The sequence below is a fragment of the Mucilaginibacter rubeus genome (genome assembly GCF_014643835.1).
Lineage (GTDB): Bacteria > Bacteroidota > Bacteroidia > Sphingobacteriales > Sphingobacteriaceae > Mucilaginibacter > Mucilaginibacter rubeus.
Genome location: NZ_BMKD01000005.1, coordinates 230,687 through 288,357, shown reverse-complemented (window position 1 = coordinate 288,357; position 57,671 = coordinate 230,687). Strand labels below are relative to the sequence as shown.

At 44.1% G+C, this 57,671-nt stretch carries 45 protein-coding genes and 1 tRNA gene (2 of these 46 running past the window's edge); 28 read left to right on the top strand and 18 right to left on the bottom strand.

What is annotated here, in order from left to right; genetic code table 11:
* On the bottom strand, positions 1–799 hold the 5' portion of the coding sequence (locus IEX80_RS18120; protein WP_176626095.1) for a hypothetical protein. 191 nt of this gene lie to the left of the window's left edge; 799 of the gene's 990 nt are visible here — the first part of the coding sequence; it begins with the start codon at positions 797–799; its stop codon lies off the left edge, out of view.
* A gap of 54 nt (positions 800–853) precedes the next feature.
* On the opposite strand from IEX80_RS18120, the gene IEX80_RS18115 reads away from it, so the two are divergent.
* Both IEX80_RS18115 and IEX80_RS18110 read left to right on the top strand, forming a co-directional pair.
* A complete protein-coding gene (locus IEX80_RS18115) occupies positions 854–1,867 on the top strand; it encodes a dipeptide epimerase (RefSeq protein WP_188833684.1) in 1,014 nt (337 codons plus the stop codon).
* A gap of 113 nt (positions 1,868–1,980) precedes the next feature.
* Positions 1,981–2,166: a CsbD family protein gene (locus IEX80_RS18110; protein ID WP_091169309.1), complete on the top strand. Its 186-nt coding sequence runs from the start codon at positions 1,981–1,983 to the stop codon at positions 2,164–2,166.
* A gap of 29 nt (positions 2,167–2,195) precedes the next feature.
* On the opposite strand, the gene IEX80_RS18105 is transcribed toward IEX80_RS18110, so the two are convergent.
* The gene (locus IEX80_RS18105) at positions 2,196–2,750 is read right to left on the bottom strand and encodes a Uma2 family endonuclease (protein ID WP_188833683.1); all 555 of its coding nucleotides are present in this window, start codon (positions 2,748–2,750) and stop codon (positions 2,196–2,198) included.
* Between the two features lie 131 nt (positions 2,751–2,881).
* Here IEX80_RS18105 and IEX80_RS18100 point away from each other — a divergent pair, with 131 nt between their 5' ends.
* From IEX80_RS18100 to lpxB, 4 genes are read left to right on the top strand one after another with little or no spacing between them, the layout of a single operon-like run.
* A complete protein-coding gene (locus IEX80_RS18100; RefSeq protein WP_188833682.1) occupies positions 2,882–4,234 on the top strand; it encodes a hypothetical protein in 1,353 nt (450 codons plus the stop codon).
* 42 nt (positions 4,235–4,276) lie between these two features.
* Positions 4,277–5,050, top strand: coding sequence for a 5'/3'-nucleotidase SurE (gene surE / locus IEX80_RS18095; RefSeq protein WP_090532475.1), 774 nt, complete (start codon positions 4,277–4,279; stop codon positions 5,048–5,050).
* Positions 5,051–5,052: 2 nt separating this feature from the next.
* The gene (locus tag IEX80_RS18090; RefSeq protein ID WP_090532473.1) at positions 5,053–5,319 is read left to right on the top strand and encodes a hypothetical protein; all 267 of its coding nucleotides are present in this window, start codon (positions 5,053–5,055) and stop codon (positions 5,317–5,319) included.
* Positions 5,319–6,440, top strand: a complete 1,122-nt coding sequence (gene lpxB, locus IEX80_RS18085; protein WP_188833681.1) for a lipid-A-disaccharide synthase — start codon at positions 5,319–5,321, stop codon at positions 6,438–6,440. Before IEX80_RS18090 ends, lpxB begins: the two co-directional genes overlap by 1 nt.
* Before the next feature lie 95 nt (positions 6,441–6,535).
* Here lpxB and IEX80_RS18080 read toward each other — a convergent pair whose 3' ends face one another.
* The 5 genes from IEX80_RS18080 to IEX80_RS18065 form a co-directional block, all read right to left on the bottom strand.
* Positions 6,536–6,703: a hypothetical protein gene (locus tag IEX80_RS18080; protein ID WP_167516292.1), complete on the bottom strand. Its 168-nt coding sequence runs from the start codon at positions 6,701–6,703 to the stop codon at positions 6,536–6,538.
* Between the two features lie 381 nt (positions 6,704–7,084).
* Entirely contained in the window at positions 7,085–7,249 is a 165-nt protein-coding gene (locus IEX80_RS18075) for a hypothetical protein (RefSeq protein ID WP_188833680.1), read from the bottom strand.
* 38 nt (positions 7,250–7,287) lie between these two features.
* Positions 7,288–7,416: a hypothetical protein gene (locus IEX80_RS27930; protein WP_255485329.1), complete on the bottom strand. Its 129-nt coding sequence runs from the start codon at positions 7,414–7,416 to the stop codon at positions 7,288–7,290.
* A 41-nt stretch (positions 7,417–7,457) separates the two neighbouring features.
* Positions 7,458–7,634, bottom strand: a complete 177-nt coding sequence (locus IEX80_RS18070; RefSeq protein ID WP_167516293.1) for a hypothetical protein — start codon at positions 7,632–7,634, stop codon at positions 7,458–7,460.
* A 200-nt stretch (positions 7,635–7,834) separates the two neighbouring features.
* The gene (locus tag IEX80_RS18065) at positions 7,835–9,046 is read right to left on the bottom strand and encodes an MFS transporter (protein ID WP_217633196.1); all 1,212 of its coding nucleotides are present in this window, start codon (positions 9,044–9,046) and stop codon (positions 7,835–7,837) included.
* Between the two features lie 769 nt (positions 9,047–9,815).
* Here IEX80_RS18065 and IEX80_RS18060 point away from each other — a divergent pair.
* Positions 9,816–9,889: transfer RNA gene (locus IEX80_RS18060), tRNA-Ala, on the top strand.
* 412 nt (positions 9,890–10,301) lie between these two features.
* Here the strand turns inward: IEX80_RS18060 and IEX80_RS18055 are convergent.
* Positions 10,302–10,661, bottom strand: a complete 360-nt coding sequence (locus tag IEX80_RS18055) for a winged helix-turn-helix transcriptional regulator (protein ID WP_090532468.1) — start codon at positions 10,659–10,661, stop codon at positions 10,302–10,304.
* Between the two features lie 132 nt (positions 10,662–10,793).
* Here IEX80_RS18055 and IEX80_RS18050 point away from each other — a divergent pair, with 132 nt between their 5' ends.
* The 11 genes from IEX80_RS18050 (at position 10,794) to IEX80_RS18000 (ending at position 29,083) form a co-directional block, all read left to right on the top strand.
* Positions 10,794–11,168: a DoxX family protein gene (locus IEX80_RS18050; RefSeq protein ID WP_090532466.1), complete on the top strand. Its 375-nt coding sequence runs from the start codon at positions 10,794–10,796 to the stop codon at positions 11,166–11,168.
* 35 nt (positions 11,169–11,203) lie between these two features.
* Positions 11,204–11,917, top strand: a complete 714-nt coding sequence (locus IEX80_RS18045; protein ID WP_188833679.1) for a DsbA family oxidoreductase — start codon at positions 11,204–11,206, stop codon at positions 11,915–11,917.
* A 7-nt stretch (positions 11,918–11,924) separates the two neighbouring features.
* The gene (locus tag IEX80_RS18040; protein WP_188833678.1) at positions 11,925–12,635 is read left to right on the top strand and encodes an SDR family NAD(P)-dependent oxidoreductase; all 711 of its coding nucleotides are present in this window, start codon (positions 11,925–11,927) and stop codon (positions 12,633–12,635) included.
* Between the two features lie 556 nt (positions 12,636–13,191).
* A complete protein-coding gene (locus IEX80_RS18035) occupies positions 13,192–17,334 on the top strand; it encodes a hybrid sensor histidine kinase/response regulator transcription factor (protein WP_188833677.1) in 4,143 nt (1,380 codons plus the stop codon).
* 476 nt (positions 17,335–17,810) lie between these two features.
* Complete coding sequence (locus IEX80_RS18030) at positions 17,811–20,873, top strand: SusC/RagA family TonB-linked outer membrane protein (protein WP_090532454.1); 3,063 nt, start codon at positions 17,811–17,813, stop codon at positions 20,871–20,873.
* Positions 20,874–20,883: 10 nt separating this feature from the next.
* Positions 20,884–22,803, top strand: coding sequence for a RagB/SusD family nutrient uptake outer membrane protein (locus tag IEX80_RS18025; RefSeq protein WP_188833676.1), 1,920 nt, complete (start codon positions 20,884–20,886; stop codon positions 22,801–22,803).
* Between the two features lie 407 nt (positions 22,804–23,210).
* Complete coding sequence (locus IEX80_RS18020; RefSeq protein ID WP_229701672.1) at positions 23,211–25,661, top strand: glycoside hydrolase family 95 protein; 2,451 nt, start codon at positions 23,211–23,213, stop codon at positions 25,659–25,661.
* 173 nt (positions 25,662–25,834) lie between these two features.
* Positions 25,835–26,905, top strand: a complete 1,071-nt coding sequence (locus IEX80_RS18015; RefSeq protein WP_188833675.1) for a glycoside hydrolase family 43 protein — start codon at positions 25,835–25,837, stop codon at positions 26,903–26,905.
* Positions 26,906–26,968: 63 nt separating this feature from the next.
* Complete coding sequence (locus tag IEX80_RS18010) at positions 26,969–27,331, top strand: hypothetical protein (RefSeq protein ID WP_188833674.1); 363 nt, start codon at positions 26,969–26,971, stop codon at positions 27,329–27,331.
* Between the two features lie 103 nt (positions 27,332–27,434).
* Positions 27,435–28,004: a Crp/Fnr family transcriptional regulator gene (locus IEX80_RS18005; protein ID WP_090532447.1), complete on the top strand. Its 570-nt coding sequence runs from the start codon at positions 27,435–27,437 to the stop codon at positions 28,002–28,004.
* Positions 28,005–28,069: 65 nt separating this feature from the next.
* Positions 28,070–29,083, top strand: a complete 1,014-nt coding sequence (locus tag IEX80_RS18000; RefSeq protein ID WP_188833673.1) for an NAD-dependent epimerase/dehydratase family protein — start codon at positions 28,070–28,072, stop codon at positions 29,081–29,083.
* Between the two features lie 388 nt (positions 29,084–29,471).
* Here the strand turns inward: IEX80_RS18000 and IEX80_RS17995 are convergent, their stop codons facing one another.
* Positions 29,472–31,400, bottom strand: coding sequence for a family 43 glycosylhydrolase (locus IEX80_RS17995; RefSeq protein ID WP_188833672.1), 1,929 nt, complete (start codon positions 31,398–31,400; stop codon positions 29,472–29,474).
* 585 nt (positions 31,401–31,985) lie between these two features.
* Here IEX80_RS17995 and IEX80_RS17990 point away from each other — a divergent pair.
* From IEX80_RS17990 to prfH, 7 genes are all read left to right on the top strand, one after another.
* Positions 31,986–33,992 carry an alginate lyase family protein gene (locus IEX80_RS17990; protein WP_188833671.1) on the top strand — a complete coding sequence of 669 codons (2,007 nt, stop codon included), beginning with the start codon at positions 31,986–31,988 and terminating at the stop codon, positions 33,990–33,992.
* Positions 33,993–34,317: 325 nt separating this feature from the next.
* Positions 34,318–35,931, top strand: coding sequence for a glycoside hydrolase family 43 protein (locus IEX80_RS17985; RefSeq protein ID WP_090532434.1), 1,614 nt, complete (start codon positions 34,318–34,320; stop codon positions 35,929–35,931).
* Between the two features lie 62 nt (positions 35,932–35,993).
* A complete protein-coding gene (locus IEX80_RS17980; protein ID WP_090532432.1) occupies positions 35,994–38,075 on the top strand; it encodes a glycoside hydrolase family 43 protein in 2,082 nt (693 codons plus the stop codon).
* 301 nt (positions 38,076–38,376) lie between these two features.
* On the top strand, positions 38,377–39,651 hold the full coding sequence (locus tag IEX80_RS17975; protein ID WP_090532430.1) for an alginate lyase family protein: 1,275 nt from the start codon (positions 38,377–38,379) through the stop codon (positions 39,649–39,651).
* Positions 39,652–40,109: 458 nt separating this feature from the next.
* Positions 40,110–40,841 (top strand): hypothetical protein, encoded by a 732-nt coding sequence (locus IEX80_RS17970; protein ID WP_090532428.1) that lies wholly within the window; start codon positions 40,110–40,112, stop codon positions 40,839–40,841.
* Positions 40,842–40,846: 5 nt separating this feature from the next.
* Positions 40,847–42,247: an RtcB family protein gene (locus tag IEX80_RS17965; protein ID WP_176625981.1), complete on the top strand. Its 1,401-nt coding sequence runs from the start codon at positions 40,847–40,849 to the stop codon at positions 42,245–42,247.
* Positions 42,248–42,249: 2 nt separating this feature from the next.
* Positions 42,250–42,864 carry a peptide chain release factor H gene (gene prfH, locus IEX80_RS17960; RefSeq protein ID WP_188833670.1) on the top strand — a complete coding sequence of 205 codons (615 nt, stop codon included), beginning with the start codon at positions 42,250–42,252 and terminating at the stop codon, positions 42,862–42,864.
* A 344-nt stretch (positions 42,865–43,208) separates the two neighbouring features.
* Here the strand turns inward: prfH and IEX80_RS17955 are convergent, their stop codons facing one another.
* The 5 genes from IEX80_RS17955 to IEX80_RS17935 are packed head-to-tail and all read right to left on the bottom strand — an operon-like array spanning position 43,209 to position 49,103.
* Entirely contained in the window at positions 43,209–44,582 is a 1,374-nt protein-coding gene (locus IEX80_RS17955) for a leucine-rich repeat domain-containing protein (protein ID WP_176625977.1), read from the bottom strand.
* A gap of 26 nt (positions 44,583–44,608) precedes the next feature.
* Positions 44,609–45,379: a hypothetical protein gene (locus tag IEX80_RS17950; protein ID WP_090532422.1), complete on the bottom strand. Its 771-nt coding sequence runs from the start codon at positions 45,377–45,379 to the stop codon at positions 44,609–44,611.
* 19 nt (positions 45,380–45,398) lie between these two features.
* Entirely contained in the window at positions 45,399–46,496 is a 1,098-nt protein-coding gene (locus IEX80_RS17945; protein WP_188833669.1) for a hypothetical protein, read from the bottom strand.
* 2 nt (positions 46,497–46,498) lie between these two features.
* Complete coding sequence (locus IEX80_RS17940) at positions 46,499–47,356, bottom strand: methyltransferase domain-containing protein (protein ID WP_090532418.1); 858 nt, start codon at positions 47,354–47,356, stop codon at positions 46,499–46,501.
* Positions 47,349–49,103 carry an FAD-binding protein gene (locus IEX80_RS17935; RefSeq protein WP_188833668.1) on the bottom strand — a complete coding sequence of 585 codons (1,755 nt, stop codon included), beginning with the start codon at positions 49,101–49,103 and terminating at the stop codon, positions 47,349–47,351. The genes IEX80_RS17940 and IEX80_RS17935 overlap by 8 nt, the downstream gene beginning before the upstream one ends.
* Positions 49,104–49,174: 71 nt before the next feature.
* Between IEX80_RS17935 and IEX80_RS17930 the strand changes: the two genes are divergently transcribed.
* From IEX80_RS17930 to IEX80_RS17920, 3 genes are all read left to right on the top strand, one after another.
* Positions 49,175–50,341 (top strand): DegT/DnrJ/EryC1/StrS family aminotransferase, encoded by a 1,167-nt coding sequence (locus IEX80_RS17930; protein WP_188833667.1) that lies wholly within the window; start codon positions 49,175–49,177, stop codon positions 50,339–50,341.
* A gap of 236 nt (positions 50,342–50,577) precedes the next feature.
* The gene (locus IEX80_RS17925) at positions 50,578–51,513 is read left to right on the top strand and encodes a DUF6268 family outer membrane beta-barrel protein (protein ID WP_188833666.1); all 936 of its coding nucleotides are present in this window, start codon (positions 50,578–50,580) and stop codon (positions 51,511–51,513) included.
* Between the two features lie 55 nt (positions 51,514–51,568).
* On the top strand, positions 51,569–51,799 hold the full coding sequence (locus IEX80_RS17920) for a hypothetical protein (RefSeq protein ID WP_229701671.1): 231 nt from the start codon (positions 51,569–51,571) through the stop codon (positions 51,797–51,799).
* Positions 51,800–52,244: 445 nt separating this feature from the next.
* On the opposite strand, the gene IEX80_RS17915 is transcribed toward IEX80_RS17920, so the two are convergent.
* The 4 genes from IEX80_RS17915 to IEX80_RS17900 all read right to left on the bottom strand — a co-directional run.
* A complete protein-coding gene (locus IEX80_RS17915; protein WP_188833665.1) occupies positions 52,245–53,753 on the bottom strand; it encodes a carboxylesterase/lipase family protein in 1,509 nt (502 codons plus the stop codon).
* A gap of 13 nt (positions 53,754–53,766) precedes the next feature.
* On the bottom strand, positions 53,767–55,365 hold the full coding sequence (locus tag IEX80_RS17910) for a S8 family peptidase (protein WP_188833664.1): 1,599 nt from the start codon (positions 55,363–55,365) through the stop codon (positions 53,767–53,769).
* A gap of 116 nt (positions 55,366–55,481) precedes the next feature.
* Positions 55,482–57,155: a tetratricopeptide repeat protein gene (locus IEX80_RS17905; RefSeq protein WP_188833663.1), complete on the bottom strand. Its 1,674-nt coding sequence runs from the start codon at positions 57,153–57,155 to the stop codon at positions 55,482–55,484.
* 60 nt (positions 57,156–57,215) lie between these two features.
* Positions 57,216–57,671 carry the end of a PQQ-dependent sugar dehydrogenase gene (locus IEX80_RS17900; protein ID WP_188833662.1) on the bottom strand. Its footprint extends 1,296 nt past the window's final position, so only the last 456 of its 1,752 coding nucleotides appear in the window; its start codon lies off the right edge, out of view; its stop codon occupies positions 57,216–57,218.

Sequence of the window (57,671 nt, the reverse complement as noted above, 5' to 3'; positions counted from 1 at the left end):
GCAGGGGCAGGGCTTCTAAGGATATGGTGTCACCAATATGGAAAATATCGTACTCGGGCAGCCGGTTAAATAAATAAGCCGAATAAAAGAAGCGGGCGTTCAACTCTTCAAACTGGATAGGATGCAGAGTGTGATCTGAAATTTTATCCAAAGCTTCTTTATGGTAGCGGGCGTTGGCGCCGTTATCCTGCAGGCAAAGGATCAGGCCAAAATCTTTTATCCTTAATGAGAATGTAAGCGTATTGATCTCATCGCGATAGCCAAAAACGTTTTCAGCATTATCAACCTTAAATAATACCAGGCTGTACGGCTTAAAACCATCAAACTCAACCGGCAGATTGAGGCTTTGCAGCATCATGTGCAGGTTATTGAACTTGTGGATAATGGATTGCGATATGTTAAATTCCTCGCCCTGCGAGTGCTGCAATTTAATGCCGGCCTGGATCTCATTAAAAATAATTCCGTACAGCAATTTGCCCGCCCACAGAAACAGTTTATCCTCATCAAGCGCCTTTACAGCCTCATAACCGGTATCAAAAGCAGCAGCAATTGTGTTTTCAAGCGGTTCAAGATAGCGTTCGTTAACTTCGGCTGTGCAGGGCAGTTTCAGGTCTTTATAAGTAGCCATGCTTTCGTCGAGCAACTTAAAGGGCTTATCTTCCAGTTCGTAACGGCTCATGAGCCATTGCGGAAATACCTGGATCTGTTCCTCGGGCGAATTAAGGTTTTGCCCCGTAAGGAAACATTTATTGTTGCTGAAATTGAAATTGGTGAACGGTGAATAAATTTGTGCCGGCATGGCCGCAAAGATAAGCACGATTTTCGTACTAAAATTTTAGCTTTGGTTTTTAACATGGAACTGACATATCAACCCTACGAGCTTCAGCTGAAGCATGCTTTTACGATAGCTAAATTTTCGCGTACCTCTACCCCGGTTATCTTGGTGCAGATCAGCCACGAAAGTAAAACCGGCTACGGCGAAGCCTCAATGGTGCCTTATATGGGCGAAAGCCATCAAAGCGCTGCCGAATTTTTGAGTAAGATTGATATCAGCCAATTTAGCTACCCTTTTGATTTTGGAGCGATCGTCAATTACCTTGATAGCATTGCCACCGGTAATCCGGCCATTAAAGCGGCTCTTGATATTGCCCTGCATGACCTGGACGGCAAATTGAAAAACCAGCCCTGCTGGCAACTGCTCGGCAGCAACCCTGCGCTGATGCCGGTCACCAGTTTTACGATAGGCATTGATACGCCCGAAATGGTCATCAAAAAGGTAAAAGAGGCAGAAGGGTTTAAAGTGATCAAGGTTAAGCTTGGTCGGGATACAGATAAAGAATTGATTACCACCATTCGCTCCGTTACCGATGTGCCGCTTTATGTAGATGCTAACCAGGGCTGGACAGATTTGCAGCAGAGTTTGGATATGACCCACTGGCTGCACGAGCAAGGCGTACAATTGATAGAACAACCCATGCTCAAAACTGATCCCGACAGCAATGCCTGGCTCACCGAACGTAGTCCTATCCCCATCATCGGCGATGAAGCCGTTCAACGTTTTGAAGATGTGGAAAAGGCCAGAGGTGTTTATACCGGGATCAATATTAAACTCATGAAATCTGCAGGTTTATATGAAGCGAAAAGAATGATCGACAAAGCCCGCGAACTTGACCTGAAGATCATGATTGGATGTATGACCGAAACAAGCTGTGCCGCTTTAGCAGGTTTAGCCATTGCTCCGCAAGCAGATTGGGTTGACCTTGACGGCCCCTTTTTAGTAAGTAATAACCCTTATGTAATGCCGGAGTTTAGTGACGGAAAATACATACTAAACCACGATCCGGGCTTAGGGTTGAGATTTAGTTAAGTAGCTTTGATAGCTATGCCAGGGCTTTCAGCTTTCGGCATTCTGCTTTTGGCTTTTTTTCAAACCATCCTTGGCCTCGTCCGTTATCCTGATACATCTAAATAAAAAACATTATGGACAAGTTAGAAATAAAAGGCGGATGGAATGAGCTGAAAGGCAAAATCAAACAAGCTTACGGCGACCTTACCGACGACGACCTTGCCTGGCAGGAAGGTAAAGATGATGAAACACTTGGCAAGCTCCAGAAAAAAACGGGCAAAACCCGCGATGAGCTGGTGAAATGGATAAACAGTTTATAAAATTGAAAGCCTCAGTAACGGGGCTTTCACTATTTAAATAGCTTTGAAAGCTCCAGTTTAAAACCTGGAATTACTATTGAAGTTAGGTTTTCTGTTTTAAGCGCTTTCTGCTCTAAACTATAACCTTCATGAGTTAGCTTATACATATCGGCATTTTCCTGTACCGGATCTATAATGATATATTCTGCTACGCCGTATTTTTCATAAACATCCTTTTTTTGCCTTAAATCATAGTAAGCAGTAGAAGGAGAAAGGATTTCGATGATTAAATCTGGGGCTCCTTCTATCCTGTCTTTTACAAGGTCGGCAACCCTGCCTTCTTTTATATAAAGTATATCGGGCTGAAGTACATTTCCATCATCAAATTTTACATCCATTGGTGCGCTTACAAGAAAGCCATTATCATTTATGCTATCTAAAAAGTTAGACAATAGCTGTATAATTTTAGCAGATAACTGTTGGTGGGCAGGAATAGGTGAAGGCGACATAATTAAATCATAGTTGATCAGCTGAAACGGCGCACCTTCCTCAAGCATCAAATAATCCTCCACGGTGTATTTCTTTTTTTTATCTGTAGTCAGCATAAATCAAATATAACTAAAATTCATTTTGTTACCAATATAGCCGCCATGTAAATAAACCCAGTATTATTAAATATTATATATGCAACTATTCCGATGCAGGCGTGTCATATAAGTACTTATAACTACAAAACATGAAACTAAACCTCAACCATCTAATCTTATTTATTTTATTTTTTACATTCTCATCTACATTATCTGCACAGGAAAACGCTTTAGAAAAAGCCGCATCCAACGCCGAGAAAAGGATCAGCCAGATCCGGGTTAACAATAAGATCGACGCCGATTCAACCTTTAAACTGCTTAGCAACTGGCATGATTACCCGGATATAAAAGGTGGCAAAGACTATCTTTTCTACTATACTGATTCGCTGTTTGGTAAAGTGCCGTTCAGGGTGTTTGTGCCTGTTTCTTATAGTAACACACGTAAAACCACTTGTATATTATTACTTCATGGTGCCGTTGGCCAAAGTAGTTTCGCCGATGCAGACAGCATTCAAAAATTTGACGATGATATCATTTTTGCCATCCTTAAAAAGCAGGACAACATCATTATCAGGCCGATTGGTGACCCTAAAAAGTTCTTCAATTGGGTATTAAATAAAAAAGCTTTTCGCGATCGCGATGTGCCAAATTTTACCTATCAAACACTGGCCAATATATTAATTTCGGTAAAAAAGCAAGTTAACATCAACGACAGTAAAATATTTGCTTTGGGTCATTCAGATGGTTCGGACGGCGCAATTGGTTTGGGTCTTTACACGCCAAATCAATTCGCCGGCTTTATGGGGTATAATTCAATGTTCGACAATATCTTTGCCCGCGACTTTTATATCAGAAACATTATAAACAGTCCGCTATACGTGGTACATTCTGACCTCGACGATCTGCGCCCCATCCAACAAACCCGCATTATTATGGATTGGTTAAAAGATAGGCATGATCGTCTGATTTACAAAGAATACATCGGCTACCAACATTACGATAAGCATTTAAACACCGACCTTCCTTATACACCCGTATTTATAAATAGTGTGAGCCGTAACTTATTCAAAAACAAAATCTATTGGGAATGCTATAGCGATAAAATTTATAATTCGTACGCATGGATAAAACTAACGGGTATCGATACCGGGCTTAATCGTGCTGCCTGGCATCAGTCACTTACTTTTCCTAATTATGATAAGATCAAAAAAGAAATTGATACCAGGTACCGGCAGTATCAGGGCCTGAACAAAAGCGCCGCCGTTAAAGGGACATTTTTTAATAATACATTCAACCTTGAAACATCGGGTGTAAAAGAAACAGAGATAATGATTAGCCCACTAATGGTAAACCTGGAGCAACCGGTTGTTGTAAACATAAACGGCAAACAGGTTTTCAGAGGCAAAATACAAGCGGACAAAAACTTTATGCTTCGGAATTTCAAAGCCAGTTTTGACAGGGATGCCATTTGGGTAAACTCGGTTAAATTAAAAGTAGAATAAGCCTGACCGGGTTACATTGTTGAGGATTGTTAACTTTGCCCAATGAAAGTTACCAAACCCACCATACTTGTTGTAAATGACGATGGCATTACCGCTCCGGGTATCAAAGCCCTGATGGATGCTATGGCCGAAATTGGCCGTGTTGTAGTTGTTGCTCCGGATAGCCCGCAATCGGGTATGGGGCATGCCATTACCATCGGCAAACCTTTACGGCTTGACCAGGTTGACATTTACGAGGGCATTGAAATGTACCGCTGCTCGGGCACTCCGGTTGATTGCGTAAAGCTGGCTGTTAACAAGATCTTTAAAGGTAAAAAGCCTGATCTTTGTGTTTCGGGCATTAACCATGGCCTTAATAACTCTATCAATGTGCTGTATTCGGGCACGATGTCGGCAGCGGTTGAGGGAGCCATTGAGGGTATCCCGTCGATAGGTTTTTCGTTAGATGATTATACTTTGCAAGCCGATTTTGAGCCTTGTATCAAGTTTGTAAAAGAACTTGCTTTACAGGTTTTAGCCCATGGTTTACCACAAGCCAGTTTGTTAAATGTAAACTTTCCTGGTACCAAACACATTAAAGGCATTAAAATATGCAGGCAGGCGGCTGCCAAATGGGCCGAAGAATTTGATGAACGCATAGATCCGCATAAAAGGCCTTATTACTGGCTTACCGGCGTTTTTCAATTAAATGATGGCGGCGAGGATACCGATGTGTGGGCTTTGGAACAGGGTTATGCTTCGGTTGTGCCGGTGCAGTTTGATATGACCGCACACCACGTTATCCCCTACTTAAACAACTGGAAATTCAACCTGTAATTATGCTAAACAAAAACGACGTATCCTTAGGCCTGCTCATTGGCGCCATACTGCCAGGTGTTAGTCTGTTTGTTTTTGGATTTCTGCTTAAAAATCAACTGGTTTTCATGCATAAGCCGGGCATTCCATACTTTGTAGCTTTTGCTATCAATTTGTTTATCATCCGTTATTTTTATGGAAAAGGGGCCGATAAAACGGGAAACGGTATCGCTATGATCTCGCTTTTGTTTATGCTGGCCATATTCATTTTTAAATTGCAATCCTTATAATGAAATATTACCTGGTAGCCGGCGAAGCTTCGGGCGATTTGCACGGGGCTAATTTGATGAAAGCACTCAAATCGCTTGACCCTGGTGCTGATTTCCGTTTTTTTGGCGGCGACCTGATGCAGGCCGAGGGCGGCACACTGGTAAAGCATTATGCCGATATGGCTTTTATGGGCTTTGTTGAAGTGGTTGCCAACCTGCAAACCATTCTTAAAAACATGCGATCGTGCAAGCGGGATATCTCTGCTTACCACCCCGACGTATTGATCCTGATAGATTTTCCCGGCTTTAACCTCAAAATAGCCGAATACGCCAAAGCTAACGGCATACCGGTTAACTACTATATTTCGCCCAAAGTTTGGGCCTGGAACCAGAAGCGGGTGTTAAAAATCAAACGCATTGTTGACCATCTATTTTGCATATTGCCTTTTGAGGTGGCGTTTTACAAAGAGTGGGGAATGGATGTTGATTACGTAGGCAACCCTTTGCTTGATGCGGTTTCGGCATTTGATCCTGACCCTGCTTTCCTGCAAAAAAATAAACTTGGCGTAAAAAAAATTATAGCACTGTTACCCGGCAGCCGCAAACAGGAAATCAGCAGACTGCTGCCCGATATGATCCGGGCTTCGGCCTACTTTCCTGAATACCAGTTTGTAATTGCCGGTGCACCGGCTTTTCAGGCTGATTATTATGCGCCGTACTTAAACGGCGCCGAGATCCCCGTTGTATTCAACGGCACTTACGATCTGCTGAATCGTGCCCATGCAGCTGTTGTAGCTTCCGGCACCGCGACACTTGAAACCGCGCTGTTTAACGTGCCGCAGGTAGTGGTGTATAAAGGCGGGAAATTAACCATCGCCATAGCGCGCATGCTGGTTAAACTCAAATTTATATCGCTGGTTAATCTGATCATGGATAAAGCGGTAGTGAAGGAGTTGATCCAGGAAGAGTGTACGGCCCACAAGATAGGTGAAGAGTTAAAACTGATTGTCAATGATGTAACCTATCGCCAAAACATGCTCAATAATTATGACGAGCTTGATGTGCGCATGGGGCAGCCGGGGGCATCAGCCAAAACAGCCGGGTTAATTGTTAAATATACTGAAGCAGATAGGAAATCATAGTAAATTCAGCGACTTCCTTAAAGGAAAAGACCATTATTGCTGTACGCACTGACGCTGGGATATGTTATTTCGCCAGGTTGCTTTTAACAACAAGCTCAGGATTCTATTTCCTTATCATTATTTTCTTCTGGTTTTAGTTCGGATTGGATGATATCCTGTTCCAGCTTTTTTTCATCTTTCTGGTTTCGCCTGATGATCCAAACCAGCAAAATAATAACAGCAATAACTACAATTGTTACTATGGGATAATTAACCTGGTCCATAATGTTTGTATTTATGTAGAGTATGTAATTTCACAGATAGCAATACACCATACAGACAATCAGTCTTTAGCTCCTGCTCGTGCAGGATCAATTGACCGTAACCGATTTGTTCATCACCTGGTTAACGGTACCACGCGTAAATAGATGGTGCAATATGGTGTTTAACTGCATAGGTCATTCGCCCGCCGCTTTACCCAAATAACCGTTTCATGCATTTCCTTTAGGTGACCAAAGTGTTAATATATTGTTATTTAATATTATACAAAGATAGCATTAAGCTTGCCCGGCTTTACTAAAAAAAATAGAGCCCTGTTTTTTGCAGGGCTCCACGTTTTCATAGGTGATGTTAGTACTCGATAGGTAGATATATATATATGTTGATCAAGCGGCAGACAGCGTTTGCTGTGCTGCTACCTGCTTGTTGTTGCTCATGAATTGGGTTTTGGCCCTGTAGTTTTTCAGATCTTCCCTCAACAGCTCCAATAATTCGGCATCAAAGCGTGCAAGTAATTTAGTTATTGCGGGGGGTGGTTTATATGCTTTCATAGGTAGATGTAGTGTAGGTGATGTTTTTTATATTTAGTTTAAGCTGCCGGCGTTAAATAGGGCGTTTTAGTTTTGATAGCTTTTAAGTCGCTCATGATGATGTTTTTAAGTGCATTATCAAAGCTTGCTATTAGTTTGGTGGTTGATGTTTGTTTTTGCGTTTTCATGTTGTAGGTTTTGATGTTTTTAATATTTTAATGTCTCCGTTTTAGTCTTTCTTTTTTTCGTTTCCGTTTTCGGTGAGGTTATCATGGCGGCGTTTTGCTTCTTTATATTGCCTTAATATTTGCTCCTCATCGCGTGGGTCTGAAGTTTTTGTCGGTTCCACTGGGTTTTCCCACTCTTTCTCTTCTTCAGGTTTAACCGCTTTGTCTTTTGCTTTCATAACAACTGCGTTTGATAAGTACTGATCTAAATCAATGCCAAACTTTTATCGGAGAGCAAAAAAAGTCATTAAAAAATCAGATTTATTTTACAATACGATGTAAATGACTGTAATACAGGGGTGTTTTTTTAGAAGAAATTTTTACTTTTTTTGATCAATTCAATGCCGACAACTATTCAAAGCAGATAAACAGGCATACGTTACCGAACATCAGTAGCAGTAGCGGACGATTTTTTGTAGTTTAACAAATGCACTATGATCACTATTACTGATAAGGCAGTTCCAATAGCACACACTCCGTTCCACTCATAGTTTTTCCAAACTAAGCTGGCGAAGAACGTGCCTAAAGCCCCGCCTATAAAATAAGACACCATGTACACTGTATTGATACGATTGCGGGCTTCCGGGATCAATGCAAAAATAATAGACTGGTTAGAGATATGAGTAGCCTGCACACCCATATCAAGCAGAATAACCCCGATGATGAGCCCTATTATACTATGGCTCGAAAAATAGAATACAATAAAAGAGATCAGGATGAGCGAAAGTGTATAAATTGATAATTTGTATGCATCCATTTTATCACTCAGGCGGCCCATAAAGCCAACGGCTACCGCACCGAAAGCGCCAACAAGGCCAAACATACCCGCAGCGGCGCTGCCCTCATTAAACTGAGGCTGTTTTAACAGGAATACCAGCGTTGTCCAAAATGCGCTGAAACCGGCAAAACATAAAGCCCCTCTGAATGCTGCCAATCTTAATTTAGGTTGGGTTTTTACTAAATGGATCAATGATTTCATCAATTTACCGTAATTGCCTTTATAATCGGGTTCAATTTCGGGCAAAAACAAAAATATCATAACCCAGATGAGCAACATTAACCCGGCGGCTATATAAAACATGCTTCGCCAGCCGAAATGCTCGCCTATAAAGCCGCTTAATGTGCGTGACAGCAAAATGCCGATTAATAAGCCGCTCATTACAAAGCCAATCTTCTTACCCCGCTCATGTGGCCTGGCTAAGTGGGCCGCCATTGGGATCAGCAATTGCGGAATAATCGATGATACGCCCACCAAAAAACCCGCTATCATAAGTATAGTTACGGAAGGCGCCATGGCGCTGGCTATTAACGATATGATCATGAGCACAAAATCAATTAAAATAAGACGCTTACGCTTAAGCATATCCGCCAATGGCACTATAAATAATAAACCCGTAGCGTAGCCAATTTGCGTAAAAAGCGATATTTGCTGCGCTTTTTTATCGCTTACGCCAAAAGTATTCGCCATATCGGCCAGTAATGGTTGGTTATAATATATGTTGGCTACCACCAAACCTGTAGCTATGGTCATGATCCATAAAGTTAATGGCGTAAGATGCGGGTGTTGTTTTGCGGTATGTGTTGATGACATATTTTAAAAGGCAGTATATTTTTGCTGCAAAAGTGTTAAAGCATCTTTAAAAAAAAGCCTTTGTAAAGTAATTTTTATTATGTAACTGCGTTTAGAACATAAATTGTTTTAGCAGGCAATCGTTCTTTAAAGAGCTAAAAGCAGTATTAAGGCAAAAAAAATGTGGTATTTTGGAGTTTTTTAAAGAAAAATTGGCGATTGTTTTGCTTTAAGCATACAATATGCTTTGAAATTTAATTTTAATATAGGTTTGGATCCTAATTTTACTTTAAAAATCATTTAAAATTAAATTTTTGTAAATTTTATAAATAAAACCGAATCTTTTTTTGATGAAAATGAACGATGTGGCGATTATTATAAAATAATTTGAAAAAATTGGTAATTTAATAATGTTTTATTCTTATTTTTGACAATAAGATACCGGATGGCAATGTAATTGATAAAACTTACAAAACAATTACAAAATATATTTTCCGAATATCAAAACTTAGTGTTACTTTTACACCGTGTTAAAAATAACACAATACATAAAGTAGTCTTCTCATAATTTAGGTTTATAATTGGTTAGTAAAGGCCCCTGCCCATCAGGGGCTTTACTTTTTTATTAAGCTTTCGTTCCGCCGGAAAATTAAGGCAAACCAACAGCATATATATTTAAAGTTTAAATTAAACAAACCGATAGTAATGGCAGCTGAGACAGGATTGGATAAAATAAATAACAATAGAATTTCATTTTAATTCACAAAATTCTATATTTGCAGCCCACCACGGGGGATTAGCTCAGCTGGCTAGAGCGCTTGCATGGCATGCAAGAGGTCATCGGTTCGACTCCGATATTCTCCACCTTGATAATCAGCCACTTACGAAAACAGTAAGTGGCTTTTTTTGTGCTTTATCAGGTTGTTTAGGGGCTTATTCAAGAAATTTTTTTGCAAAAATTACGTCATATTCACCACCAAAACAGGCTAAAATCGCTTAGATAAAGCTTTCTAAAAAGTTCTTCATGAAAAAAGCATGCAAGAGGTTGCTCCGGAACGCTTAAGGTCAATTGTTCAAGGTAATCAATCAATGCGTCTAAATGATAAACCGACAAAGCACTTTCGGTGTTGATCTTTGTAACCATTAATAGAGATGAAGAGGTCTTGCGTATTTTAGGTATTTGCCGCAAAATGGGCTTATGCTCGACGAAGCGGAAAGGATCCTAAGAGTTTCAACTTAGTTGGCGTCAGTATGCATAATAGAATTCCTGTTTAGCTTATTTTTTAAACAGGAATTTACGATGCGTAACTCCCCAGGCCGAAATAGCTTCAATTACTCCGCTTAAAGTCTTACCATGTTCTGTTAACTCATATTCCACCGTTATCGGCTTCGTAGGCATCACGGTCCGGGCTACTATTTGATTTTGCTCCAGTTCCTGTAACTCTTTAGAAAGCATTTTGGCAGCAATACCATCTATTCCACGCAGCAGATCCATAAACCGCACCTTGCCATATAGCAGAAGCCATCCGATAATCTGAATTTTCCATTTCCCCGATAATAAGATCATCGTATCCTTTATCGCAATCAATTGCTCTTTACAATCAGGTATTTCCGGGGCTTGCTTTTTTGTATTCATATTACTGCAAAATTACGATGGTCGATTTATGGTTAGCGGCTTAGTTTCATAGAGGAAACCGGTTTCCAAAGGGTAACAGATAACATTTATAAAGTTACTTCAAAATAATTTTGTGCCGTAAATATTTGAACCATGCAGAAAGAAAAAAGAATTTATTGGATAGTTATCATTATCGCCATGGCGCTGATTGTGCTGCCGTCCTATTTTGCCCCGAAAGCGTATTTAATAGAGTCCATACACAGACTTGGCTTCCCGGCTTACTTTGGTCTGGAATTAGACATCTGTAAGATCGTTGGCGCCATAATTATCCTCATCCCCGCCGTGCCCGTTATGTTCAAAGAATGGGCTTATGTCGCTTTCGGAATATTGCTGCTTTCCGCAAGCCTGGGGCACTGGCTCGCTGATGGCCCCGCAAAAGGTATAGCACCGCTGATCCCGTTTGCCATACTATGTGTATCCTACTACTATTTCAGAAAACTAAACTATCCGGTGACCGCAAAACTGTAAATAGTAATGCCGTTTAAAAAAGAAAGCACAAAAAAATGAAAATAGAGATCTGGAGCGATGTGATATGCCCGGTTTGCTATATCGGCAAAAGGAACTTTGAAGCTGCCCTGGAAAAATTTCCTGACAGGGACAATATGGAGGTGGAATGGAAGAGTTTCCAGCTTGACCCTGTCATGTCGGAAGTGCCTCAGTATCAGGAAAACATGTGCCAGTTTGTGGCTGCAAGGAAAGGGATCAGCTATGAGCGCTCGGTTGCCATGCACGGACAGGTAGGAATAATGGCTAAGAATGCGGGACTGCAATACAATTTCGATAAAATGCTTGTCACTAACTCGCTGAAAGCGCATCGTATTATCCAAATGGCAAAAACAAAGGGACTGGGAGAAAAAGCAGAAGAACGCCTGTTTTATGCCTATTTCACAGAGGGCAAGAATCTTTCTGATGATGCGGTTCTAACAGAACTTGGAATTAGTATAGGCCTGACGGCTACAGAGGTGAAAGAAGCCCTCACCAATCCTGTTTTTCAACATCAGGTGGAAGCAGACGGTGCAGAAGCATCCAGGCTGGGGGCAAAAGGGGTTCCTTTCTTTGTAATAGATCGCAAATATGCCATCGCTGGCGCTCAGCCCGGTACTGAAATTCTTAAAGTACTGCAAACTGCTTACACTGAATGGAAGAAGGACAACCCCGGCCTGATCCATGTTAGACGGGGTGATACCTGTGCGCCCGGTAATGACTGTACAAATTAACTGATCAATGAAAAAACAAAAAAGAATAAAGATGAAAAAAACAATAGCCATTGTCGGTGCGGGTCCGGGTGTAGGATTTGCCGTGGCAGAAAAATTCGGAATTGAAGGCTACAATGTTGCGCTGCTTGCGAGAAATGTGGAAAAACTAAATGCGCTGAAAGACGATCTGTTAAAAAAAGGCATTGAGGCTGCAACTTTCCAGGCCGATATATTAGACCGGGGACAGTTGACACGCGCACTGCAAGAGGTTATCCACCATTACGGAGCAATTGATATATTGGAATTCAGTCCGACCCCCACCTGGGAAAGTATGCGGACTGCCCGGAATATAGATATAGCAAATGAACAATATCATCTCGACTACCAGGTACTCGCTGCAATAACTGCCGTGCAGGTTGTACTCCCACAAATGCTGGAAAGGAAAGACGGTAGCGTCTTGTTTACTACTGCGTCCTCCGCCCAGCATCCAGTAAACAGAACCGCCAGCTTCGGCGTTGCCGCAGGCGCTTTATTAAATTATGCGCGGTTGCTCAACATGGACCTGAAAGAGGACAGCATTTTTGCTGGTATTGTGTCAATTGGTGCTTTGGTTGTAAGTGAGGGTAAACACAAAGGGGATTTTCAGGATGGAATGCCAACGATAACAGCAGCAGAGGTGGCAGAAGCGCATTGGAATCTTTATAACCAACGCAATGTTGCAGAAATCATGTTGCCTTAATTTGGCGGCGGAGTTTGATTATCAGCGTTGAAGCAGATCCATGCAAATGCAATCGAATAAAAGTTTTTCGCGTTCGATTAGATCAAATATATGGATATTTCGGAGGTCTTGGCCATTATGTTCCATGCGCTTGAGGGCACCGTTTTGTGTTGATAGTAAAGACAATCAAAAGTCAGTCAAATTCACAATGAGGGAATAAAAAACTACTCCCAGAGCCCAAAAACCGTGTTTGGGAGTTGTTTTTGAGGCCCTGAATAATCCGATCTCCACATCTTTTCCGCAAAATCCGCCGAGTTTCGCACGAAATCGGCGGATTTTCTTTTTTTACATACGTTTTTAAACAGTCTGGGATGTCCCAAAAATGATGGCGAATAAGACCCGCTGCCGCCTGATAAAAAGACGAAACCTTTGAGAATAAGCCTGGAAATACCCTATAGTCATAAATTAACAATGATATTTGCATCAACTGGGTTATATTTGTCAAAACAACACCAATTAAAATATATTACTGAAGCCTTTATTGGTTGCTGCGAGTGACTATTCATCATATTTTATTATGCTTAAGTTTAAAAGCTGTTATATATTGACATGCCTGCTCTTTTTGTATGTCCCATCTCAAATTTATGGACAGGCTGCTATAAACTTTACATCTATTACGATAAAAGAAGGATTGTCTTCGAATACCGTAAATACCATTATAAAAGACCGGTTTGGATTGATGTGGTTCGGAACCGGAAACGGGCTTAATAAATTCGATGGCAGTAATTTCGTTATTTACAGGCATGGCGCATCTGGTAATAGTATTCCTTCCAACGAAGTCTTGTCAATGTTTGAAGATAAAAGTGGGCGGATATGGGTTGGTACCAGCGGAGGGGGGCTTTCTTATTACAACCGCAAGTTTGATCGATTCGAACCTTTCAGGGGAGATGGTTCCTGGCGAGAAATTTCAGACATATCAGTCAGGGCTATTTGCCAGGACCACCAGGGCAAATTATGGGTAGGCACCTATGAAGATCTCCGGATAATTGATACGAAAACCGGCAGAATTACGCCTGTTAAGATTCCGGAACCTGATAAAAAGGACGCGGGCGCGTTTGTCGTCCTCTCTTTGTTCGAAGATAGTCGACAACGGATGTGGGTTGGTACCAATTATGGGTTGTACCTGTATGAATGGTCATCAAATTCCTTCAAAAGGTTTTCGCACAATGAGCAGGACAGGTACGCATTAAGTAATAACACGGTTAAAGCAATCATTGAAGATAAAAAAGGCAGCATTTGGTTTGGTACGTACGACGGGCTGAACAAGTGGACAGATGATGGGCATTTTGAAATTTTTCGTTCTGGCAATCAATCGTCCCTGAGCCTGGACAATAACGCAATTTTCACGATGAGCCTGGCTAAAGACGGCAAGATCTGGATCGGAACAGAGGGTGGGGTCAATTTATTCGATCCTCAACTGGAGGTTTTTCAGCAATTGACCGCAGATCCCAGGAATGCGGGCAGCCTGAAAAGCAATTCCATACGCAGCATATTTATTGACCCTGCAGGTATATATTGGGTTGGAACTTTTACCGAAGGGATCGGAAAATACGACCCTCATCTTGCACTCTTCAATCACAAGAAAAGTGACCCTTTCGATCCTCTCGGTTTAAAATCGCCGCTTGTAACCGCTTTCGCGGAATGCAGCAGCGGTGACATTTTTGTAGGGACCGACGCAGGTATTGCTTTGCTCGACAAAAAGACAGGCCTTTTGCATTCGTATGATATACAAAGTAAGTTGAAACGCCGCGGAAGCTCACTGGCCGTAACATCACTTTATATCGATAGGAAAGGAAACTTGTGGGCGGGAACTTACCATAACGGGCTTTTCCGAATTGACATCACTACTCATAGATATGTACAATATACAGCTGACGGCAATGGTCATGGAATTTGTAGCAATGATATTACTTGCATTAACGCCGACGCGAGTGGCAGAATTTGGATAGGTACACTGGGTCGGGGAATAGATATATATGATGAAAATAGCCAGTCATTTTCACATCTGACAAGTCAAAACGGGGCCGGCCGCCAGAGCCGGAGTTTACCCGTTAACGGTTTTATTTCTTCTATTATTCCGGGCCGGGACGGGCGCATGTGGATTGCTTCGATGGGAACTGGAATCGTAGTGCTTGATACTGAGCATCAAAAGTGGACGCATTACAATAAAAAAAATTCGGCACTGGCCGACGACGTGGTACTGAACTTATTTATAACTAATGACGGGAGTGTTTGGTCTGGCACCAAACAGGGGATTAGCTATTTTGACGAAAATCAAAAAAAATTCGTCTCTTACGGTGAAGGTCAGGGCCTGGCTAATTCCTTCGTAAAATCAATTTTGCAGGACGATAAAGGTTTCCTGTGGTTAAGCACGGATCGCGGAATCAGTTCGTTTGATTACAAAAGAAGGGTTTTCCGCAATTTTACTAACGAAAACGGCGTACAGCAAGGAGCTTTTTCTTCAGGCTCAGGAATAAAAACCAGGGACGGCAATCTTTATTTTGGAGGTCAGGACGGCTTTAATTTTTTTAATCCATCGAGATTACCGGTTGTCTCTCGTCCCGGACGGGTAATTCTAAGCAATTTAACCGTTGATAATGCGATAGTAAATCCTGGAAATGAGTCACCGATTCATGAGCATATCAGTACCGCAAAAGAAATCACTTTGAAATACGGCCAAAATTTTTCCATCGGTTATGTGGCACTGGATTATACATCTCCTAAACAGAATTTATATGCTTATCGGCTAAAAGGTTTTGATAAAGCCTGGAATTATGTTCAAAATATTCGGACAGCCAGCTATACCAATATTGATCCCGGGACCTACAGTTTTGAGGTGATGGCCAGTAAAGATGAAAACCACTGGAATAACCCGGTGACGACGATCAGGATAACTATATTGCCGCCGTTCTGGCGAACAGTTTATGCTTATATTGCTTACGTGGTTATTTTAGGATCGGCTTTGTTTTTCATAAGGAGACGTGGTATTCAGAAAATCCGGAGGCAATTTGAGCAGGCCCAGGAGAAACTTCAAGTCAGTCAGCTTATTGAACAGGAAAGGCGGGAAGCTGAACGTTTGCATGAGCTGGACTTGCTGAAAATAAAGTTTTTAACAGATCTAAGCCACGAGTTTCGAACCCCGGTGTCGCTGATCCTGGCCCCGGTCGAAAAACTGCTTGAAAAATCTGTTCCGGGGAATGACATCGAGGATCTGAAAATGATCAATAGAAATGGTCGCAGGTTACTCAACCTGGTCAACCAGTTGCTTGACTTTCGTAAAATGGAAGAACAAAAGTTGAAGCTCAGCCTTTCGGCGGGAGAGATCATGTCTTTTATCACCGAGTCGTGCGAAGCATTTCAGGATCTTGCTTTAAAAAAACAGGTTACACTGGAGGTTGATGTGCAACAGGAAGAGTTGCAGGCTTACTTTGACCCGGATAAGCTGGAGCGGGTTATTTTCAACTTGTTGTCTAACGCGTTTAAATTCACCCCTGCCGGCGGGGTAGTTTCTGTCAGCGCCCGGGCTGAAAAGAGTTCGTTGTTGAGCACAGGCCTGCTGCTTAAGATTACTGATACCGGAATTGGCATACAGGCCGATGATCTCGAAAAAATATTTGAACGCTTTTATCAATCGCGCCAAAGCAGTGCAATAGTCAACCAGGGTACCGGCATAGGCCTTTCCATAACCAAAGAATTTATAGAGCTTCACGGCGGCACCATTCAGGCGGAAAGTATAGCCGGACAGGGAACAAGCTTTTTAGTAAGGCTTCCGCTCACCGCTGCGGTGGAAGCCGGTACCTCCGAAACACCTCCCGTTTCTGATAGAGAAAACGCTAAAGAAAGGCAGGCCAGAAGCGAAAACCCTGAACTAAAGCCAACCGTACTATTGGTAGAGGACAATGACGAATTCCGCTCTTATTTGTCGGATCACCTGAAAAAATACTATCATATTATTGAGGCGGCCCACGGTAAAGAAGGATGGCAAAAAACACTTGGCGCGCATGTTAACCTGGTTGTCAGTGATATCAACATGCCCCACATGGATGGGATTGAGTTGAGCAAAAAAATTAAAGCCGATAAGCGCACCTGCCATACCCCTGTAATATTATTAACGGCAACAACCGGGGAAGAGCATCAGTTAAAAGGCCTCAAAACAGGCGCTAATGACTATCTTACGAAGCCTTTCAATTTCCAAATCCTGCAAACCAAGATCGATAACCTTCTTGATCTGAACAAAAATCTAAAGGATACATATTCCAGGCAAATACAGATGGTTAGCCCCCAGGTTGAAATGGAGTCGGCCGATGTAAAGCTTTTAAATTCGGTCATGAAATATATAGAAGACCAATTAAGTGAGCCGGGGTTGTCAGTTGAAGAACTGAGCCGGCATGTGGGCATGAGCCGGGGGTCACTTTATTACAAACTTCTGGAAATTACCGGGCAAACCCCGGTGGAGTACATCCGCAACGTCAAACTTGACAAAGCAGCCCAGTTGCTGGAGATCAGTGATTATAATGTAGCTCAGATCGCCTATATTACAGGCTTCGGCACACCCAGTTATTTTTCGCGGATCTTTAAAACACGCTTCGGCATGTTACCGTCGGAGTACATGATCATCAAAAGGAATATGTCTAAAAACAAGGCCACTCCTGCAATTTAAGGCGTCCTATAGCCTCCGCAGCCATCTTTTTACACAATGGTACATGTATCGGAAGCAGCATTCCGGATATTCGGGTGGTCACACTCTCAAGGCAAAGTAATTCGGCAACACTGCAGAAACCACCCATAATGGCATCATTGAACAAATGTATCACGAATTTTGCGATTTGTCCTACCCTAATCCCTTTAAAGCGATGATCTTCGGCATAGCTATGAGGGCATTCCTGCCGCCATATACAATTTATAAACTAAAAAAAACATTCTGATTTATTTGATATCGTCCGGATTAAGCTCCGCATTATGTCACCATCAATTTCGCAATCGATTGCGAAGCTGGTCATAATAAAGTTATCGTTGTGATTTAACAAACTATAAAATGAAAAACCTGATTAGGGGCCCGGACGGGAAGCATATTAAACTCAAACCTGGGCGAATTGTTCCATGGCACAAAAACTTCAATTTTTTTAAACCTGAATTATGAAAAAATCATTACAAACTATTCAAAAGAAACCTTTCTTGCTGCTGCTGGCGGTTTTGCTTTCCAGCCTTACAGCATTTGGGCAAGGCAGGAAAATAAACGGTACCGTAGTCGATGAGAAGGGTCTGCCTTTACCGGGCGCTACCGTAAGGGCAAAAACAGCTAAAGCAACATCTGTTACCGATGTTGCCGGCAATTTCACCATAACTGTCCCTCCAACCGAGAAGGCGCTTATTGTGACTTTTATTGGTTATGCCGACCAGGAAATCCAGATTAACGGGCAAACACATTTATCCATTCGTCTTAGCCAAAGCAGTAACAGCCTTAACGATGTGATCGTTATCGGCTATGGTAGCCAAAGGCGGGAAGCTGTAACGGGTTCAGTCGCGTCGATCAGCGGCGAACGGATCCGTGATATTCCCGCGCCTAATATCAGCCAGGCCATACAAGGCAGATTACCCGGCGTAGAGGTTTCTCAAACTTCTACAAAACCAGGTGCAACGATGCAGATCCTGATCAGGGGCCAACGGTCGCTTACTGCAAGCAATGACCCCTTGATCGTACTTGACGGTATCCCTTTTACCGGCTCTCTTGGAGATATTAACCCTAACGACGTTAAAAGTATCGATATTCTTAAGGATGCTTCCGCCACAGCTATTTACGGCTCGAGGGGAGCAAACGGCGTTGTACTTATTACCACGAATAGGGGCCAGGTGGGAGGAGCCGCTAAAATTACCTATAACGCCTATTATGGGGAGCAAAAACTTTTCGCCAGGTACCCGATGATGACCGGTCCCGAATTTTTAAAACTACGTAAAGCGGCAGGCCTGTACACCAACGCCGTAGACGAAGCTGACGACGTAAATACCGACTGGCAGAAGCTTTTTTACAGAAGCGGCATGGTTTTCAGTAATGACGTAGGTGTTTCCGGAGGCAGCCAAACGGGTACATATAATTTCGGCGGCGGCTATTATAAAAATCAGGGCCTTATTCCTACGCAGCAATATACCCGCTACTCCATGAGAGGATCAGTGGACCAGAATGTAGGCAAATACGTTAAAGTTGGCTTTACCACTAACAATAACTATAACCTTACCGAAGGCAGCCAGGTTGGCGTTGGCAGTGTTTTGGGACTTTCGCCCCTTGCCAATCCCTATAATGCGGACGGAAGCCTGAAAAGAACGGTTAAAACGCCACTGTCTGAAAGTTTCGTGTTGACCAAAGGCATCATCAATAACCTCCACGATCAATGGCTCAACGAAACAAGGAATTACGCCACATACAACTCCGTTTATGGCGAAGTAAAAATTCCGTGGGTGGAAGGCCTGAAATACAGGGTAAACCTTGGTCTCGATTATGTGCAAAGCAACAACGGCAACTACACCGGAGTTGGGATTGGCAGTGCCACGCCCACAACGCCGTCAACAGCGGGCGTAAGCAACTCAGCCCAATATCACTGGGCAGTTGAAAATTTGCTGACCTACGACCATACTTTCGCCCAAAAGCATAACATAAATGTCGTGGCCCTGTATTCTACCGAACAAACCAGGTACAATTCTTCCAGCATGTCGGCCAAAGATATTCCAGCTGATGCTTTCCAGTTTTATAACCTGGGTGCAGCAACCGGCGAGATCACCATCGGCAACGGCAACTACAGCCAGAGCGGCCTGATGTCCTACATGGGTCGTGTGATGTATTCCTACGATGACCGCTTCCTGCTGTCTGCCACCGTGCGCTCGGATGCCTCTTCCCGCTTAGCTCCAGGTCATAAATGGCACACTTATCCCGCGGTTTCAGCAGGCTGGAATATCATGAATGAGTCTTTCATGAAGGGCATTTCGGTTATAGATAATCTGAAACTGCGCGCGGGCTTTGGGCAAACCTCAAACCAGGCAGTAAATGCTTATCAGACATTAGGTACTTTGGGTACACGTCAGTATAATTTCGGCGACACAAACTATGCGACGGGCTATTATGTAACCCAGCTTCCAAGTCCAACTTTAGGTTGGGAATACTCCAAGACATGGAACTATGGAATAGACTTTTCTTTGTTTAAACATCGCTTATCAGGTACTGTTGAATATTATGTTACAAATACAAACGATATCTTACTGGGCGTAGGGCTGCCGCCTACCGCGGGGGTTGGAAGCTATACAGCAAACGTTGGGCGGACTCAGAACAAGGGGCTTGAGTTAAGTTTGAATGGTACGCTCATCAATAAAAACGGGTTTACCTGGGATTTGGGTATTAATATCTATGGAAACAGGAATAAACTTGTGGCGCTCGCTTCAGGTCAGACACGTGATGAGGGCAACGCATGGTTCGTAGGCCATAATATAAACGCCATATACGATTACAAGAAAATAGGATTGTGGCAGTCTGGCGACCCTTACCTGAGCACCCTTGAACCGGGCGGAAATGTGGGCATGATCAAAGTGTTGTATACCGGAACTTATGACGCCAACGGTCAGCCAACAAGGGCCATCGGGGCTGCCGATCGTCAGATCATCGATGTTGATCCTAAATTCGAAGGCGGCTTTAATACGCGTGTGGCATATAAAGGCTTTGATTTTAGTGTTGTAGGTGCCTTTAAGAAAGGGGGCACGCTCATCAGTAGCCTGTACGGCTCAGGTGGCTATCTGAACCTGATGACAGGCCGCAGTAATAACGTTCAGGAAGATTACTGGACGCCTGATAACACAGGAGCAAAATATCCGAAACCAGGCGGTATCCTGAGTGGCGATAATCCGAAATATGGCAGTACGCTCGGTTACTTTGATGCATCCTATCTCAAAATCCGGACAATGACGCTTGGTTATGATTTCAGCAAGCTGCTCTCAAAGCACGCGAACATGCGCCTGCGCACTTATTTCACGGTGCAAAATCCATTTGTATTTTTCTCGCCTTATCACAAAGAGTCAGGGATGGATCCTGAACCAAACTCTTATGGTAATGAAAACGCGGCGGTGCCCCTGTCAAACAGTTTAAGACGATTCCTGACAGTAGGCAGCAACGCCCCTTCGACCACGAATTATGTACTTGGATTGAATTTGACATTTTAACATTATCAACATGAAAACTTTAAAGATAAAAAGCGTCATAAAATCCACGCTTTTGCTAACGGTCTTATCTACGGGATGTAAAAAAGTGCTTGATGAACAACCGCGTTCCTCCTTCACCCCGGAATATTTTAAAACGGTACAGGGTGTAAATGGTGGATTAACAGCCATGTACGCGCACCTGCGTAATATTTACGGGCAGGCTTATTACTATAATTCGGGTGTTACCGGTACCGATGAAGCTACATGGGGCCAGAGCGCCGACGGAAACTTCAAAGATCTGGATTGCTCAGGCGTCGGTATCATATCTTCAACCAGTTATCCTACCAGTATCATATGGGGCGAGTCTTTTACCGACATCAATACTGCCAGCGGCGTAATCGAAAACGCCAGTGCCGTGGGGATTTCCAGCGCTCTGATTGCTGAGGCCCGCTTCTTCAGGGCATTTGATTATTTTTTGCTGGTGCAATCCTACGGCGGCGTACCGCTTGATCTGGGTTCGGGAGCGTTGAAATTTAATATCACGCCTTCAAGGACGTCAGTGCGTAATACCGTGCCCGAAGTTTATACAAAGGCGATTTTCCCGGATCTGCTGCAGGCGATCAATGATCTGCCGGAAACCGGCCGGGTAACCGGCGGACTGACCAAAACGGCAGCTCGTCTTTTCCTGTCTAAGGCCTATTTAACTTATGCATGGTGGTTGCAAAATCCCAATAGTATCCCGACCTATCCCGCAAGTAACCGGACAGATCCCAATGGACACGATGCCGCGTGGTATTTTCAAAACGCCTACGATATCGCCACCACCGCAATTGATAATCCGGGCTCGTTCAAATTACAGCCAACATTTTACGATGTGAATGTTGGCACAAACGACCGTAACAGCGAAATGGTGCTCTATGCAGACCATACCCAAAGTAGTGAAAAATATAACGGTTCGAGTTTGACCTACGGAAGCGGCGGCGCTCCGGATAACTTTGCCGGCTGGATGATGACCTGGAACTATCCCAACATAATTAGTGGCGGGGTGAACTCTGTTCTGCGTGAGGCAGATCAACATTTGGGCCGGCCCTGGGTTCGCATGGCTCCGACTGTTGAAGTACTGAAAAACACTTTCGCTGATAAAGTAAACGATTCACGATATGATGGAACTTTCACAACCGTATACCGCGGAAACTGGCAAAAGGGCGGAAATACGGCCCAGACCTTAGCCAATGCCAACGGCTTGCCCGTAGCACAGGGGGGCGCGATACTCTCGTTCCTGGATAATGACGATCCGAACGTCACATACGCCAAAGCAAACGGGAATGTTGGTGCGGGACTGCTGCCAGGGAGATCAGATTGGGTGGTCAACCCTGGCGATATAAGCCGGATAATTTATCCGGGACTCTGGAAACTGGGGCCTTATCGTACAGATAACGGCACAGGTTTGGGACAGCCAAATGCCGGTAGTACGCGTCCTTATCCAATAGCAAAATTCTCGGAGCTATACCTGATCGCAGCGGAGGCGGCAGTTAAAGGCGCCACTGTTAAACCAGGAAAATCCGCACGTGAACTCGTTAACGTGCTGCGGGCACGCGCAGGAAAGTGGCGTTTCAATAATAATGGTAATGTAGTAAAGATTGAAGACGATAGCCAGGCTATGATGGCGGCTACTCCCGCAATCATCGACATGAACTATGTATTAGCGGAGCGTTCCCGGGAATTTTATGCAGAAGGCGGCCGCTGGTTCGATCTGGTACGGACACAAAAGTGGGGGGAACTTGCTGCTTCCTTTACAATTGCAGGAACCACCTTTGGAGACCATACGCCGGTTAAAGTTACACGTTCCATCGACTCGCATCTCTATCTTCGCCCTATTCCGCAGGGGCAAATAGATGCATTAGTTATGAGCGCTGCTGATAAGGCTGCCTACCAGAATCCGGGCTACTAAGCTGGAGAAATAATGATTTTTTAACGAGGCTGTTCAATTGTGAACAGCCTCTTAATTTCTTCCGGTCGGTGATGCTTAGCGTACAGCATTTGCATAATTATACGATGATCTTTCTCGTGTTTGAGGGGCAATTTATACGGCTTAATGCAGCTTTCCGGTTTAACATTTGCGCAATTGTATTGCGCAGGCCTATTCGGCGAACCCTGTTTTCTTTAAAACGGAGCTTGTTCAAAAATCAATCGGGATAATTAATCCGGGGATAAAATATTGTTCATAAGGCTAATAGTCAATATATTGTAAGAAAAAAGCAACCATACTTAAAAAAGTGACTTGCCGCTATAACCCAATAAACTGACTTGCAAACCGGCACGGGCTTGTATACCCCTGTCATAACTAAACTGATAAAATTGAAAAAGACATTTTTAGCAATAATTGCAGGCCTTTTTTGTGCCGTTGCCTGGGGCCAAAACAGTCAATCCGCTCTTCGGGATCTGCGTTATAAGTTATGGTACACCAGGCCCGCCACCAACTGGAATGAGGCCCTGCCGATAGGGAATGGTTTTATAGGTGGAATGATCTTTGGCGGCGTACAGCAGGAACGCATCCAGCTCAACGAATCTACCATCTGGGGAGGCGCCCCCAACAACAACATTGATTCGGCCGCTAAGCCTCATATTGAAGAAGTACGCGTGCTTTTGGCGCAAAAAAAATACCTGGAGGCGCAGGCGGCTGCCAATAAATATCTCGGCCCGAAGGGCAACAGCGGCATGCCCTATCAGCTCGCTGGCAATTTGTATATCAATTTTCCCGGCCAGACGGACGTTAGCAATTATTACCGCGACCTGGATATTGAACATGCCACAGCCACAGTACGTTACAGCTCGGGAGGCGTTCAGTATAAGCGGGAATACTTTACCTCTTTCAAAGAACATGTGTTACTGGTACGGCTGAGTGCTGATAAACCGGGAATGATCAATTGCAAGGTAAGGCTCCAGAGCCCGCTTGTACAAGAGATTAGCGCAGCTAACCAGGAAATCGTTCTTTCAGGTAAAAGCAGCGATCACGAAAATCAAAAAGGCCAGGTCAGGTTTAACATGATCGCCCGTGTAAAAAATCATGGGGGTACTATACAAACGGATACTTCCGGGATGACCATCGCCCATGCGGACACGGCGACTATTTATCTCTCCATCGGCACTAATTTCATCAACTATCACAACCTGTCAGGAAACGCGCCTGGGCGGGCCCGCAACGATATGCAGGCTGCCTGTACCAAATCGTTTAATACCCTGCGCCAATCTAATATCAGGTTTTATCAGTCGTACTTTAACCGGATAAAACTGGACCTGGGCATGACAAACGCGATCAATCTGCCCACAGATGTGCGGATACAAAACTTTGCAGGTAACAACGACGCCCAACTGGCCGAACTGTATTTTCAATTCGGGCGTTACCTGCTGATCTGTTCGTCACAACCGGGATCACAACCGGCCAACCTTCAGGGCATATGGAACGGGGAACTGAAAGGTCCGTGGGATAGTAAGTATACCGTCAATATCAATACTGAAATGAACTATTGGCCGGCGGAGGCCACCCAACTATCTGAGCTGGGCACGCCTTTATTTAACCTCATCAAAGATGTTTCCGTAACCGGTAAGGCGACAGCCAGGCAGATGTATGGGGCCAGGGGCTGGATGCTTCATCATAATACAGACATCTGGCGGATTACCGGTATAGTGGATGGCGCATTCTGGGGCTTATGGCCAACCGCAAATGCCTGGCTGTGCCAGCATCTGTGGGAGCATTATCTTTTCACGGGAGATAAAAAATTTCTGAAGCAATATTACCCGGTAATGAGAAGTGCCGCTACCTATTTCGTTGATGTGCTGCAAAAAGAACCGGATCATGGCTGGCTCGTCGTAAGCCCGTCTGTTTCGCCCGAGCACGAATACATAACCGGGAGCCATGAGGTGTCGGTTGCTGCCGGGACCACGATGGATAACCAATTGGTATATGGCTTATTTACAGATGTTATATATGCTGCGGCAGACCTGAATACGGACAAAACATTTGCCGATTCGCTGAAAGCGCTGCGCGAAAAATTGCCGCCAATGCAGGTTGGCCGGTACGGGCAATTGCAGGAGTGGCTGGACGACCTTGACCGGCCAACTGACAATCACCGCCACGTATCGCACCTTTACGGACTTTTCCCGGGGAACCAGATTTCTCCTTTTATACATCCGGAATTATTCGCCGCGGCCAAAAATTCATTGGTATACCGCGGTGACGTATCTACCGGCTGGTCAATGGCCTGGAAGATTAATTTGTGGGCCCGGTTATTAGACGGCAATCACGCTTACAAGCTAATCAAAGACCAGATAAAACCAGTCATGACCGGATCCGGAGGCACATATCCCAATTTATTTGACGCACATCCTCCCTTTCAGATTGACGGCAATTTTGGCTGTACTTCGGGGATCACCGAAATGTTGATGCAAAGCCATGATGCTGCAATCTATCTGCTGCCTGCTATGCCCGACGACTGGGATAAAGGCAGCGTAAACGGGCTGATGGCCCGTGGCGGATTCAAGATAGACCTGGCATGGTCAGGCCGTCACCTAACGAAACTCGTTATACATTCGGCCCTTGGCGGGAATTGCCGGCTGCGTGTTAACGAACTGCTGAACAACCGGATGTTAAAAAAAGCAAACGGGGTTAACAGCAATCGATTCTATCGTATCACCGACATCGCGCAACCCATTATCAAAAAAAACGATAAAGATTTAAGCGTAAAACTCCCGAAAAGTTATTTATATGATCTTCCAACCCTGGCAGGTAAAACATACCGCATTATTTGAGTAATTAATAAGATGGCTTGTAGTAGCTATTTCGCTATAAGCATATAACAGGGAATTGGCCGGCGATATGATGAAAAAAATGCTGGACAACCCGGGCTATCCAGCCCCGTCAAATTAAACATCGAAGTATAAATGCCCTGCCTGCTGGCCTTTGGAAAACAATATTAATAAAGATGAAACAAACCCAATTTAAACTTATCTGCACACTCATGGCGGCGGTTTTCACCGTAAATCAGGCCGCCGCCCAAACAAAACAAAAACAAACCTTTTTATCTCCTCCCCTCATCAGATCGATTTATACCGCAGATCCCTCCGCACATGTTTTCAATGGTAAAATTTATATTTACCCTTCTCATGACATTGACACAGCCGTAACCGACAACGGCAGCGGCGATCACTTCGCGATGAGGGATTATCATATGCTTTCGCTCGATCATATCAACGGGCCGGTAACCGATCACGGGGTAGCCCTCGATATAAAAAATATCCCCTGGGCGGGAAGGCAGCTATGGGCGCCGGATTGTGCTTACAAAAATGGCGTGTACTACCTTTACTTTCCGGTGAAGGATAAACAAGATGTTTTCCATATTGGTGTCGCTACTTCCAAAAATCCCGCCGGGCCTTTTAAAGCCGAACCACAGCCAATTGAAGGCAGTTTTAGTATCGATCCGGCGGTTTATACAGATTCGGATGGCCAAAGTTATATGTATTTTGGCGGTATCTGGGGAGGTCAGTTACAGCAATGGGCCACGGGTAAATACCAGCCCAACGGTTCCAAAACCGACCTTCAGAACGATGATGCCCCGGCGCTCAGCTGTAAAGTGGTCAGGCTAAGTTCGGATATGAAGCAATTTGAGGGGCCGGTGAAGGATGTTATTATCCTGGACGAGAGCGGGCGCCCGCTGCTGGGAAAAGACCATAACAGGCGTTTTTTTGAAGGGCCCTGGATGCATAAATTTGAAGGTAAATACTATTTCACCTACTCTACAGGCGACACGCATTACCTGGCGTACGCTACAAGTGATAAGCCATTCGGCCCCTTCAGCTATAAAGGAATATTTTTGAAACCGGTGCAGGGCTGGACCACGCACCATTCTATTGTGGAGTTTAAAGGAAAATGGTACCTGTTTTACCACGACACGGAAATTTCCGGCAAAACACACCTGAGAAATGTTAAGGTAACGCCGCTTTACCACCGTTCAGATGGCAGTATTGCCCTGATTGACCCGTTTAAATCAAAATAAATTTAGAATAAGCCATATGATGAAGCGTAAAGGAGGATCAATTTGCTTAACATTTCGGAATGGATGCAAAAATTAAAGAAAGACGACACTGCTTTTTTCAAACCACCCAAAGGCAAATTACTGGCAGACAACAGTGCCAAAAATTTCGAGCTCATTAATGATATTACTTCATTGTCGCATTTATACGAAATCAACTGCAATCTTGCAGTCAGCAAATCCATTTTCGGCTTTATTTATGCCAGACAGGATGGCAATTTTTTCCCGGACATAGATGGCAATTTTGTATTCACTCATCATATAATTATAACTGTAGTGACAAATACCATCGTCAGTAAAATCATTACCCATCTACCCAAAAATCTAAATGATGCCATTGCCTGCATCTTCGGGCATTCCGAATCTGCATCGCTTTGTATAACCATTTAAAGCGCGATAAAACGATGCCATTTCAAAACTTACAGACAAAACCATCCTGGAAAACGGAAAGGCAAAAGCCGATAACGGTTAATAAAATTTCTAAATTTACAAAATGCATGAAAAGTTATTTGCACTCCTATCCCAAACAATCACGCCCGAAGATAGGGCCTTGTGCAAAGACTTTTTTGAGTATGTACTTTTCCCCAAAAACCACATCTGTGAAAAAGAGGGAAGCATTCCGAAGTATCTTTATTTCGTGGTATCTGGCTATGTAAGGCTGTTTTATTACAACGAGAACGGAGATGAGGTAACCACACATATCAATTGTCCGCCAGGATTTATTACTTCCTACTTCCACTTTGTCAACCAAACAAAATCCAACGAAAATCTGGAATGTGTAACGGAATGTGAATTATTGAGAATTACGAAAACGAATCTGGATCAACTAACACAGCAAAGCACAGTCTTCAGGGATTTCAGCATCTCGGTTTTCCAGCAATCACTTGCCTATAACGAAAACCGCTCAACAGAACTGGCAACACTAAGTGCCGAAGAACGCTATCGCAAATTAATGAAAAACTATCCGCAGATCTTACAAAACGTACCGCTGCAACACATCGCATCTTTTTTAGGAATGAACCCTAAAAGCCTAAGCAGAATACGAAAGGAAATCATTAAGTAACATTTGTGAAGTGCCTTTAAAAAGCCAATCTTGAATTTTGTACCATCATTTAAACATCAAAAACTATGGCACAGAAAAATTTGGCATTGGTTACAGGTGCAAACGGACATCTGGGCAATAACCTTGTGAGATTGCTTATCGAAAAAGGCATTCCTGTCCGGGCTTCGGTTCGCAACATTAAAAACCAGGAATCTTTTGCAGGACTCAATTGCGAAGTGGTTCAGGCCGACATCACCGACAAACAATCCCTGGCTAACGCCTTGCAGGATGTGGATGTTTTTTATGCCGTAGGTGCATCGTTCAAACTTTGGGCAAATAACCCGAAAAAAGAAATTTATGACGTCAATCTTTCCGGGGCGAAAAACATGATTGAAGCCGCCGCAGAAGCCGGTGTAAAACGGATTGTATATGTAAGTTCCATAGCGGCGTTAGATTATTCCAGACTTCCTACAAAGGAGAGCTATGGCTACAATCCCGACCGCAGGGATATGTATTACAACTCGAAAAATGACGGTGAAAAACTGGCGTTCGAGTTGGCTAAGAAACGTAACATTGAGCTGGTTGCCGTACTGCCTTCCGCAATGATTGGCAGCGAAGCATTTGCACCATTGAACGTTTCCTATAACATCATCCAACTGATTTTGAAAAAACAAATTCCTGTTGAAACCAACATTACGCTCAATTGGATTGATGTAAAAGACGTTGCCGAAGGTTGTTATCTGGCTGCAACAAAAGGCAGGGATGGTGAGCGGTACATTCTGGCAAACGAAAAATGTATGTCGATAAAAGAAACCACCAAAATCGCCCAGGAACTCTTCCCTGAACTGAATATAAAACTGCCAGCCGCTGTTCCAAAACCCATACTTTTGACCATTGCCTGGCTGATGGAAACCGGAAGCAGAATCACGGGAAAAGCACCATTGCTCACTACTAAAGACATTAAAATGTTTTCAGGACTTCAACAAAATTTTGATACTTCAAAGGCCAGAACAGAATTGGGATTTATTCCAAGAAACCCGGTGCAGGTAGTGAAAGAAGCAATGGTCTATTTGATTAAAAATCGGAACAAAATATATTAGTTGAGATAGTCGGATATATAACATAAATGATTTTTAACCTCCTTGTTTCCGGATCTGAAATAATTACGGTTACGCTCTGATAGTCCAAGTAGAAAATCCTCATTAGAGATGCTTTAATCGCATTTGTATTTGAGGATTTTCAGTTGGCTTTAAAAATAACGTAGCATAGCTGAAAAACTTATACCTTCCGGTGCTCTCATCTTCTTTGGCTTCCTTTCCTGTTAAGCCTGGGCGGTTTGAAATTCTGTTTACTCCTTTGTTTGCAATTGCTGCTGTACCATTTTTTTCTGCGGTTTTCGTTTTTAAATGATAAAAAAGGTAAGGATAGCAATCGGGAAGCAAGGAGAGCGCCTGCCTTTATGATCAATTAGTTTCGGGCAGGGACAGCTTATTTAAACAATAATGATCTTATTGCCAAAGCATTCTTAGATCCTTTTATCTTGACATATAGATCATGCTGACCGGCAATGGCGGGTATCTTTGCAGATATGGCCGACCATTTATTCAATGAGCCCGTACTTTTAACCGGCATAACCGCGATTCTCCTGCCGTCTTTGTTTAGGTCATCGATCCATATTTCAACGCTGCCGTTACTAAGCGCCGCGGCGGTCAAAGAAATACTGGTTGCTTTGTTTGCCCCTCTCCCCATATCCACTCCGCCCAACATCGCCCAACCTCCGGCATCGTTGTTTAAGATAGCGCCATCAACCTGAGATAACGTAACGCCCCAATAATTATTGGCGCCTGCTAAGGGCTGCTCCGAATAACCGTCTTTATAAACGAAAAGATCGAAATCCGCTTCCCTGCCTTCAGCAAAAAGGCCCAGGCTGGTACCTACCCACGAATTAAAATTAGGCTGGGCTTTGTCCAGTTCACTTGCATTGATGACCGTACCGATTTGATGCCATTGCAGACCATCAGAACTGTAGTAACCGGTTAGCTCATGCGCTTTTCGCTCCAGCTTTAGCCATACGCTTTCCCCAATTTTGTTTTCTGTGCTGAACGACTGGCCGCCCATCGCGAAATTGAATATTTTTCTGCCTTCTTCAAACCCAGTACAAAGACGCACGTTTACCGATTCATTGCCGGAAGCAAGGTAAATCCCCGCCTCTTGCCCCGATGCCAGTGCATTCAGCCTTACCCGCGTAACGAGCGAATAATAATGTCCCGCCTCTTTTTGCAGAATGTGGGTCCTGCCAATTTTCGGCTTAAGCCTAAGCCAGCCTTTATTGTCAGTGACTGAATACTGTTGCGCAGCGTTCTTGTTGAAAAAATGCCAATACAACGACAAATTTGAACTTGAAAATTCATCCGACCTCGGTAAGCGCCAGGCCAGGCCGTTATTTGTAAGATTTGGACGTGCAAGGGGCATATCTGAGGGATAAGGAACAAACGGACGGCCGTCGGCTGTCCACTGAACCTGCAAAATCAGGTCCTGCCTTCCCTGGCCGCTCCAGTCATCCCCTTTGGGCGCATCATAACTTTGCGCGATACACCACCAGGTACCGTCGCTTAACCGAAATGGGGACGACATATGATTGACTGATCTGAACCTGTTATCCGGATCTTTTGAAAATGCGAATATTTTTCCAAGGTTCTCCCATTTCGCTGAATCTGCAGTAAGTGATCTTGAACGAAGTACATACTGCCCGCCTGTAACATCACCAGCCATGAAGTAATAATACCAGCCGTCTCTCTTACACATCACAGGACCCTCAGCCCAGCTGTATTTCTTGTCGTGATTGATCCAGTCCAGGTTAATCAATTTGCCTGTCAGGTGGCCGGAACGATCGATCTGCTGTATGCGGTTAGCTGTCTGACTGGCTTTAATGATCATGTAAGGTGTGCCGTCGTCATCTACGAAAATAGAATTATCGTAGCCGATAGGGCCTGTATCCGGGGTTGTTTTAACTTTTTCAGGCGCAGACCATGGCCCCGACGGTTTCGCGGCGCTTGACATGTATTGCCCGCCTCCTGCGCTGTTTGAAAAATAAATACGATAAACGCCATAAAAATAGGTTATTGCGCCTTGCCAAATGCCGGCACCCGGCGCCCCGGACTTTAACTCATCCCAATCCGCGGGCACAACCCTTGAAATGAGCTCCCAATGCAACAGGTCTTTGGAATGGAGAATCGGTAAGTTAGGGACGAAATGAAAACTGGAGCCGCACATGTAAAAGTCATCGCCAACCTTTAAGAGTGTCGGATCCGGATGATCCCCGGCGAGCACCGGATTGACATAAGTTCTAACCAGGGTTGCTGCATCCTGGGGGTAAGGGGCCGGCTTGATATCTTCTACCTTATTGAACTGGGCCATAGCGCCATGATACCAGAAAAAAGAACAAACAACTATTAAACTACAACGGGAAATAATGGATTTGAAAGTCATCAGTGTACAAATGAATATAAGACCTAAAAGTATGATTACAGCATTCGCCCGGATGTCCTGTATGTAACTAATCGTACAACGAATGTGCAAAACCGCCATATTGATAACGCTCATTGCAGATATCGAATAGCTGATTATCCATATTGTCATTAGACTTTAGGTGACATGATCAAAGGTGCCGAATTATCAAAACAAGGCTATTGTTCCATTTTTAAGTCATTGCGGCAATAGTAATGAGTATAAAAAAAGGTAAAAAGTGTCTTTCCTGTATGTGCCTTTTTATAAAAAACTGTTAAGAGTTGTACTGTGTGCTTTCCTGCTGATATAGTGAGTATCGTCCGGGCTGAACATGTGCAAGGCGTCCGATTTGTCACTTATAATGACTATAACAAATGATAAACATTAGGCACAATTGGCGTATTATCAAGCCTTTTGTAATATCCGACAGGCCGGTTGATTTAAATTTTCGGCGAATTAAAAAAATATTCAATTTTAATTATTTAAGACACGTTTATGAAAACAGTTGTCAGGTATCTTATTAATGCTTCAGCGCTGTTGTTTTGCTTTCAAACTTCAACAGCACAACAGTTTGTCCATCCGGGGCTGCTTCAAAACCGCGAAGACCTGGCCAGAATAAAAAACGGTGTTGCCATGCGCATTGAGCCCATTTTTACGGGCTATAATGAATTAAAAGAGAATCGCCAGTCGCAGTTCGATTATAAAATGCAGGGGCCAATGGAGATGGTTGGCCGAAATCCTACCGTCGGCCAGGGTGTTTATGATGCTGACGCCAATGCGGCCTATCAGAACGCCATCATGTGGACCATAACAGCCGATCAACGTTATGCGGAAAAAGCAAAACAAATTGTTGATGCCTGGGCATCGACATTAAAATCCATAACAGGCCGTGACGCCGTATTAATGGCCGGTCTTGGACCGTTCAAAATGGTTAATGCCGCGGAAATTTTGCGCTATACCAATTCAAACTGGGCACCTGTCAAAATTAAGCAAGCTGAGAAGCACTTTAAAGAAGTGATTTATCCGGTTATTAAGGATTTTGCACCTTTTGCTAACGGCAACTGGGATTCAGCTGCACTAAAAACAATGATGGCCATAGCAGTATTCTGCAATGACCGGCCAATGTTTGAACGCGCGATTGTTTACTATCAATACGGCGAAGGCAACGGCAGCCTTCCTAATTATATTATTAATGAAGAAGGCCAGTGCCAGGAAAGCGGAAGAGACCAATCGCATACGCAATTAGGTATAGCGCATCTTGCCGATTGCGCCGAGATCGCGTGGCAACAGGGACTAAACCTTTACGGTATACTCAATGATCGCCTGCTCAGGGGCTTCGAGTATACCGCGAAATATAATTTGGGGGGGGATGTTCCTTATTTGCCCGCAATGGACCAGACCGGAAAATATTTGCATGCTCAGATAGCTACAGAAGGGCGCGGCAAACTGCGTGCGGTTTATGAAGAGGTATTTAATCACTATGTTCACCGGGCGAATAAAACAGCCACTTTTACGCAGAAAGCTGCTGAAAAAGTACGACCGGAACCGCAGGGCACACCAGGTGCAGACCATATTGGCTTTGGTACTTTATTGTACTCACGCAGCCCGCAAACTATTGACCCCTATGCAAAGGTTAAGCCGTGCACTCCGTCGGGATTGACGGCCATGCCTGAGAACAGATCCATTCAATTGACGTGGGTACCGGTACGGGGAGCCATTTTTTATCAGGTTAAAAGGGCAATCAATAGGAAAGGGAAGTTTAAGATAATTTCCACCAGGGTTACTAATGCACAGTTTCAGGATAAAAACGTAGCCCCGGGGCGCAAGTATGTGTATACGGTATCGGCAGTGAATAATAAAGGCAGAAGCACGGATGCCTATCCTGCTGCTGTTACAGCGGGATTGCCTGCCGGATGGTCGGTTACCGATCTCGACCCCAAATCAAAAAAAGGACAAGCACGGTCATTGGAATCTGGTTTTACTGTTGAAGGTAACGGCTTGGGATTTACCGGAAACGAAGAGCAGGCTACCTACATCCATCACAAATTAGTGCCTTATCAAACGCTCGCCATTCATTACCAGCCGCAGTTGACTTCGCAGTTCACCGGTTTCGGCATTTCGTTCCGGCAGTCTGCAAAGGAAAAGGGGACCGGGGTAAATTTGCTGATCTATCCAGAAGTTTCGCAACAACTTGAGGCCCCCAAATGGGTAGTAACCTGTACGGCTCGGCTTCACCCGGGCGATAGTTTAACACAGGTGGGAGCGACGCTCGATATAAAAGAACCCGTGATATCTTTTAACCGTATGACGGGCGGTTGCTGGTTGAAGTTGGTTCAGGAGCAAAACCAGGTAAACGCGTTTTATTCCGCGGATGGTAAAGATTGGCAACTGATCGGGACTGTTGCGCGAAACCTATCGCTGACAGAAGCCGGCATAATTGTTTTTTCAGGGCTTGAAGCGGTATCTACAACGGTCAGGTTTGATCAGGTTAGGTTAGAATAATCTTTTAAAAATATTAGTATAGCCGGAAATGCTGACATCGTCAGGTCGGGTTTATATAACAAAAAGTCTATTTGGAACAACAATATTCTTTTTGATACCCATAAATTCGTTAACCATTTAGCTTGAGCAAACAAACCCGTGATCATATCTGCTGGTTGCACCATCAATTTTGGTGTGCCTGCGGTCGAAAAGCCCGGATTTTTACAGGACTTGATAAGCCGGGGCAACTGAGGTGCAATTATAAACTTTGTTTAAACTGGTTATGACGTTACAGAATTTTAAACCGGAAAAATGAAAACTAAGCTTTCCCTGATTTTTTAATACTATGTTCGGTAATATTTCTTTTGCGCCCATTATTGCTGGCCTTGTTTCAGCCCTGCTTTGTTTTAATAAAGCCAGTTGCCAGCCTAAACAAGTAGCCCAGTTATGGGGCAGCTGGACTCACTGGGGCGACCAACCCGACGGCACTTACCGTAACCCTGTCTTACCTGGTGATTACAGCGATGTAGATTGCATCCGGGTGGGTGCTGACTATTATGCCGTATCCTCTACGTTTCAGTATTCGCCTGGTTTTGTGATCCTGCACTCTAAGGACCTGGTGAACTGGCGCATCCTGGGGCACGCCGTCAACGATATTTCGGTGATTTCGCCGGCTATGAATTACACCAGGATGGACCGTTACGGCCGTGGGATCTGGGCGGGGGCCATACGCTATCATAACAACCGTTTCTGGATCTACTTCGGAGATCCGGACGAGGGTTATTTTATGAGTTCGGCTACACGGCCCGAAGGCCCCTGGGCACCTTTAAAACATGTACTGAGCGAAAAAGGCTGGGACGACTGCTGCCCGTTTTGGGATGATGACGGCCAGGGCTACCTGATAGGCACCAGGTTTGCCGACAACTATAAAATCCACCTGTTTAAAATGTCGGCCGATGGCTCGGTGATTGAACGGGAAAGCGACAAGGTGATTTACCAGTCGCAGGGCAGCGAGGCAAACAAGCTGTACAAAATTAATGGCTATTATTACCACCTGTTTAGCGAGGTGCGCAACAACGTAAGGGTGCTCATGATGGAGCGGGCCAAAGATATCCGGGGTCCTTACGAAGGCCCGCAGCAATTGAGCGAAGGTCAGCCGCAATTTAACGAACCCAACCAGGGCGGATTAGTGCAGGCAGCTGACGGTAAGTGGTACTTTTTGACCCACCATGGCTCGGGCGATTGGTCGGGCCGGATATTGAGCCTGTTACCTGTAACCTGGACTAATGGCTGGCCTATCATTGGCCAGCCTAATGCTGCGGGCCTTGGCGAAATGGTGTGGCAGGCCCCCATGCCCGTAACCGGCACCGACCGGGCTGTTCCGCAAAGCTCTGATGAGTTTACCGGCAACACGCCCGGACCACAGTGGGAATGGAACTACCAGCCCCGCGCCGGCAAATGGTCCTTAACCCAACGAAAAGGCTGGCTCAGGCTGCACGCCTTCAAGCCGCTCAAAAACGATTTGCTATATGCCGGCAACACCATAACCCAGCGCTGCTACCGCACCAACGCCAACGAGGCCACCGTTAAAATTGAGCTGAGCGGTATGGCTAACGGCCAGCGCGCCGGGCTATCGCACTTTGGAGCACCCCATTATGCGGCGGCCGGTGTAGTGCAAACCAACAGCGGTAAACAGTTGCAGTTCTTTACTGAAAATGCCGTAACCGACGGCCCTATCATTAAGGGCAATAGCATTTGGTTACGCACTGTGTGGGGCCTGGATGGCAAAAGTAATTTTACGTACAGCACGGATGGCAGGCATTTTAAACCCATTGGCGAAACCTATCAGTTAAGATGGGGATCTTACAGGGGCGACAGGCTGGCCATTTACAGTTTTAACGATCTGCAAGATGCCGGTTTTATTGATGTTGATTACCTGCACTATCAATATTCTCATTAACAACAGCTCTAAAAGGGGTGCAGACTGACTGACCCTATACATGCATAATCCCTACCAACCCGATGATACGCTTAATATCCGCACTGCAATTATTACTCGTTTACAGTATATTGACCACGGCCCCGGCCGCCGCGCAATCCTGGACGGCCGACAATGGTAACGGCACCTACACCAACCCGTTGTTCTACGACGAATTTTCAGATCCCGACCTGATCCGGGTAAATAACGATTTCTACATCACAGGTACCACCATGCATAGCGTACCGGGCCTGCCGGTGCTGCACTCTACCGATTTGGTGAACTGGCGGCTGGTGAGTTACGCACTTCCGCGTTTTGACGACAGCGATGATTTTAACCTGCGCAACGGTAAAGAAGCTTATGGGCAGGGGATCTGGGCGCCCTGTATCAGGTACCACAACGGTACATTTTATATTTTCTCCAACATAAACCGGCACGGCCTGCAGGTATTTACCGCTAAAAGCGCGGCCGGCCCCTGGAAACAATACGACCTTAAAAAGCCTGTTTATGACCTTTCGGTTCTGTTCGAAAACAACAGGATCTACATCGTTTACGGGCAAAGCGAAATCAGAATGATTGAACTCAAGCCCGACTTTAGCGGCTTTGAACCCAATACCGACAGGCTGCTCATCGCACGAACCGAGGCTATGGGTGAAGGCAACCATTTTTATAAAATCAACGGTAAATATTACATCACCAATGCCGATGGCGGCCGCTTGCAGTGCGCCCGGTCTGCCAATATCTACGGCCCTTACGAAACTACGGTGATAAGCGCCAAAGAGACCATGGGCACTTCGCTGGGCTGGTTTACCAACAACATGGGCCAGGGCACGCCCGCACCTTCCCCCACCGAAAACCTGACCATGGTTAAGCGTAATGACCAGCTGTTAGCCTCCGTGCCCATGCACCAGGGCGGTATTGTAGATATGCCAAATGGCAAGTGGTGGGGCTTTTCGATGATGGACTTCAGGTCGGTGGGCCGCACTACGTTCCTCTCGCCTGTTACCTGGCAGGATGGCTGGCCTTACTTTGGCCTGGCGGGCAACCTGGGCCGCTCGCCCAAAACCTGGTTTAAGCCTAACAACACATCAGCACCGCATGCCCCTTACGTGCGGAGCGACGATTTTAAATCAGGCCAATTGGCTTCCGCCTGGCAATGGAACCATAACCCCATCAACACTCACTGGAAACTTAAAGCCGGCGAACTACAGCTGCACACCCTGCCCGCCAAAGATTTTTTATGGGCACACAACACACTTACCCAACGCTGCGTGGGCCCCGAGAGCGAAGCTACAGTAATCCTGGATGCCTCGCACTTGAAGGAAGGAGATATCGCCGGTTTAGGCCTGATGAACATCCCTTACGCCTGGGTGGCCGTACTGCGTGAGGGTAACGGGTATACGCTGCGTTTTTTTGACCAGTATAAGCATCAAACTATTGATAAGCCGCTACAATCGCCGCAGGTGAGCTTACGGGCTTTTGGCGATTTTGATAACGATATTGCCAGGTTGAGCTACAGCATTAACGGAACGGGGTTTGAAAGCCTTGGCGATACCATTCGCCTGCCTTACCAGTTAAAAACATTCCAGGGTACCCGTTTTGCGCTGTTTGCCTATAATACCCAAAATAAAGAAGGCGGCTATGCCGCATTCAGTAAATTTGAACTGAAGGAGCCCCTGGCTGACCGATCCACAAACCTGCCCATCGGAAAAACAATTACACTAACCAACCTGGCCGACGGCCGCATGGTATGGGCCGATCCCCACGGCATGCTCGTCCCCGGACGGAGTTACCGGACCAACGAAAAAGACACGAGCTGCAATTTCAGGGTGATTGACCGGGGAAATGGCCGCGTTGTGCTGCAGGCCATGAACGGTGCCGGCTTTGTAACCATTACCGGCCAGGGTATGGCGGCCGATGTTCGGCTCAGCCAACAGGAAACTGCCGCCAGCCTGCTGCTGTGGCAGGATATGCTGCGAGGCCAGTGCATGCTGCTCTCATTACATACCAACCGTTTTGTGGGACTGAACCCCCATACCGGCGAATTGTATGGGGCCGACTGGCCCGGAACCCTGCCCGGCAAAAAAGATGGTACCGTTTTCAGCTGGCAGGAAATTGCTCCATAAACCCGCGACAAGTTTACCTATATGATGCAGGCCTATACGGTGCAATTATCGGCTGTTTCATTTGGCCAGCGATGCCTGTCTGTGAAAAAACTTAGCTGTTTTTGAACCGGTGCCCTCCCTTATTTACCTATAAACACAGGAATGTGAACCTTTTGATTTAACACCAATTCGATTTAAAATTTAATTTTTGATTAATATTAATTCTGGAGAGTATAAACAATTTGCTTTATTGTCTTATAATGGAGTTTTGCTCAGATTATAAGCTAAAATATTGCTCACTAAATTTAATTATATCTACAAAATGAAAAGTAAATCAATTCAATTGGCTATTTGTGTCATAGCCTCGCTGTGCGGATGCAGCAAACCGGTATCTGTTCAGAGCGTAACAACCGGCGGTAAAGACAGTGTAGCAGGCAAAAATTTAACGTCATATTCGTTGGGTAGCGTAACAACCATTGTTCACCCGGGAATGCTGCATTCGGCAGCGGATTTTGCCCGGATGACGGCCAAAGTAAATGCCGGGGCGCAACCCTGGCTCGACGGCTGGAACAAGCTCGTCGCTAACGGCCATTCATCTGCTACGTATGTTCCCAGGCCGGTAGATACTATTGTGCGCGGGAAGGCGGCAAGCGGAAAGGGCGAGAATTACATACTGGCTTGCCAGGACGCGGCCGCGGCTTATCAAAATGCATTACGCTGGAAAATTAAGGGCGATACCGCCTGCGGGAATAATGCCGTAGCTATTATGAACGCGTGGGCGGCAAAATGCAAACTGATTGACGGCGATAGTAACAAACAGCTTGCAGCCGGCCTGCAGGGTTACCAATGGGCCAACGCGGCCGAAATTATGCGTAGCTACAGTGGCTGGTCGGCAACCGATTTTACCGCTTTCAAAAACTTTATGCTTAATGTGTATTATCCCGTATCAAGCGATTTCCTGGCGAGGCATAATAATACCTGCGGAACACATTACTGGTTAAATTGGGATATGTCAAACCTTTGTACCGTGCTGGCCATTGGCATTCTTTGTGATGATATCAGTAAAGTTAATTACGCTATCAATTATTACCAGCACAGTGGTGTTGGTACAGCGTATATAGGGCGTGTAACCACCGCTACCTATCCCAACGGAATGGACCAGGCGCAGGAAGCCGGAAGAGACCAGGGGCACGCCACCATGGAAGTTCCGCTCTTTGGCACTTTTTGCCAGATGTTATACAACCAGGGGCAAAACTTTTTCGACTATAATCCCTGGAACCACGTTAACCCACCACTTTTGGGAGTAAGCGAATATATCGCGGCTTACAACATCAATACAACCAACACTGTCCCTTATACAACTTATAATAACTGTGAAAATTCAAACCAAACCGTTATTTCAAGCGGAGGCCGGGGCAATGTTCGCCCGGGTTGGGAACTTGTTTATAACTATTATGTTAAAGTAAAGGGAAAGACAGCCACTTACACTACTCAATTTGCAACTAAAGTACGCCCCGAAGGAGGTGGCGGTGACTACGGAGGTAATAGTGGCGGCTATGATCAATTAGGTTTTGGCACACTGACCTTCTCCCGTTAAACAACAAACAACTAAACAGGCTGCACTGGCTTTGTCAGATACCGACGAAGCCAGTGCTTTCCTATGGTAATAGATCCGCGCAGTTTAAATCATAAACAACAAGCGCTGGCGATGGAAATTGTAGCTACTTTGCGGCCCAAACCTGCAAACTAAATAGCCGCTTCTTGATATTTCGAATTAAATTCTATCTTTGCATCCAATTCCTGATTTGTTAATCTTTAAATATCAAGGAATCATGACAGAGCAAATCTACATATCGCCCCTTTCGCTCATTGCCTGATCAGGCAGGCAAACCCTGTATTTTATTAAATAATTAAACGGTTGCGTCAGTAACCTGTGCATTATTTTGCCTGCCCCCAAATTCACTGGATTTTTTGAGCGCTCTAACAAGGGTATATCCTTACTCAAGGACGAACTGAGATCAAAAATCAAATTCAGGAAAATTAAATGAAAGTGTGATGAACACACATGAATGGCCGCGCTGTATCAAATCGGCACGGCGCAAAAGGCGGCTCGTTAAAACCGGTCGGGATAAACAACTGATACAGCTTCACAAACGGCGCGATGAACTAAGGGAGCAAAGAAGGCTTTTGCCTATGGTTGCGCTTGAACACCCGTATCAACGTGGCTGGAAACGTTTTTTTGTGTTGCGGGATGACCAGAAGCATAACCCGGGGAATGACTTTTATGAAGCCTTGCTAATGAAAATTAACACGGTTGAATATCATCAGGACAAATCCTTCAAACGGAAAAAACGACGCAAACAACGTTATGTGTACCAGGCAAAACCGCAAATACTGCGTGAATTGTCGCAGCATAGCTGGGATATCAACAGGATCAATTTAACCGAACAGGAAAAGACTTGCTTTACCCGTGTTGAAACTTTTGATGTTAAAACCTACCGTACCGAGGTGAAATACGTGTTTGCCGAGCCCTGGCGATATGTGCTAAAGGTAGCGCCGCATATGGTAACACATACTAAAATGATCGATGCGGATATTGAAAGGGAATTAGCGTGGATAGACGAACACATTGATAACAACCACTTGTGGCCGCGCATTAACCTGTTAACCCGTGGCCGGAGCTATCGCTGGAAAGATGAGTTTAACGACCGGCCAAAATACATTAACAAATTTAAAAACATACCAAGGTATGCCTGTAAAGAAGGTTACCTGGAATTAGAAACATAACCCACATGGGCAATTTAAGAACAAAAGATTTAAGTAAAATAGGTTATCATAATGATCAGCTGCGAAGCCTGGTTATTGGTATAATCTCTAAAAATTTCAAGCACCATAGTAAGCAGCAGCTACTGGACCTATTGGTGGATATTAAGAACGATCCGGAAGCATTTCTGGATGATGAGTTAACAAGCAAGATAGCCGAAAAGGTAATTGGCAAAACGGATGCACCATCCTTTAAAACGTTTGCACTGCGTGATGAACCGGTGTACTGCAAAACTTACGGTGGCAAGGGCATTGAGCAATCGGCCAAAAAACAAATGGAGCTGGCTAATATGCTGCCTGTAAGCGTTCAAGGTGCATTAATGCCTGACGCGCACATGGGTTTTGGTTTGCCTATTGGTGGGGTACTCGCTGCAAACAACGCGGTAATTCCCTATGCTGTAGGTATGGATATTGGCTGCCGCATGGCGCTGTCAATTATCGATGAGAGCGACGGTTTTCTAAAACGGTTTGAATATCAAATTAAACAAGCCTTAAAAAATCATACTCATTTTGGTATGGAAGGAGGCCTGGATGTAAGGCAGGAGCATGAAGTGCTGGATAGTAGGGTATTTGATGAGGTCCCATTTTTGAAACCGCTGCGGAGTAAGGCGGTACGGCAATTAGGCACCTCGGGCAACGGAAACCACTTTGTGGAGTTTGGCGAGATCGAACTTTTGGCTGATAACGCTTTAGGTTTACCCGCTAAAAAGTACACGGCCTTGTTAACACATTCAGGCAGCCGGGGTTTAGGCTCGGCAATAGCGAGGCAGTACACGCAGTTAGCCATGAATACCTGCAAACTTCCGCGCCACGCACAGCAACTGGCCTGGTTGGATATGGACAGTGAGGCGGGCCAGGAATATTGGTTAACCATGACCCTGGCCGGAGATTACGCCAAAGCTTGTCACCAGCGCATACACGCCAACCTTTTAAAGGCTTTAGGCTTGAAAGCTTTACACGTGGTAGAGAACCACCACAACTTTGCCTGGAAAGATCGATTGGCTGACGGCCGGGATGTTATTATCCATCGCAAAGGCGCGACACCGGCGCATCAAGGCGAGCTGGGTATTATCCCCGGCAGTATGACCACACCGGCTTACCTGGTATCGGGCAAAGGCACAAATGATGCATTATACTCTGCATCGCACGGTGCGGGCCGGGCCATGAGCAGGCAAAAGGCTAAGGACAGCATGACGGTTTCGGCCATGAAAAAGTTGCTGACCAATGCAGGTGTAACCTTAATTGGCGGTACCGTTGAAGAGAACCCCTTAGCTTATAAGGATATCGAGGCCGTAATGGCGGTGCAAAGCGACCTGGTTGATATCCAGGGCAAGTTTTATCCACGTATCGTTCGAATGAATAAGGAGTAGTGATGAAAAAGATGATAATACAAATCACTTCAGGCAAAGGCCCGGCAGAATGCTGCCGGGTTGTAGCCCGCGTACAAAACCTGATGTTGAAGCAAGCCAAACAGCAAGGCATTCAGCTTGAAGTACTGGAAAACAAAGCCGGCGGGTTAAACGGCACGTTACTATCCGCTACGATGATGGCTACAGGTAATAACCTGGATGCCTTTGTAAAAGAATGGACCGGCACTATACAATGGATAGCGCAAAGTCCGTATCGAAAATACCATAAACGTAAAAACTGGTTTGTAGGCGTATCTGTGTTTGACGTAAAAGAACTGATGCAATGGAACCCTAAAGATGTAAAGCTGGAAACCTGTCGTTCGTCGGGGCCAGGCGGTCAAAATGTAAACAAGGTGGAAACCGCGGTTCGGGGAACACATTTACCATCGGGGCTGCAAGTTATGGCAATGGATAGCCGGTCGCAGCTCGAAAACAAGAAGCTTTGTTTAGCCCGGCTGGAAGCCAAAATACTGATCTGGCAAACAGAAAAATTGGTAGAGCAGCAGCAAAGTCAATGGCAGGAGCATAACGCCCTGGAGCGTGGTAATCCGGTTAAAACCATCAGGGCAGTAATTTAAAACGGACGGCAAAAGTAACCGGGTTTTTTCGTAAAAGCCTCAAAACGGCGTTTGGCTGTTGTTTTAGAGGTTTTGAACACTCTGATATTCTCCACATATCGATTACCAGGCTTTTAGATTAATTTCTAAAAGCCTGTTTTTTATGGGTACTACACCGGCACAACACTTTCCGTAAGTTTTATTGATATGTTCCAATCCCAATCTGCGTGAAAAATAGACTTGTAAGGTTTTTGGCCAAAACGTTTTGTCCCAGCGGAAAGTATCTTGTCATCCGTTTCGTTAATAAATTAACTATCGGCTGATCCCTATTGATACTGTCGACACAGCACCAGCATATTAATTATTTATCTGGTTTGAAAGTGAATATCACAATGCGGCAACCACTGCTTTAACTGTGTCTTGTCTTCTTTTGATAAGTAATTGTCATCCAATCTTATCTCTTTTAATTTTGTTAATTTTTTGATTTCAGGAGAAATATAACGAAGTGGGTTATTCCAAATTTCAAGTTTTTCGAGATTAACCAACGAACCTATACAGTTAGGGATACTATCTATTTGGTTATCAAAAATTAGTAATTCTCTAAGATTTGACAGACAGCGAATATTGCCAGGTATGCGTTTGATCTTATTGCTATAAACCTGTAATGTTTGAAGCCCACTTAATTTATTATCTACGAAGCCCAAATCTTTAAACTCATTCTCTTCAATTGAAAGCCATTTTAGGTGGGGAATAGTCTTGATTTTTTCAGGAAACATTAACAATTTATTGCCAGAAATATCAAGATACTCTAAACTATCAAGGTTTGAAAGATCAGTTTTAATTTCGCGGATTTCCGTTTTTCCTACCAGCAGGCTTTTTAACCCTCGCATTTTATGCAAATCATTAGGAAGTGACTTTATGGGGTTTGCACCCAAATAAATACTATGAAGTGATTTAATTTTATAAAGCTGTGGGGGTATTGTTGTAAATTTATTCTGTGCGAGGTAAATTGTATTAATTGGTAATGTGCTGACAGCATCGGGCAGGTAAGCAAGTCCGGCACCTTGAAGAGTTAGATAGGCTCCCTCATTAGCCATTACAATTGGCACTCCTGAAGACGTATAAAGGGTTTTCAATTTGCCTGCATCAATTTTGTTCACAATTTCTACTATACGCTTCTGCGCTAATGAATCGGATTTCCCTCTTTTGCTAAATAACCATGCCTTTACTATTCCCTTGCTTTTAATACATGGATATTGAAAGTTTGGGTTCCATTCAATGTCATTCGTTTCAACTGCAGATCTATCGGAGTACCGGTATCGTTGCCAGGTTGGCATCTCTTCCTCTTTTGTAGACGTGATGACAATACCACTATCCGGGATGGTAACAGTTTTAGTCCATAGAAAAGCTGGAGGCAGCGCAGGGTAACCTTGAATTCCGAAAACTATCCCTGCTGCGCCCCTGGATGCTTTAGAGAAGATGAAAGTTGTATGTTCCTGCCATTTCAAAGCACAATAAGAAACAGTAAAAATATATACTGCCGATACTCCCATCTGTATTAGTTTAAAATGTTTAGTCTTGGAAGCAAAATAATTAATGAGATAAAGTAATATTGAACTTATCATCATCAATATCCCTATTCCCAGTCCAAACCCACCGGTGAAGTAAATTATTGCAAGGCCTAAACAGATGGCCAATATGGCAAGGGCTTTGAGCGGAGTTATGTTTGATCTTTTCAATTTTGTCAAGCTTGGAATCGCTAATACTAATATGGCAACAACCAGGAATCCTTCCCTGTACTCAGATCGTAATGATAAACTCCCGCGCGCATGCCTGCGTAAATAATATTATTTCTGATAACCATTGAATTGGGATAAAGAGCCGCGTACCATAATCCTTTATCTACTAAAAAAAATATTTGTGCATTTCGACCTACCTTTAACAAACTTTTAGAAGTAATAATGATAAAGTTATCTTGATGATCTAATGCGATAGCTTCTGGTGCTGTTGGTAGTTTTAAGTGTTCTCTCACAGCCCACTTATCATTTGGTTTGTAGATTTCAATAATGCTTCCTTCCGAGGTTCCTAAGTGTGCAAGCCCTTCAATGGCGTATTGTTTGCCTCCTCTATTAATAAACTGCACTATCTCATGACTTGATATTTTATAATAATTCTTACCATCACTTGAAACCCAGTATAGAGCACCACCCCATTCACCTCTGTAAAAGCCTACTAAATAACCATCTTCTACTTTCAAGATTGAAGCCCTTCCTCCAAAGTCACGACTATCAGCTTTTTTAACTTTAATTTTAAAAGGTAATTGAGGAGATGGAAGTTCTTTCTTATCTACCACAAAAACAGAATCGTTTTTCTTATAGACAGCCCATTCGTGAAAAGAGAAACCATATTTTCTGAGGCTGTCCGGATTAGTAGGAATTGGATGCGTATTCCAGTTACTGATTAGCTTTTTATCAGTTTGGCCTAAACAACTTTCGAGGCTAAATACTATTAATATAATAAGTAGGTTAACTTTCATAAGTTGTAGAAAGAATTAATTAATAATCATAAATATGCTCTATCGTCACTCCTTTTAGTTTAAGTGTTCTTACAAGCGAGCTAAGGTTTCCCACCGTTGTCACTAAAGCAACCCTGCTTAAGCCCGGCCTGGTAAAGATTGGCTGAGTAAATAGTATTTTATAATTAGCGGTTATATTTAAAGGTTTTTCAGTTAAAACGGTAAGCATAATAGCACTTTCATTTCCGGCAATCTCAGTAAAACCAACACCATTTTTTGCCAGCTTACTAACCGCTGTATTAAATTCAGCATAACGGGGTAAATTAGCCAGCACCATACCATTTGGCAATACTTTTATATTATGCATAAATCCGGTTGTATCCAACCCTGTGGGTAGCCTATCCATCACTACTGCTGTTTGCAACGAGGCTGTTTCATAAGCCGATTTGGTGCCGAGGCCAATCAACCAGCCATAGCCACTTTTAACCAATAGTTCGGTGGTTAGATAATAGCGCCTCTCCAGTTTACGCAGCAAATGCGGACCGGAGAAAGAGGTGCTGCTCCACAACATTTTAAGCTGATGGTTAAAATCATACTCGTACCATGGCAACGCCTCAATAAATTTCACATAGCTGTATTCATAGTCGGCGTTAAACTTATCTTCGGCGGTCATTTCTTCGTTGGGGCTGATATCGGTCACCCGGCCAATAACGGTCTCGTAAAATGATTTGATACCGTACTCAACGGTTGTGCTGCCGGCTATTACCCATATCATCACATGGTAGCCGGTATTGAAAGGGAAATTTCCTTTAATCTGATCGTACATTACACCGTAACCACCCCACATCTGGTCAACATGTTTCAGGTATGGAAAGGTGGTTGAAGTATGGGTTTTAAAGTAATCTGCCTGTTCAGCCGGACTAAACACCAGGAACCATTCGGGGTAGGTCAGAAAAGTTTGATCAGGCGGACGTACGGCTGCCTGAGGTGTTAGCGGGTGCTTATTGATTGACAGCCAGGCTTTATCCACCAATAAACCCTTCCCGGCAGGCACAGTGGATGGCTTCCTGTTTTTAACAACAAAAGTTATGATAGCCAGTAGCAGCGCAATTAATGTCAGTATCCTTAGCCTTTTCATGCCTATATTTTGGTAAACAACATTAAGGTATTATCGGATGGGTCTTTATCTTGTAGTATTCGTTTACCGGCATCTTTAAATCCCGCCTGCTCAATAATGGCTGCCCATTCATCTGCGGACTTGAAGTTTTTAAAATCTCTGGCTTCAAACTCCCAGGTTTCGTTCAATCCCACATTAAATACCGTATGCACCAAAGAAACAAAGGTGGCCATTTCTGGCGTTTTAACATTATGGTCGCGGATAACAAACGAGCCGCCGGGCCGTAGGATTCGGTATATCGATTCCACAAACCCATCCAGCTTCGCTACCGGGCAGTGGTGTAAACCAATATAGCACGTAACCACGTCCAGGCTTGCATCAGGAATAGTTAAACTACTAATTGGGTTATAGCCATTAATATCCACAAAATTGCCCAGCTTGCCCAGCTGCCCCCGCTCCATAATGTCTCCCGGCGAATTGGTTGGCGCGAGATCATTAATAAGATATATCGGGCCGGTGACCTTGATTTCTTTTCTTAGCTGACTAATATAACGACCGGTAGAACCAATCTCGGCATAACCCGAGATCTGTTTAACATCGCCCAATAACCCCAGTGTTTGCCTGACTATTTCTTTTTTTTGCTTTTTAAGCGCTGGCAAGGCATAAGTCAGTTCTGATAAGAATGGCTTAATGCTTTTCAATTTGCTTTGAACTGATTTATAGATCTCCTCATCGGTTTTGCCTATGGCGGTTTCTTCTTTTATTAATTGATGGAATTTATCCTCGGGATACAAATGAAATATCACCTGTAAAAAGCGGTAAAAATCGTCGCTCCATTTGGTATCGTTAAATACTGCTTTAAATTCGGATGTATTAGCCATTGCTTTTGGATTTTAATGGTTGATAATAGGTATCCCAAAAAATGTTCCTGAATTTATAGTCAGGATCAAGCTTGGTTTTCAGGTCGAATAACTTTTGCGCGTTAGGATATGCTTTATGAAACTGTGCCGCGGTTGGATGTACCTGGTAAGGTAAATAATAAGCACCGTTTACAGCAATTACGGCATCAGCCAGCTCACGGGTCCATACAGCAACAGCATGTTTAGATGCCGGATCTGTGCGTTGCTTGTAATAAACCACAAAAGCAAATACCTCTTCCCGTGCCCATGCCAGGTAGGTGCCCGGATCGGCTTTGGCATGTCTGATGGATACATTAAGCACGTTAACATTAAAACGGATAAATATTTCGGCCATGGCTTGTTCAAATTCCTCAAAGCGCTGAACAGGAACAAAGTATTCCAATAATACATAAGTGCTGTTGATTCGTGATTTGGGTTCCAGTTCGGCCACATCATAACCGGCTTCGTAGTTGCGCCAGTGGATCTTTTTGCCCCTAAACAGTAAAGGGTCAATTATAAACTCGCGGTAAGGCTTGCCTAATGGTCTTTCTGTAAACGCCCACAGGAAATACCGCTCCAGTGGATAAGATTCTTTCAGTGGCATCAGCCGGGTTTTAACTGTCGGCTTTTCGGTGGTTTCTATCCAGCTTACAGCTCTTAAACGCGTGTATTTTGGTGGGTAGATATCGCCGTTATGGAAAACTACCTGTGAATTATCGCGTATGGTTTTGAAGAAGTAATCTTTATATTCTTCAACTTTCATTTTTTTATCAATTCGTTTAATGGCCAGGTTATCGGCTAACTCGAGTTCGGCCTGAACGATAACGCCAATGCCATTATAACCGCCAATTGCGCCAAAGAATACTTCCGGGTTTTCTGTTTTAGTAGCATGCACTAACGAGCCATCGGCTAACACAACATCAATTGACCGTACTGATAAAACAACCGGCCCCATGCCCATATATCGCCCATGGGCATTAACACTCAATGCGCCGCCTACCGTGAAATTGGCATAGGTTTGCATGACCTTGATGCTCAGGTCATACTCATCAATATATTGCTGAATATCGCACCAGCGGATACCCGTCTGTACTTTGATGAGTTTATCTGCTGCTGAAAACTCCAGTACTTTGTTCATTCCGCGCATATCAATATGCAGACTATGCGGGCTTGCTGTTTGTCCACCCATGCTGAAACGGCCGCCGCCTACGGAGATAGCGCCGGTAGCGTTTTTAACAATTTCGCAGATTTCTTCGACCGAAGTTGGACGCGCAATTTTACTAACCAATACGGGGTTCAGCCGGGTTACATCGTCAATAATACGCTCATCGGTTTTAAGGTGGGGGATCTCTTTACCTTCATCGTTTTTCAAATAATCTGGCGCCGACCCGGGTACCGGGCCGTATTGGTTTGGCGTATAATCCCCTTTTTTGAAACCTAACCGCCAGAATAACCATAATGGCCCAAGCACGGGTATTAAAACAGTAAACAGCCAATAGCCTGAATAGCCCTGATCATGCAGGCGCTTAATAGAAGTAGCTATAATGATCCAGAATAATAAAGGATATAGGATAAACGTAGCACCTTCGCCAGCAAGCAATAAAAAGTTGTACAACACGTAAAAAGTGCACCAGTAAAACAGGGAAGCCAGCCAAAAAGCCCCTTTTGATAAGCGGCCGTTAAAAGTAAATAGCAGATAGGTTACAGGTAGTTTTTGTTTCAGGCGCATGGATGGTCTTGGCAATACGCTAATATATCATTACTTTCAATTATAATTATAGCCGCGTATATAAATGTAACATGATACCCAGAGGTAAATTATATATCAGCTATAAGAATTTGGTTGAAGGTGCTTATTACTGCCTTACTGATCGCTTTCGCTCACCAGGGCCGGATGCTGATCAATGCGCTAACGAAATGGTTTGCCTCTCGGTGAGAACTGGAATCGATCTGGTATTAAACGCTTTGAATTTTCCGCCGGGCTTCGAGATGATTGTTACTGATATCAATATCCCGGATATGTTCGCCATAATTAACTGGCACGAATTAACGCTTGTTCCCATCCCGGTTAATAAGTATACCTTAAATATGTCCCCGGCCCAGGTGGAAGCAGCAATTACACCTGCAACCAAAGCCATACTGATCACTCACCTTTTTGGCGGTATCATGGAAATTGAAGCGATAGTTGCCATAGCAAAAAAGCATAACCTTATTATATTTGAGGATTGCGCACAAGCATATGCCGGTAATTTATATAGCGGGAATCCCGCATCAGACGTAGTGATGTTTAGCTTTGGCTTTATTAAAACCAATACGGCTATTAGCGGGGCGATGATCAAAATAAAAGACCCGGCTTTGTACGCTGAGGTTGTTGCGCAAAATAGGCGCTACCATCAACAAAGTACTGCAGGCTATTTTAAAAAGCTTTTTAAAGTGCTGTTTGTAAAGCTGCTCACCAATAAAGGTATTTATACCGGGTTTTATAATTTAGTAATGGCTTTGGGAAAGGACTTTGAACAGGTATTAGGTGGCTTTACAAAAGGCTTCCCCGGCAACGATATTTTTAGACAGATCCGGCATCAGCCTTCCTCGCCAAATCAAAGGCTGCTCCGAAAAAAGCTTGCTAACTTTGATCAAAATAGTATTACTAAAAGGATCCAATTAGCCAAAGATATTTTATCAAAGATCCCCGATAATTATAAAATTGGTTTTGAGAACAAGAGGCATTCTTACTGGGTGATGCCTGTTGAAACCCATAATCCGGACGCACTGATCAAACACTTGCGTAATAACGGTTTTGATGCTTCGCAAAAAGCATCAAGCTTAATCAAGTTGAGCGAGGCGGGCGGCGTTCCCAAACCTGAAGAATTAGCATTAGACAATCTTGTTTATTTACCAGTATATCCCGCTATGAGTGCAAAAGATCGTAATAAACTAATACAACTAATAATCAATTTTTCGCGCTAATCTCTTTTTATGCTGACAGGTTGTGGCGCTTTAACGTTTTCCATAACTGGGCTTCAATTGCTTAACCATATCCCTGGCCGAAAGATGTCCGTTTATTAATAAAAAATAGCCCGAACTATCCCACCCCACCCATCCAAATCCACTTTAAAAAAATATCATCAACAGCAATGAGGGTAAAACGCTTCAGGCGTGTTTAAGAGACAAATTTTAATAATCGTCTTAACAACACAAATGCTATGAAAGCAACATCTCTGATCTATCTTGTTATCTTTTTGATTTCGTTTAAATTTACTGCAGGTGCCCAGCAAAAAACGGCAACCAATGCCGATTCTGTATTTAAGCCCAAAATCGGATCATTTGATGCCGGTTACTCCTACTCGCCGTTTACCGTTAAAAATAAAAACATGAACATCAGGCAAGTGAATGCTTCGCTCAACGTACCGCTGATAAATAATTTCAGGGACGGAAAGCTTGATTTTTTACTTGCCGGCGTTAGTTACAGCGGGCTTTCCTTATCCGGAACAGGAAAATCATTCGGCGGTACTGATTTTTATTCTATTTCGGTGCCCATCACTTTTCAAAAATCGTTTTCTGCAAAGTACGCGCTGCTGGTATCAGCAATCCCTACCTTATCATCCGACCTGAAAGATGTTTCGGGCGAAGACATGCTATATTCAGGCTTTGCCATGCTCAAGATCCGTAAGTCTAAAACCTTTTCCTACGCCGTAGGTGTGGGTTATTCAAGGCAGTTTTTTGGTACGATACTGCTACCGGTTATCGGGATAGAATGGCAGATCAGCGAAAAACTGAGCCTTAGCGGCACCCTGCCCGTTTCCGAAAAATTAAAGTACCAGCTCAACGATAAAAGTATCATTGGTTTCAGCAGCGACTTTGGCATTGGCGGGGGCTCGTATCGCCTATCAAAAAAAACCGGGTCAAATTATTTACAGGTACAGCAGTATAAAAACACGCTTTTTTATAATTACCAGCTGGCTAAAAACTTTTCGGTACAAATAAGCGGTGGTTACAATTTTGTGCAGCAGCTTGACTTGTACAACAAAGATCAAAAAGTTAACTGGGCTCCATTTAACGACCTGAACAAACGTGTTCCCCTGGCCGAATTAAAAAAGACCGGCTTCACCGTCGAATCGGGGATCAGCTACCGGTTTTAACCCGAAGCAGGCGCAAGTATTCCTTATCAACGTATAACATCAATCAACCGCAGCAATGGAAACAACTATTAATTTAATGGTCGAGGTTTTTAAAACAAATGTTGAGGATCCGGCGCAGGCAGCAAAATTGGTAGGCCTGCTCCAAAACCGCATTACCAATAGCAGTGTAAATTTTGACCTGGAAGATTGTGATAAAGTATTGAGGATAGAGGGCCCGGATGTTTCACCGCAATCGGTCGTGGGCATCCTTAAAGATTATGGCTACAAATGCCAGCCGCTCGAATAAACATACCCGGATTATAATGCTTGTATTCCTGTTCGCTTGTCAAATAAACCCGAAGAGCTGTTAAAAAACAGATGAAACGCGTCATTGAGAAAGCATCAAGGTAACCTGAAAAAAGCCGTTATGGCATGTAAAATATATTTTAGGGATATTATGTGTGGGGCCGCGTTAAGGATTGCAGTGTAAAGCCCACAGCGTGGATTGGGATTGCGGGCGGGAAAAGCGAGGACTTGTAACGTAAAGCCCGGGCCGCAGGCAACGCCCAAATCTATAAAATCAATCGAAAAATATACTTAATAATCAATAGCTTACAATCATGCCATTATAAGAAACGAAGCAATCCCGAACTATACGGAGCAACTCTGCTAACCGGGGATTGCTTCGTTACAGCAATGACGGCTTTTTCAATAAGATTTTATCAAACCATTTTAAACTGCATCCAGGGCAATTATTTCAGCACAAAGCAGGAAGAAGGATGGGTCCTGTCGTTGTAAATATCGTTAAGCTGCGTTGGTCCCGAAACGGTATCAAAAACCATGATATTATTTTCGCCTGCTACAAAATGAGGCCATTGCTTATCATTAACCTGGCCCGGAGCTTTGCCTTTTATAAAGTTTACCCAGGTTTGGTGTATTTGGTTAGCCAGTTTTAGTTCTGTATCGTTAAAATTGTTTTGTTTGGGTAAAAACCAAACATAGCCTAATTCATCGGCATGGGTTGCACCGGTACCATCGCGCTTGTAATCAAAACGGTACATCCAAACGTGGCTGCCTGCCTGTGCTAATGTGTTAGCCAGCCGGTAGCTGTGCATCTGGTACATGTATTGGGTGAGTACTTTTATGGCAGCGCTATCTGCATTGCCATTTTTAGCCTCACTTTCAAAGGTTGATAAAATATAACGGTAATTATCACCAAACCAACCATATAGCACGGTGCTATCGGGGTGGTTGAGGCGTTTATCAAAATTCATAAACATTTTACTTTCAAACTTATTGGTACCGATCAGGAAGCGTACTTTATCATTCCTGTTTTTGAGGATATATTGATATGGATCCTGCGAAATCACCGCGCCATCTATCACCGGGCCAAAATAGTTGGTACCCTGTGCCCCATTTCTGATGTTTGCCTGTGCTGCTATAAGTTTTTCGGCGGAGATTTTGAGGAGATCGGCAGGTTTGCTAACACCCAGCTCGGTCATTAGCCGCTGCCTGATGCCCTTAGCCGTAACAGAATCCCGGATGCATTGCACGGCGCCACTTTCTAAAATCTGCTGGTTGAAATAGCCTTTGGATTGCGGTGTTGCCAACAGGGCACTGGTGAGTTTAGCCCCCGCCGATTCGCCCATGACGGTAACCTTCGAAGCATCGCCGCCCATAGCTGCAATATTTTGCCTGATCCATTTCAGCGCCATGATCAGATCGAGCAATCCATTATTGCCGGATGATTGGTAGGATTTGTTTACATCGCCCAAATACATAAAGCCGAAAACGCCAAGGCGATAATTAATGGTAACGGTAACAACGCTGTCATCGTCGGCAAAGGCGTGCCCGTTCATCCCCATACCCGAGCCGCCTGTAAGCGAGCCGCCATGTACCCATACCAGCACCGGAAGCCTGGCATCCCTTGCTGTTGTTGGTGTATAAACGTTCAATGTCAGGCAATCTTCGCTGCCTTTTAGTCCGCCTGTGCCGCCACCCTGCGATGCCGGGCTTCCAAATTTTTCGCATGAAAGCGTGTCCTTCCATGCCGTCATGGGCTGAGGGGGCATAAAACGCAAAGGGCCAACCGGTGGTTTAGCATACGGGATGCCTTTAAACACCAGGGTTGACCCTTCTTCGATGCCTTTTATCCATCCACCTGATACTTTTGTTACAACTGTTTGGGCAGAGGTGGTAAAACCTAAAAATATGCCCAGTAAAAACGTGTATACCGGAATCAAGCGGATGATATTTTTCATAAAATGGTTGATCTTAATAAGTGGCAGCCAGCTGTAGCGCGTTATAAGCATTAACAACGCCGCCGGTTACACAAAGATCGGTAAACGGAACTTCTTTTTTAGTCTCTCCATCTTTAATCTCCACATTATGTGATATTTTCACTACCGATTTCATGATGATCTCCTTAACCTGTACAGCCGTTAATTTTGGATAATATGAACGGATGAGCGCCGCCAGCCCGGTTACAACCGGTGCCGCCATACTGGTACCATCATGCTCGGCATAGGCTGATTTTGGTGTGGTTGAATTGATGGCTACTCCCGGTGCAAACACATCAACACTGGTTTTGCCATAATTGGAGAAGGACGCTTTCAGCGTTTCATCGTCTTTAGGGCCCGATGCGCCAACTTCTATCCAGGCACCGGCTACGCCGCTTTTGTCCTCATAAATACGGTTAGGGACGTTCAGTTCAACTTCGGTGTTATTGTTGTCATTACCTGCGGCATGTACAAGCAACACATCCTTGCTTAACGCAAATTTTACTGCATCATCAACTGCTTTTTTATTGTACGAGTAACTTTTGCCGAAGCTCATGTTGATGACCTTAGCGCCGTTAGCCGCAGCATAACGAATGGCGTTTGCTACATCCTTATCGCGTTCATCGCCGGTAGGCACTGTACGTACCGACATGATAGCTACATCGTTGGCCACACCCATAACACCAAGATTGTTATCCCGTATCGCGCCAATGATCCCGGCAACGTGGGTGCCATGATCAGCATCCGGGCCGGTTACGTCATTATTGCCATAAAAACGCTCATTAGCATTGTTATAGTTATCGCCCACGGTATCTCTTGAATTGAAATTAAGGTTGAGGTGATAATCCAACTGCTCTTTAAAGTGAGTTAAGCCGCCGTTTACCTCTTTCTCCCTGAACTCGGCTACATTTTTAAACGAAGGCAGGGCGCTTACCAATACACGTTTAACATAGGCCTCGCCATTATCTTTAGGCTCAAATTTGGTGATATCATCAAGGCTTGGGTTTTGATTGCCCAGCTTCGTCAATACCCCATCAAGCAGGGTGTTGAATTTATTGATCACCGTATAGGTTTGCTGTGCTTTGGCAACCTGCTTATCCATATCAGCTTTCATAGCGCTGTATGCTTTAAAATCGGCAAGGTCTTTACCAGTAAGTTTCGTACTGTCGGCATTGGCAAAGCGGGCGTTGTTGATCCGTACAAGGCGGGTTAGCTCCAGGTTATCATAATGTACATCTCCCTTGGCCGAGCCAATAAAATCCCAGCCGTGCATGTCATCAGCATAACCGTTTTTATCATCATCCTTTTTATTCGCGGCGGTTTCTTGCGGGTTGTTCCAGATCACCTTTTTAAGGTCCTCATGGTCCACATCAATGCCCCCATCAATTACGGCTACCAGCACGGTAACGTGTTTTTTGCCTTTTAACAGTTCGTTGTATGCTTTTTCGGTACTGATCCCAAATACAGAATCGGTTTTAAGATCAAGGTTTTGCCAGTTAGGTTTTGTTTTTGGAGCTTCCTGTGCATAAGTGAATACAGGTAAGCAAAGCCCGGCTACCAGCACAAGCTTTTTAAGCGGAAAATTGTTTATCATTAATACTTTCAGTAATAGTTTATAAGTACAAAAACTCTAAAGTAGGTTTTTAATTGTTTAAAAAATGTGCGGGTTTGGTGATTTTAACACGTTTTCAGGAAAAAATATCTTTCTGATCACTCTACTTTTTGCTCAAAAATATGTTCAATTATAAATTTTGATTCTTCTACGTAAACCTTTTTCCTGATCAGTTCCCGTAAATCGTCGGTGGCACCATCCCTTATCTCATAGTTCTTTTCTTTACAGATTTTTATAAAACCTGTATACAATTGTTTCGCTTTGCCTGTTTCGCCTTTTGCAAGTGTGGCAAGCGCTATATTAAACATGGCGTAAGTGGCGTCATCCTGATATTTCAGCGCCTTGTAAGAATATTTTATACAGTCATCAAATTTACCAGCACAATAACATGACCACCCCAGGTTACCCAAGGCATTGGCATAAGTGCTGTCAATAGCTATTGCTTTTTTGGCGGCATCAATAGCTGCCAGGTAGTTACCCGATTGCGTATAACTTAAATTGAGCCCTACGTAGGCGTATTTATAGGTTGGGTCGGCCTTTACTGCTTTCTGATGATAAGTTATGGCTGTTTCATATTGCTTTTTCTGATAGTAGCAATCACCTATCCTGTCGTATGGAAAAGGATATGATTTATCAATGCTGATAGCTTTTTGGAGATCTTTTATGGCATCATCCAATTTATCTGCGTAATAATAAGCGTCGCCGCGATCAACATAAAAAGTCCGTCGGTCGGGTTCCAGGTTGATGGCCTGTGTGTAAAGACTGATAGCTGTTTCGTATTCGTTTCTGTCGCAGTAAATATCACCTTTCAGGTTATAACCATCACCGTCGTCGGCATTTTGGTTAATATGCTGATTGATAAAATAAAGGGCGCTATCCGGCATATCCATATTTTTGTAGCACCTGGTAAGGTTGTAGTAAGTCCAACTATAATTGGGCTTTAACCGTAATGTCAATCGCAGATCAGTTGCTGCTTCCTTATATTTTTCAAGGTCGATCAGGCAGTCGGCCCGGTCATAATAAAGTACAAAATAGCCCGGGAAAAACTTAATGGCCTGGTCGTAATCAGCTACCGCCTTGTCAAGCTCATCAAGATTATAATAGCACTTAGCCCGCATCTGGTATGCATGGGCATACTGTGGCCATACCGCCAATATTTGATCACAATACGTTATACATTCTCGGTATTTATGTTCATCAAACAACATTTCTGCTTTCATTGTGTTGGCCGAAATCAATCCCGGGCTGTCCTTTAGCAGCCGGTTCAATTCAGTACCTGCAGCCGATTTTCCTTTAAATGACGCGGTAAGTAATTTTAATCGTTTAGCAAAAACGGTGTTAGGGGCATTTTTAAAAAAGCCGTCTAAAATTTTATCGGCATTTTTATCGCCGGGCTGTGATGTGAATACCAGTTTAAAAAAATCTTTCCCCAGTTGTTTTTCCGCAGGCGAAAGATTGCTATTGTCGGCAATATCCTTAACAAGGCTAAAAACTTCATAGCCCTGATAGGGCATGATCCGCGTTACATCTTTTTGTAAGGTGATGTTTTTAATGCTTTTGGATAGTAACATCATTCCTTTATCAATGCTGTCTTGCCTGAAACAGGTGATAGCCTCTTTTAAATAGGATGCATAGTCGCTGATCTGGTAACCAGGTGCAGTTATTGGTACGGAATTTTTTTTACTGGAAGTATCCGCCGGTACTAAAGCCCAGGTGGTTAAGGGGGCTAAAATTAACAGCCAAAAAGCTATTGGTTTGAATGATAAGGTCATGCTATAAAAATAGCATATCCGGTTAATATTAAAAAATGGAAATGGGTTCCCGGCTTAATCCTATTTGCCCAGCTCGGCCCTAACCTTTTTTACCTCAGCCGCGGTAACCAGGCTGCTGTTATTACCAAAATTATTGCGGATATAGGTAAGTACCGCAGCGATATCAGCATCGCTTAAAAAATTATGCTTGGGCATGGCGCTGTTGTAAGGCCTGTTTTTCACTTTGATAGGGCCATCCAGGCCGTTAAGCAGTACCCTTATAGCGAGGTCTTTTTCCATAAACTTACCACCGGTTACCCATTCCGATCCGCTAAGCGGCGGGATCATATTACCATCGCCCCGGCCGTTTTTTTGGTGACAGTTGGCACAATAGGTATTGTAAATTTTAGCGCCACCTTTGAGCATGCCGGTTTGCAAATCGCTCTTTAAAACATCGGGCAACCTGAAACCCGGAAGTTTTTTACGGAGCTCCATTTTGGCAAGTTCGGCCTTGCCAAACCCGGCTTTGTTACCCGT

Coding starts and splice junctions, on each gene's coding strand:
- IEX80_RS18115 (WP_188833684.1), top strand. CDS start 854: ATGGAACTGACATATCAACCCTACGAGCTTCAGCTGAAGCATGCTTTT.
- IEX80_RS18110 (WP_091169309.1), top strand. CDS start 1,981: ATGGACAAGTTAGAAATAAAAGGCGGATGGAATGAGCTGAAAGGCAAA.
- IEX80_RS18105 (WP_188833683.1), bottom strand. CDS start 2,750: ATGCTGACTACAGATAAAAAAAAGAAATACACCGTGGAGGATTATTTG.
- IEX80_RS18100 (WP_188833682.1), top strand. CDS start 2,882: ATGAAACTAAACCTCAACCATCTAATCTTATTTATTTTATTTTTTACA.
- surE (WP_090532475.1), top strand. CDS start 4,277: ATGAAAGTTACCAAACCCACCATACTTGTTGTAAATGACGATGGCATT.
- IEX80_RS18090 (WP_090532473.1), top strand. CDS start 5,053: ATGCTAAACAAAAACGACGTATCCTTAGGCCTGCTCATTGGCGCCATA.
- lpxB (WP_188833681.1), top strand. CDS start 5,319: ATGAAATATTACCTGGTAGCCGGCGAAGCTTCGGGCGATTTGCACGGG.
- IEX80_RS18080 (WP_167516292.1), bottom strand. CDS start 6,703: ATGGACCAGGTTAATTATCCCATAGTAACAATTGTAGTTATTGCTGTT.
- IEX80_RS18075 (WP_188833680.1), bottom strand. CDS start 7,249: ATGAAAGCATATAAACCACCCCCCGCAATAACTAAATTACTTGCACGC.
- IEX80_RS27930 (WP_255485329.1), bottom strand. CDS start 7,416: ATGAAAACGCAAAAACAAACATCAACCACCAAACTAATAGCAAGCTTT.
- IEX80_RS18070 (WP_167516293.1), bottom strand. CDS start 7,634: ATGAAAGCAAAAGACAAAGCGGTTAAACCTGAAGAAGAGAAAGAGTGG.
- IEX80_RS18065 (WP_217633196.1), bottom strand. CDS start 9,046: ATGTCATCAACACATACCGCAAAACAACACCCGCATCTTACGCCATTA.
- IEX80_RS18055 (WP_090532468.1), bottom strand. CDS start 10,661: ATGAATACAAAAAAGCAAGCCCCGGAAATACCTGATTGTAAAGAGCAA.
- IEX80_RS18050 (WP_090532466.1), top strand. CDS start 10,794: ATGCAGAAAGAAAAAAGAATTTATTGGATAGTTATCATTATCGCCATG.
- IEX80_RS18045 (WP_188833679.1), top strand. CDS start 11,204: ATGAAAATAGAGATCTGGAGCGATGTGATATGCCCGGTTTGCTATATC.
- IEX80_RS18040 (WP_188833678.1), top strand. CDS start 11,925: ATGAAAAAACAAAAAAGAATAAAGATGAAAAAAACAATAGCCATTGTC.
- IEX80_RS18035 (WP_188833677.1), top strand. CDS start 13,192: ATGCTTAAGTTTAAAAGCTGTTATATATTGACATGCCTGCTCTTTTTG.
- IEX80_RS18030 (WP_090532454.1), top strand. CDS start 17,811: ATGAAAAAATCATTACAAACTATTCAAAAGAAACCTTTCTTGCTGCTG.
- IEX80_RS18025 (WP_188833676.1), top strand. CDS start 20,884: ATGAAAACTTTAAAGATAAAAAGCGTCATAAAATCCACGCTTTTGCTA.
- IEX80_RS18015 (WP_188833675.1), top strand. CDS start 25,835: ATGAAACAAACCCAATTTAAACTTATCTGCACACTCATGGCGGCGGTT.
- IEX80_RS18010 (WP_188833674.1), top strand. CDS start 26,969: ATGCAAAAATTAAAGAAAGACGACACTGCTTTTTTCAAACCACCCAAA.
- IEX80_RS18005 (WP_090532447.1), top strand. CDS start 27,435: ATGCATGAAAAGTTATTTGCACTCCTATCCCAAACAATCACGCCCGAA.
- IEX80_RS18000 (WP_188833673.1), top strand. CDS start 28,070: ATGGCACAGAAAAATTTGGCATTGGTTACAGGTGCAAACGGACATCTG.
- IEX80_RS17995 (WP_188833672.1), bottom strand. CDS start 31,400: ATGGCCCAGTTCAATAAGGTAGAAGATATCAAGCCGGCCCCTTACCCC.
- IEX80_RS17990 (WP_188833671.1), top strand. CDS start 31,986: ATGAAAACAGTTGTCAGGTATCTTATTAATGCTTCAGCGCTGTTGTTT.
- IEX80_RS17985 (WP_090532434.1), top strand. CDS start 34,318: ATGTTCGGTAATATTTCTTTTGCGCCCATTATTGCTGGCCTTGTTTCA.
- IEX80_RS17980 (WP_090532432.1), top strand. CDS start 35,994: ATGATACGCTTAATATCCGCACTGCAATTATTACTCGTTTACAGTATA.
- IEX80_RS17975 (WP_090532430.1), top strand. CDS start 38,377: ATGAAAAGTAAATCAATTCAATTGGCTATTTGTGTCATAGCCTCGCTG.
- IEX80_RS17970 (WP_090532428.1), top strand. CDS start 40,110: ATGAACACACATGAATGGCCGCGCTGTATCAAATCGGCACGGCGCAAA.
- IEX80_RS17965 (WP_176625981.1), top strand. CDS start 40,847: ATGGGCAATTTAAGAACAAAAGATTTAAGTAAAATAGGTTATCATAAT.
- prfH (WP_188833670.1), top strand. CDS start 42,250: ATGAAAAAGATGATAATACAAATCACTTCAGGCAAAGGCCCGGCAGAA.
- IEX80_RS17950 (WP_090532422.1), bottom strand. CDS start 45,379: ATGAAAGTTAACCTACTTATTATATTAATAGTATTTAGCCTCGAAAGT.
- IEX80_RS17945 (WP_188833669.1), bottom strand. CDS start 46,496: ATGAAAAGGCTAAGGATACTGACATTAATTGCGCTGCTACTGGCTATC.
- IEX80_RS17940 (WP_090532418.1), bottom strand. CDS start 47,356: ATGGCTAATACATCCGAATTTAAAGCAGTATTTAACGATACCAAATGG.
- IEX80_RS17935 (WP_188833668.1), bottom strand. CDS start 49,103: ATGCGCCTGAAACAAAAACTACCTGTAACCTATCTGCTATTTACTTTT.
- IEX80_RS17930 (WP_188833667.1), top strand. CDS start 49,175: ATGATACCCAGAGGTAAATTATATATCAGCTATAAGAATTTGGTTGAA.
- IEX80_RS17925 (WP_188833666.1), top strand. CDS start 50,578: ATGAAAGCAACATCTCTGATCTATCTTGTTATCTTTTTGATTTCGTTT.
- IEX80_RS17920 (WP_229701671.1), top strand. CDS start 51,569: ATGGAAACAACTATTAATTTAATGGTCGAGGTTTTTAAAACAAATGTT.
- IEX80_RS17915 (WP_188833665.1), bottom strand. CDS start 53,753: ATGAAAAATATCATCCGCTTGATTCCGGTATACACGTTTTTACTGGGC.
- IEX80_RS17910 (WP_188833664.1), bottom strand. CDS start 55,365: ATGATAAACAATTTTCCGCTTAAAAAGCTTGTGCTGGTAGCCGGGCTT.
- IEX80_RS17905 (WP_188833663.1), bottom strand. CDS start 57,155: ATGACCTTATCATTCAAACCAATAGCTTTTTGGCTGTTAATTTTAGCC.